At 71.8% G+C, this 57,289-nt stretch carries 49 protein-coding genes, 1 tRNA gene and 1 pseudogene (1 of these 51 cut by a window edge); 31 read left to right on the forward strand and 20 right to left on the reverse strand.

Annotation, left to right across the window (positions count from 1 at the left end):
* Positions 1–209: 209 nt before the first annotated feature.
* From ACIQCH_RS14440 to ACIQCH_RS14455, 4 genes are all read right to left on the reverse strand, one after another.
* Complete coding sequence (locus tag ACIQCH_RS14440; RefSeq protein ID WP_402581003.1) at positions 210–1,124, reverse strand: MBL fold metallo-hydrolase; 915 nt, start codon at positions 1,122–1,124, stop codon at positions 210–212.
* A 136-nt stretch (positions 1,125–1,260) separates the two neighbouring features.
* Entirely contained in the window at positions 1,261–1,608 is a 348-nt protein-coding gene (locus ACIQCH_RS14445; RefSeq protein WP_402581004.1) for a DUF202 domain-containing protein, read from the reverse strand.
* 9 nt (positions 1,609–1,617) lie between these two features.
* Positions 1,618–2,028, reverse strand: coding sequence for a YidH family protein (locus ACIQCH_RS14450; protein ID WP_402581005.1), 411 nt, complete (start codon positions 2,026–2,028; stop codon positions 1,618–1,620).
* A 9-nt stretch (positions 2,029–2,037) separates the two neighbouring features.
* Entirely contained in the window at positions 2,038–2,658 is a 621-nt protein-coding gene (locus tag ACIQCH_RS14455; protein WP_402581006.1) for an NUDIX domain-containing protein, read from the reverse strand.
* Positions 2,659–2,736: 78 nt separating this feature from the next.
* Here ACIQCH_RS14455 and ACIQCH_RS14460 point away from each other — a divergent pair, with 78 nt between their 5' ends.
* Complete coding sequence (locus ACIQCH_RS14460) at positions 2,737–4,392, forward strand: FAD-binding dehydrogenase (RefSeq protein ID WP_402581007.1); 1,656 nt, start codon at positions 2,737–2,739, stop codon at positions 4,390–4,392.
* A gap of 114 nt (positions 4,393–4,506) precedes the next feature.
* On the opposite strand, the gene ACIQCH_RS14465 is transcribed toward ACIQCH_RS14460, so the two are convergent.
* Complete coding sequence (locus ACIQCH_RS14465; protein ID WP_402581008.1) at positions 4,507–4,935, reverse strand: ASCH domain-containing protein; 429 nt, start codon at positions 4,933–4,935, stop codon at positions 4,507–4,509.
* 183 nt (positions 4,936–5,118) lie between these two features.
* On the opposite strand from ACIQCH_RS14465, the gene ACIQCH_RS14470 reads away from it, so the two are divergent.
* The 3 genes from ACIQCH_RS14470 (at position 5,119) to ACIQCH_RS14480 (ending at position 9,608) form a co-directional block, all read left to right on the forward strand.
* Positions 5,119–6,063, forward strand: a complete 945-nt coding sequence (locus tag ACIQCH_RS14470) for a hypothetical protein (RefSeq protein WP_402581009.1) — start codon at positions 5,119–5,121, stop codon at positions 6,061–6,063.
* A 170-nt stretch (positions 6,064–6,233) separates the two neighbouring features.
* Positions 6,234–7,808, forward strand: coding sequence for an APC family permease (locus tag ACIQCH_RS14475; RefSeq protein WP_402581010.1), 1,575 nt, complete (start codon positions 6,234–6,236; stop codon positions 7,806–7,808).
* A gap of 342 nt (positions 7,809–8,150) precedes the next feature.
* The gene (locus ACIQCH_RS14480) at positions 8,151–9,608 is read left to right on the forward strand and encodes an amino acid permease (RefSeq protein WP_402581011.1); all 1,458 of its coding nucleotides are present in this window, start codon (positions 8,151–8,153) and stop codon (positions 9,606–9,608) included.
* Positions 9,609–9,773: 165 nt separating this feature from the next.
* Here the strand turns inward: ACIQCH_RS14480 and ACIQCH_RS14485 are convergent.
* A tRNA-Leu gene (locus tag ACIQCH_RS14485) sits at positions 9,774–9,861 on the reverse strand.
* A 192-nt stretch (positions 9,862–10,053) separates the two neighbouring features.
* On the opposite strand from ACIQCH_RS14485, the gene ACIQCH_RS14490 reads away from it, so the two are divergent.
* From ACIQCH_RS14490 to ACIQCH_RS14500, 3 genes are all read left to right on the forward strand, one after another.
* Positions 10,054–11,379 carry a M20/M25/M40 family metallo-hydrolase gene (locus ACIQCH_RS14490; protein WP_402581012.1) on the forward strand — a complete coding sequence of 442 codons (1,326 nt, stop codon included), beginning with the start codon at positions 10,054–10,056 and terminating at the stop codon, positions 11,377–11,379.
* A 130-nt stretch (positions 11,380–11,509) separates the two neighbouring features.
* Positions 11,510–11,743 (forward strand): chaplin ChpH, encoded by a 234-nt coding sequence (gene chpH, locus ACIQCH_RS14495; RefSeq protein ID WP_402581013.1) that lies wholly within the window; start codon positions 11,510–11,512, stop codon positions 11,741–11,743.
* 173 nt (positions 11,744–11,916) lie between these two features.
* Positions 11,917–12,834: a chaplin family protein gene (locus ACIQCH_RS14500; RefSeq protein ID WP_402581139.1), complete on the forward strand. Its 918-nt coding sequence runs from the start codon at positions 11,917–11,919 to the stop codon at positions 12,832–12,834.
* A gap of 199 nt (positions 12,835–13,033) precedes the next feature.
* On the opposite strand, the gene ACIQCH_RS14505 is transcribed toward ACIQCH_RS14500, so the two are convergent.
* Positions 13,034–13,222, reverse strand: coding sequence for a DUF5703 family protein (locus tag ACIQCH_RS14505; RefSeq protein WP_402581014.1), 189 nt, complete (start codon positions 13,220–13,222; stop codon positions 13,034–13,036).
* A gap of 48 nt (positions 13,223–13,270) precedes the next feature.
* On the opposite strand from ACIQCH_RS14505, the gene ACIQCH_RS14510 reads away from it, so the two are divergent.
* Positions 13,271–13,903, forward strand: coding sequence for a hypothetical protein (locus ACIQCH_RS14510; protein ID WP_402581015.1), 633 nt, complete (start codon positions 13,271–13,273; stop codon positions 13,901–13,903).
* A 153-nt stretch (positions 13,904–14,056) separates the two neighbouring features.
* Here the strand turns inward: ACIQCH_RS14510 and ACIQCH_RS14515 are convergent, their stop codons facing one another.
* Positions 14,057–16,366, reverse strand: coding sequence for an ATP-binding domain-containing protein (locus ACIQCH_RS14515; RefSeq protein ID WP_402581016.1), 2,310 nt, complete (start codon positions 16,364–16,366; stop codon positions 14,057–14,059).
* On the reverse strand, positions 16,363–17,346 hold the full coding sequence (locus tag ACIQCH_RS14520) for an aldo/keto reductase (RefSeq protein WP_402581017.1): 984 nt from the start codon (positions 17,344–17,346) through the stop codon (positions 16,363–16,365). Before ACIQCH_RS14520 ends, ACIQCH_RS14515 begins: the two co-directional genes overlap by 4 nt.
* Before the next feature lie 92 nt (positions 17,347–17,438).
* Between ACIQCH_RS14520 and ACIQCH_RS14525 the strand changes: the two genes are divergently transcribed.
* Together ACIQCH_RS14525 and ACIQCH_RS14530 are read left to right on the forward strand one after the other, a co-directional pair.
* The gene (locus tag ACIQCH_RS14525; RefSeq protein ID WP_402581018.1) at positions 17,439–18,488 is read left to right on the forward strand and encodes an LLM class F420-dependent oxidoreductase; all 1,050 of its coding nucleotides are present in this window, start codon (positions 17,439–17,441) and stop codon (positions 18,486–18,488) included.
* A 278-nt stretch (positions 18,489–18,766) separates the two neighbouring features.
* Positions 18,767–19,558 carry a ferritin-like domain-containing protein gene (locus tag ACIQCH_RS14530; protein ID WP_402581019.1) on the forward strand — a complete coding sequence of 264 codons (792 nt, stop codon included), beginning with the start codon at positions 18,767–18,769 and terminating at the stop codon, positions 19,556–19,558.
* Between the two features lie 12 nt (positions 19,559–19,570).
* On the opposite strand, the gene corA is transcribed toward ACIQCH_RS14530, so the two are convergent.
* Positions 19,571–20,563, reverse strand: coding sequence for a magnesium/cobalt transporter CorA (gene corA / locus ACIQCH_RS14535; RefSeq protein WP_402581020.1), 993 nt, complete (start codon positions 20,561–20,563; stop codon positions 19,571–19,573).
* Positions 20,564–20,612: 49 nt separating this feature from the next.
* Between corA and ACIQCH_RS14540 the strand changes: the two genes are divergently transcribed.
* The 4 genes from ACIQCH_RS14540 (at position 20,613) to mshC (ending at position 24,224) form a co-directional block, all read left to right on the forward strand.
* Positions 20,613–21,359, forward strand: a complete 747-nt coding sequence (locus ACIQCH_RS14540) for an MSMEG_4193 family putative phosphomutase (RefSeq protein ID WP_402581021.1) — start codon at positions 20,613–20,615, stop codon at positions 21,357–21,359.
* A 103-nt stretch (positions 21,360–21,462) separates the two neighbouring features.
* Positions 21,463–22,053 carry a DUF3090 domain-containing protein gene (locus ACIQCH_RS14545; RefSeq protein ID WP_402581022.1) on the forward strand — a complete coding sequence of 197 codons (591 nt, stop codon included), beginning with the start codon at positions 21,463–21,465 and terminating at the stop codon, positions 22,051–22,053.
* Positions 22,017–22,883, forward strand: coding sequence for an SCO1664 family protein (locus ACIQCH_RS14550; protein ID WP_402581023.1), 867 nt, complete (start codon positions 22,017–22,019; stop codon positions 22,881–22,883). The genes ACIQCH_RS14545 and ACIQCH_RS14550 overlap by 37 nt, the downstream gene beginning before the upstream one ends.
* A 111-nt stretch (positions 22,884–22,994) precedes the next feature.
* Positions 22,995–24,224: a cysteine--1-D-myo-inosityl 2-amino-2-deoxy-alpha-D-glucopyranoside ligase gene (gene mshC, locus ACIQCH_RS14555; protein WP_402581024.1), complete on the forward strand. Its 1,230-nt coding sequence runs from the start codon at positions 22,995–22,997 to the stop codon at positions 24,222–24,224.
* 63 nt (positions 24,225–24,287) lie between these two features.
* Here the strand turns inward: mshC and ACIQCH_RS14560 are convergent, their stop codons facing one another.
* The 6 genes from ACIQCH_RS14560 to ACIQCH_RS14585 all read right to left on the reverse strand — a co-directional run bounded on the left by ACIQCH_RS14560 (position 24,288) and on the right by ACIQCH_RS14585 (position 31,125).
* A complete protein-coding gene (locus ACIQCH_RS14560) occupies positions 24,288–25,346 on the reverse strand; it encodes a PAC2 family protein (protein WP_402581025.1) in 1,059 nt (352 codons plus the stop codon).
* A gap of 41 nt (positions 25,347–25,387) precedes the next feature.
* Entirely contained in the window at positions 25,388–25,837 is a 450-nt protein-coding gene (locus ACIQCH_RS14565; protein ID WP_402581026.1) for an SRPBCC family protein, read from the reverse strand.
* A gap of 115 nt (positions 25,838–25,952) precedes the next feature.
* The gene (locus ACIQCH_RS14570; protein ID WP_030193028.1) at positions 25,953–27,560 is read right to left on the reverse strand and encodes a glycerol-3-phosphate dehydrogenase/oxidase; all 1,608 of its coding nucleotides are present in this window, start codon (positions 27,558–27,560) and stop codon (positions 25,953–25,955) included.
* A gap of 53 nt (positions 27,561–27,613) precedes the next feature.
* Positions 27,614–29,143: a glycerol kinase GlpK gene (gene glpK, locus ACIQCH_RS14575; protein WP_402581027.1), complete on the reverse strand. Its 1,530-nt coding sequence runs from the start codon at positions 29,141–29,143 to the stop codon at positions 27,614–27,616.
* Between the two features lie 70 nt (positions 29,144–29,213).
* On the reverse strand, positions 29,214–29,969 hold the full coding sequence (locus ACIQCH_RS14580; RefSeq protein ID WP_402581028.1) for an MIP/aquaporin family protein: 756 nt from the start codon (positions 29,967–29,969) through the stop codon (positions 29,214–29,216).
* A 388-nt stretch (positions 29,970–30,357) separates the two neighbouring features.
* Positions 30,358–31,125 carry an IclR family transcriptional regulator gene (locus tag ACIQCH_RS14585; RefSeq protein ID WP_402581029.1) on the reverse strand — a complete coding sequence of 256 codons (768 nt, stop codon included), beginning with the start codon at positions 31,123–31,125 and terminating at the stop codon, positions 30,358–30,360.
* Between the two features lie 247 nt (positions 31,126–31,372).
* Between ACIQCH_RS14585 and metH the strand changes: the two genes are divergently transcribed.
* The 4 genes from metH (at position 31,373) to ACIQCH_RS14605 (ending at position 39,529) form a co-directional block, all read left to right on the forward strand.
* On the forward strand, positions 31,373–34,882 hold the full coding sequence (gene metH / locus ACIQCH_RS14590; protein ID WP_402581030.1) for a methionine synthase: 3,510 nt from the start codon (positions 31,373–31,375) through the stop codon (positions 34,880–34,882).
* 148 nt (positions 34,883–35,030) lie between these two features.
* The gene (locus tag ACIQCH_RS14595) at positions 35,031–35,732 is read left to right on the forward strand and encodes an HAD family hydrolase (RefSeq protein WP_402581031.1); all 702 of its coding nucleotides are present in this window, start codon (positions 35,031–35,033) and stop codon (positions 35,730–35,732) included.
* A 528-nt stretch (positions 35,733–36,260) separates the two neighbouring features.
* Positions 36,261–37,865: an ABC transporter substrate-binding protein gene (locus ACIQCH_RS14600; RefSeq protein ID WP_402581032.1), complete on the forward strand. Its 1,605-nt coding sequence runs from the start codon at positions 36,261–36,263 to the stop codon at positions 37,863–37,865.
* 74 nt (positions 37,866–37,939) lie between these two features.
* The gene (locus ACIQCH_RS14605) at positions 37,940–39,529 is read left to right on the forward strand and encodes an ABC transporter substrate-binding protein (protein WP_402581033.1); all 1,590 of its coding nucleotides are present in this window, start codon (positions 37,940–37,942) and stop codon (positions 39,527–39,529) included.
* A gap of 194 nt (positions 39,530–39,723) precedes the next feature.
* Here ACIQCH_RS14605 and ACIQCH_RS14610 read toward each other — a convergent pair whose 3' ends face one another.
* Both ACIQCH_RS14610 and ACIQCH_RS14615 read right to left on the reverse strand, forming a co-directional pair.
* The gene (locus ACIQCH_RS14610) at positions 39,724–40,395 is read right to left on the reverse strand and encodes a response regulator (protein WP_402581034.1); all 672 of its coding nucleotides are present in this window, start codon (positions 40,393–40,395) and stop codon (positions 39,724–39,726) included.
* Between the two features lie 73 nt (positions 40,396–40,468).
* Positions 40,469–41,416 (reverse strand): RecB family exonuclease, encoded by a 948-nt coding sequence (locus ACIQCH_RS14615; RefSeq protein WP_402581035.1) that lies wholly within the window; start codon positions 41,414–41,416, stop codon positions 40,469–40,471.
* Between the two features lie 149 nt (positions 41,417–41,565).
* On the opposite strand from ACIQCH_RS14615, the pseudogene ACIQCH_RS14620 reads away from it, so the two are divergent.
* From ACIQCH_RS14620 to ACIQCH_RS14630, 3 genes and pseudogenes are all read left to right on the forward strand, one after another.
* Positions 41,566–42,729, forward strand: a pseudogene (locus ACIQCH_RS14620) (site-2 protease family protein); the annotation flags it as partial.
* 18 nt (positions 42,730–42,747) lie between these two features.
* A complete protein-coding gene (locus ACIQCH_RS14625; RefSeq protein WP_030193007.1) occupies positions 42,748–43,656 on the forward strand; it encodes a tRNA (adenine-N1)-methyltransferase in 909 nt (302 codons plus the stop codon).
* A 268-nt stretch (positions 43,657–43,924) separates the two neighbouring features.
* Positions 43,925–44,500 (forward strand): hypothetical protein, encoded by a 576-nt coding sequence (locus tag ACIQCH_RS14630; protein WP_402581036.1) that lies wholly within the window; start codon positions 43,925–43,927, stop codon positions 44,498–44,500.
* A 4-nt stretch (positions 44,501–44,504) separates the two neighbouring features.
* On the opposite strand, the gene ACIQCH_RS14635 is transcribed toward ACIQCH_RS14630, so the two are convergent.
* Positions 44,505–44,825, reverse strand: a complete 321-nt coding sequence (locus ACIQCH_RS14635; protein ID WP_402581037.1) for a ferredoxin — start codon at positions 44,823–44,825, stop codon at positions 44,505–44,507.
* Between the two features lie 253 nt (positions 44,826–45,078).
* Between ACIQCH_RS14635 and arc the strand changes: the two genes are divergently transcribed.
* From arc to prcA, 5 genes are all read left to right on the forward strand, one after another.
* Positions 45,079–46,845 (forward strand): proteasome ATPase, encoded by a 1,767-nt coding sequence (gene arc / locus ACIQCH_RS14640; protein ID WP_402581038.1) that lies wholly within the window; start codon positions 45,079–45,081, stop codon positions 46,843–46,845.
* A 251-nt stretch (positions 46,846–47,096) separates the two neighbouring features.
* Positions 47,097–48,608: a depupylase/deamidase Dop gene (gene dop / locus ACIQCH_RS14645; RefSeq protein WP_402581039.1), complete on the forward strand. Its 1,512-nt coding sequence runs from the start codon at positions 47,097–47,099 to the stop codon at positions 48,606–48,608.
* Positions 48,609–48,754: 146 nt separating this feature from the next.
* Entirely contained in the window at positions 48,755–48,967 is a 213-nt protein-coding gene (locus ACIQCH_RS14650; protein ID WP_030192998.1) for a ubiquitin-like protein Pup, read from the forward strand.
* Positions 48,968–49,235: 268 nt separating this feature from the next.
* Complete coding sequence (gene prcB / locus ACIQCH_RS14655) at positions 49,236–50,075, forward strand: proteasome subunit beta (RefSeq protein WP_402581040.1); 840 nt, start codon at positions 49,236–49,238, stop codon at positions 50,073–50,075.
* 47 nt (positions 50,076–50,122) lie between these two features.
* Positions 50,123–50,887 (forward strand): proteasome subunit alpha, encoded by a 765-nt coding sequence (prcA, locus tag ACIQCH_RS14660; RefSeq protein ID WP_402581041.1) that lies wholly within the window; start codon positions 50,123–50,125, stop codon positions 50,885–50,887.
* Between the two features lie 81 nt (positions 50,888–50,968).
* On the opposite strand, the gene ACIQCH_RS14665 is transcribed toward prcA, so the two are convergent.
* Positions 50,969–51,991, reverse strand: coding sequence for a LacI family DNA-binding transcriptional regulator (locus ACIQCH_RS14665; RefSeq protein ID WP_402581042.1), 1,023 nt, complete (start codon positions 51,989–51,991; stop codon positions 50,969–50,971).
* Positions 51,992–52,115: 124 nt separating this feature from the next.
* On the opposite strand from ACIQCH_RS14665, the gene ACIQCH_RS14670 reads away from it, so the two are divergent.
* The 5 genes from ACIQCH_RS14670 to ACIQCH_RS14690 form a co-directional block, all read left to right on the forward strand.
* Positions 52,116–53,402, forward strand: coding sequence for an MFS transporter (locus tag ACIQCH_RS14670; protein ID WP_402581043.1), 1,287 nt, complete (start codon positions 52,116–52,118; stop codon positions 53,400–53,402).
* A gap of 178 nt (positions 53,403–53,580) precedes the next feature.
* The gene (gene pafA / locus ACIQCH_RS14675) at positions 53,581–54,942 is read left to right on the forward strand and encodes a Pup--protein ligase (RefSeq protein ID WP_402581044.1); all 1,362 of its coding nucleotides are present in this window, start codon (positions 53,581–53,583) and stop codon (positions 54,940–54,942) included.
* A 150-nt stretch (positions 54,943–55,092) separates the two neighbouring features.
* Positions 55,093–56,037: an FKBP-type peptidyl-prolyl cis-trans isomerase gene (locus tag ACIQCH_RS14680; RefSeq protein ID WP_402581045.1), complete on the forward strand. Its 945-nt coding sequence runs from the start codon at positions 55,093–55,095 to the stop codon at positions 56,035–56,037.
* 46 nt (positions 56,038–56,083) lie between these two features.
* On the forward strand, positions 56,084–56,455 hold the full coding sequence (locus tag ACIQCH_RS14685; protein WP_402581046.1) for an FKBP-type peptidyl-prolyl cis-trans isomerase: 372 nt from the start codon (positions 56,084–56,086) through the stop codon (positions 56,453–56,455).
* A gap of 123 nt (positions 56,456–56,578) precedes the next feature.
* Positions 56,579–57,289: the 5' portion of a helix-turn-helix transcriptional regulator gene (locus tag ACIQCH_RS14690; RefSeq protein WP_402581047.1), read on the forward strand. Its footprint extends 246 nt past the window's final position; 711 of the gene's 957 nt are visible here — the first part of the coding sequence; its start codon is at positions 56,579–56,581; the stop codon falls past the right edge of the window.

The following is a 57,289-nucleotide window of genomic DNA, read 5'->3' on the forward strand; positions in this document are numbered from 1 at the left end:
CGGGCCCGGGCCTGGGGTGGCCGAAGGCCAGGCCGAAGGCCCGAAGCCCCAGGGGTGGGCCTGGGCAGGGCCCGCAGGCCATGCCCCGTCAAGCGTGGGGACCCACACACCACGGGACCCACCCCCGAAGCGAGCCCACCCCCACACCGGCCCCCACGCCGAAGCCCCGGGCTCCGCCCGGCACCCGCACCCGCCCCGCACGGGCCGTCCTACGCGTGACAGGCCACCATCACCCCGCCGTTCATCGCCGTCATGTCACCGACGAGCGTCAGCAGGTTCAGCGGCGACCCGCCCGGCAGCCCCTCCAGGTCGGCGTACGCCCGGTGCAGGTTCGCCACCAGCCGCTCGCTCTCCCGCCACTGCGCGAACTCGCCCAGGTCGGCCTGCCGGGCCGCCTCCAGCGGAGTCAGCCCCTTCGCCCGCCCGTCCTCCGCGAGCCGGCCGACGTACCGCAGGTAGCGCTCCATGTCGTCGTACGCCGACGCGTCCGTGATCGGCCCGTGCCCCGGTACGACCGTCTCCGCGCCCAGCTCGCGCAGCAGCTCCAGCGCCCGCAGCGACCCGCTGACCGACCCGAACGGCACGAACGGGGTGCCCCCCGAGAAGACCAGGTCGCCGGTGAACACCACGCGCTCGCGCGGCAGCCACACCACCGAGTCGCCGGTGGTGTGCGCGACACCCGGGTGGAAGACCTTCACCTCGGTGTCGCCCACGTGCACCGTGAGGCTGTCGCTGTACGTGAGGGTCGGCGCGGTGATCCGTATGTCGCCGAAGTCCGTCTGCGGCCAGATCAGGTGCAGTTGGTGGCCCGCGTCGAGCTGCTCGGCGCGGCTGTTGTCGTGCGCCACCACCGTCGCCTCGGGGAACAGGCAGTTGCCGTAGGTGTGGTCCCCGTGGTGATGGGTGTTGACGATGGTGGCCGGTGCGGGCGCGCCGACGGCCGCGACCGTTTCGCGCAGCCATCGGGCCCGCCGCTCGGTGGCCGCGGTGTCGACCAGCAGCGTGCGTCCGCCGCCGGTCACGATGCCGGCGTTGCTCAGGCACCAGCCGCCGTCGGGCTGCACGTACGCGTACACCCCCGGCCTCAGCTCGACGGTGTACGGCTCGTCTACGGATACGGACATCACGGCTCCCCGGGTCGTGGTGGCGGGCGGCAGCATCCTGCCAGTCCCACCCGAGCCGCTCACCAAGCCCCCCTGCTCAAGCCCGCCCGAGCACCCGCCCAAGTGCCCTCTCAAGCCGCCCCCACCCCCCAACCACTCACCGCTCACCGCTGGCCAGAATCACCACGAGCGTGAACCCGGCCAGCGCCGCGCACCCCAGCGCCGCCGCCAGCGCCGAGCGCGCCGGGAGCAGCGCCGGGCGCGGCGCGGCCAGTGCCCGGATCCGCCGGTGCGCCACGACCAGGAAACCGACCCACAACAGGGCGATGGACGCCGTGCCCACGATCGCCACCGGCGAACCGGCGGCGTGCAGGGCCTGCTTGACGGCCAGCACCGCCACCGCCGTGCACGTCAGGGTGGTGCGCCGCCACGCCAGGCGGGTGCGTTCCGGCTGGAGCCCCGGATCGCGCGCGTCGACCCCGTCCCGGGTCCCGGCGCCGTTCACCACCGCCCCTCACCGCCCCTGCGTCCAGCCGAGCAGCACGGCCACCACCATGGCCAGCGCCACCAGACCGACCCCGAGGCTCAGCACCACGGGGAAGTGCGAGACCGGCAGGTCCTCGCCGCGCCTCATCGCGCGTTCGCACCGGATCCAGTGGTTGACCGCCCGCATCGCGCACGCGGCCCCGACCACCAGCAGCGCCACCGCCATCCCCACCCGCACCCCCCAGCGCAGGTCCGGCAGGAACTGGTACACCGCGAACCCGCCGCCCACCAGGGCCAGTGCGGTCCGCAGCCACGCCAGGAAGGTCCGCTCGTTGGCCAGCGAGAACCGGTAGTCCGGGGTGCCGCCCTCCTCCCGCAGCCGCCGCGGCGCGAACCAGAGACGTACGTCCCCCGCCAGGTTCCTCAGGAAGTCGATCACCCGCGCAATCTACTGCGCGCCCCCGCCCCGCCCGCGGAGCCGCTCCTCCCCGGGCAGCGGGCCGTCCCCGGGCAGCCGCTCCGCCCCGGGCGGCTGCCCCTCCCCCCGGAACGCGGCCAGCCGGCGGTACGCCTCCAGCCCGTCCGGCACCCACTCCCACGTGCCGAGCCGCGCCGCGACCTCGGCCCCGTCGAGGAAGGCGTGCCAGGCCACCTCGGAGGCCTGGGGCTCCACCGGCCCGTCCCACCGCGCCTCGTACACGTACGACCACCACGACCCGGCGGACCCGGCACCCGACCCGTCCCCGGCGTCCTCGTACAGGAACTTGAACAGCGGCACCGGCTGCGCGAGCCCCGCCACGCCCAGCTCCTCCTCGGCCTCCCGCAGGGCGGCCGCCGCGTACTCCTCGCCGGCGCCCACGACCCCGCCGACGAACATGTCGTACAGGGAGGGGAAGACCAGCTTCCCCGACGTCCGGCGGTGCACGAAGATCCGCCCCGCCCCATCTCTGACCTGCACGAACACGCACCGGTGCCGCAGCCCCCGGGCGTACACCTCGCCCCGCGGGGCCTGCCCGACCACCCGGTCCTCGGTGTCGACGACGTCCAGGATCTCCTCGGCTGCGCTCATGCGGTCCATCCAAGCACCGGCGTGGACGACCGAGCACCGGTGTTGACGGGTTACCGCCGCGTACTGAAGATCTGTGCCATGGCGTACGACGCGGATGTGATCGTTATCGGAGCCGGCCTCGCCGGCCTGGCCGCCACGGCCGAGCTGGCGGACGCGGGACGCAAGGTCATCCTGCTCGACCAGGAGCCCGAGCAGTCGCTCGGCGGGCAGGCGCACTGGTCCTTCGGCGGCCTCTTCTTCGTCGACTCGCCCGAACAGCGGCGCATGCGCATCAAGGACAGTCACGCCCTCGCCCTCCAGGACTGGTTCGGCACCGCCGGCTTCGACCGTGAGGAGGACCACTGGCCGCGCCGCTGGGCCGAGGCGTACGTCGACTTCGCCGCCGGCGAGAAGCGGTCGTGGCTGCACGCCCAGGGCGTGCGCTTCTTCCCCGTCGTCGGCTGGGCCGAGCGCGGCGGCTACGACGCCACCGGCCACGGCAACTCCGTACCCCGCTTCCACATCACCTGGGGCACCGGGCCCGGCCTCGTCGAACCCTTCGAGCGGCGGGTGCGCGCCGCGGCCGCCCGCGGCCTGGTCGACCTGCGCTTCCGGCACCGCGTCACCGGGCTCGGCCGCAGCGCCGGCGCGGTGGACACCGTCACCGGCGAGGTCCTCGAACCGTCCGCCGTGGCGCGCGGCGAGGCCAGCGGCCGCGAGGTCGCCGGACACTTCGAGCTGCGCGCCCAGGCGGTGGTCGTCACCTCCGGCGGCATCGGCGGCAACCACGACCTGGTCCGCGCCCAGTGGCCGGCCCGCCTCGGCACGCCGCCCGAGCGGATGCTCTCCGGTGTCCCCGCGCACGTCGACGGCCTGATGCTGGGCATCACCGAGGCCGCCGGGGCCCGCCACATCAACAAGGACCGCATGTGGCACTACACCGAGGGCATCGAGAACTGGAACCCGATCTGGCCGGGGCACGGCATCCGCATCCTGCCCGGCCCGTCCTCCCTGTGGCTGGACGCCCGCGGCCGCCGGCTGCCCGTGCCGCTGTTCCCGGGCTTCGACACCCTCGGCACGCTCGAGCACATCATGAAGACCGGCCACGACCACACCTGGTTCGTGCTCGACCAGCGCATCATCGGCAAGGAGTTCGCCCTCTCGGGCTCCGAACAGAACCCCGACCTGACCGGCAAGTCCGTCCGCGCCGTGATCGAGCGGGCCCGGCAGGCGGTGCCGGGGCCCGTGAAGGCCTTCATGGACCACGGCGTCGACTTCGTCGTGGAGCGCGACCTGGCCGCCCTGGTCCGGGGCATGAACGCGCTCACCCAGGAGCCCCTCATCGACGAGGCCGAGCTGCGCCGCGAGATCACCGCCCGGGACCGGGAGATCGCCAACCCCTTCACGAAGGACCTCCAGGTCACCGCGATCCACGGGGCCCGCAAGTACCTCGGCGACCGGCTCATCCGCACCGCCGCCCCGCACCGCATCCTCGACCCCGCCGCCGGCCCGCTGATCGCCGTACGGCTGAACATCCTGACCCGCAAGTCGCTGGGCGGCCTGGAGACCGACCTGTCCTCGCGCGTGCTCACCGAGGGCGGCGAGCCATTGACCGGCGTGTACGCGGCCGGCGAGGCGGCCGGCTTCGGCGGCGGGGGCGTGCACGGCTACCGCGCGCTGGAGGGCACCTTCCTCGGCGGCTGCCTCTTCTCCGGCCGCACGGCCGGCCGCGCCGCGGGCCGCGCGGTGGGGTGACCCGACCGCGCGAGGGAGTGCGCGCGAGGTTCCGCGTAGGGGGGCGCCGTGGCGCGAGGCTCCCGCACCTCCGGGCGGGCACCCGGGACCGGGCACCCCGGGCGGCCCCGCCCGTCAGCGCGACAGCACTTCCACCACGCGGAACCGCTCGGCCACCACCAGCGTGTCGTCGTCGACGGTGAAGTCCGGGTCCCCGATCTCGGCCCGCACTTCCGGGCTGTGCCAGAACCCCTCGTGCACCCGGCGCCACTCGGCCACCGTGGTGTACCCCTCGCCCTCGTCCCGCGCGTGGGCGTCGTCCACGTCACCCGCGCGCAGCACCCGGACGTCCGTCACCTCGATCACGGCCACCGGCAGCTCGTCCGAGTCGAGCACCACCTGCCGTTCCCCGACCAGCGGCAGCGCCTCGCCGACCGCCTCGTACTCCGCCACCAGACCGGTGGTGCTCGTCTTCGCGCCACTCAGCACCGCGGCCACCAACTGGTCGCGCAGCGGCCCGGGGAAGGCCAGCAGGAAGGGCGGAAGGTCCTCATGGTTCGTCATGACCTCAGCCTAGACAGGCCGATCTTGGCCGCCGAACCGGTTTCTTTGCGCCAACTAGCCTCCATTTCGGACCACTTGAAACGCGCCAGCTAGTGGACCGGACCTTGACTCGGAGCAATCCCTACCGGTTTGCTGTGCGTGATCATTCGCTCGTACACCGTGTTCATGGAGGGAAGTCCGCGGATGTCGCCGCCTCCGCCGCCGCCCCTCGGCCGCTCCCGGAAGAAGGACACCCAGTTCTTCGACTCCGCTTTGTGCGACGACGAACTCATCGACGTACGAGGCCAGTTCGGTCAGGGCCGGTGGGCGAAGGCCCGCGCCCTGCTCACCTCCACCGGTGACGACTGGGACCGCCGCGGCCACCGCGTCGTCGTGCTCGCCGAGACCCCCACCGCCGTGGCGTGGTCCCGCGAGTGGCTCCTGGCCGAACCCGAGAGCGCCGAGGCCGCCACCCTCCTCGCCTGCGCCCAGGTGTTCGCCGCCCTCCGCGGCAAGGGTTCCGCCGACACGGCCGAACAGGCCTGCCGCGCCGCCGCCGCCCGGGTGCCCACCGACCCGACCCCCTGGCTGGGCCTGCTCCTGCTCCACCGCGCCCTCGGCCCCGACGAGGAGTTCGCCCGTACCTTCGACCAGGTGCGCGCCCGGCACCGGGACCACCACCACGCCCACCACCTGATGGTCGCCAAACTCGCCGAACGGGCCCCCGAGACGGGCACCGACCCCCTCCACGAGGTCTACGACTTCGCCGCCTGGGCGGCCGAGGAGTCCCCGGCCGACTCCCCGCTCGCCGTCCTGCCGGTGATCGCCCACGCCGAGCGCTACCGCGTCCTCGCCGCCACCGGGGCCGCCCCCGGCGCCGCCGAGCACTGGACCGGCCGGCGCGCCCGCCAGGTGCTGCGCTCCGCCTTCGACTGGTGGCTGGAGTGGGAGCGCGAGGACCACCCCCGCAACCGCATCGACCTCAACTTCCTGGCCCACGCCAAGCTCTGCGAGGGCCGCCCCGCCGAGGCCGCCGCACTCTTCCACCGGATCGGGCGCCACGCCACCCGCGCCCCCTGGTCCTATCTCGACCTCGACCCGCACAAGGCGTTCATGGCAGCCCGCAGTGCCGCACTCGGCTCAGCCTGACCGGCCGCCGACCCCGCACCACCCGCTCGACGAACCGCTGCACCAGAACAGTTCCGCCCCGAACGGTTCCACCCCGGAGCATCCACCCCCGGACCGCTCCACCCCGCTCAGCTCCACCCGCCGGGACCTCCCCACCCCGGCCCCCTACCCCCTGGAAAGGACGACCCGCCATGGCGACGGGCAGATCCGGCACGCTCTCCGGCACCTCGGACATACGCACGTACAAAGGCCAGGACCGCGCCCTCCGCGCGGACCGCCTCGGCACGGCGGGGCTGCTGCTCTCCGTACTCGCCGCCAGCGCGCCCCTGATGGTGGTCGCCGGCGTCATGCCCCAGACCTTCGGCGTCATGGGCATCGTCGGGCAGCCGCTCCTCTTCGTCATCCTCGGCGCGGTCCTCGCGCTGTTCAGCATCGGCTACGCCGAGATGAGCCGGCACGTCCACAACGCCGGCGCCTTCTACGCCTACATCGCCCGCGGCCTCGGCCCCACCGCGGGCGCCGGGGCCTCCCTCGTCGCCCTGGTCGCCTACAGCGCCATGCAGGTCGGCGTGTACGGCATCCTCGGCTTCGAGGTCTCCGGCCTGTTCGCCACGTACCTCGACACCGAACTCGCCTGGTGGATCCCCGCCCTGCTCGCCGTGGCCCTCACCGGCCTCCTCGGCTGGCTCAAGATCGACCTGAACGCGCGGGTCCTCGGCGTCCTCCTGCTCATCGAGTGCGCCCTCGTCGTCGTCTTCGACGTGGCGGCCTTCTCCGACCCGGGCAAGGAGGGCGTCTCCCTCGCCGCCTTCGACCCCGCCGCCCTCACCGGCCCCGGCCTGGGCACCGCCCTGTGCTTCTGCATCGCCGCCTTCGTCGGCTTCGAGCAGTCCCCGGTGTACGCGGAGGAGACCAGCAAGCCGCACATCGTCGTCTCCCGCGTCATGTTCCTCGCCGTCGGCTTCGTCGCCCTCTTCTTCTGCGTCAGCGCCTGGGCCCTGACCGTGGCGACCGGCCCCGCCTCCGTCGTGGACGCCTCCGCCAAGGCCGGCCCCGGACTCCTCTTCGAGCTCACCCAGGCCCGCCTCGGCGCCACCTTCACCGACGTCCTGCACGTCCTCTTCGTCACCGGCATGTTCGCGGCCATGCTCAGCTTCCACAACGTCGTCGCCCGGTACGCCTTCGCCATGGGCCGCGAGGGCCTGCTGCCCGCCGCCTTCGGCCGCACCAACCCCACCAGCGGCGCCCCCGCCACCGGCTCCCTCCTCCAGACCGTGGTCTCGGTCCTGGTCGTCGCCGCCTTCGCCGTCACGGACGACGAGCCCGCTGGCGACCCCACCGCCCCCGTCATGCACCTGTTCACCTGGATGGGCAGCGTCGGCGCCCTCGGCGTCACCCTGCTCATGGCGGCCGCCTCCGCCGCGGTCATCGCCTTCTTCGTACGGCGCGGCGCGGCCGGCGCCCAGATCTGGCGGCTGCTCGCCGCCGGCGTCTCCGGCCTCCTGCTGCTCGGCATCGCCGGCTACACCGTCAAGGACTTCGGCGTCCTGGTCGGCGCCGCCGAGGGCTCGGCCCTCGCCTGGGTGCTGCCGGGCATCATCGGCGCCGCCGTGGTCGTCGGCCTGGTGCACGGCGCCCTCATGAAGTCCCGTCGCCCCGAGGCCCACGCCCGGATCGGCCTCGGCAACGAGGCCTTCCGCCTCGACCAGGCGGCGGACGAGGCCGACCGGGCGGAGCACGCCGACCGGGACCACACGGCCGTGTGACACGTCACACCCGGCTCCGGTCAACTCCCGCTCCACCCCCCGTACATCCAGACTTCACCTTCCGGCAATGCAGTCGCCACCACCGGGCGGACCGCACGAGCGGTCCGCCCGGTTTTGGCTGATCCACCACACCATGGTCTCCTTGTCGCCGATATACCCCGCCCAGGACCGCGCTCGTGCCCGTGCTCGCAGCCCGCGCCCGGGCGCCGGGTCACGGCCGGGGCGAACCCCGGCCGTGCGGAGGGCCCGCGTTCCGCGGCGCGCTCCGGCACCGAGGGGCCCATCCAGTCCGCCTTCGTGCGCCCGGACATGCCTGTCCCATCCACGAAGGCGAAGTCATACATGAGTGACCGCACCCTGACCGCGGCCCAGTCGGCCGGCGCGTCGGCTCCGTCCCGGCACGTCGACGCAGGCGACGAGGGTTACAGCAAGGACCTCAAGTCCCGGCACATCAACATGATCGCGATCGGCGGCGCCATAGGCACCGGCCTGTTCCTCGGCGCGGGCGGCCGCCTCGCCGGAGCCGGTCCCTCCCTCGCCATCGCGTACGCGGTCTGCGGCGTCTTCGCCTTCTTCGTCGTACGAGCCCTCGGCGAGCTCGTCCTCTACCGCCCCTCCTCCGGCGCGTTCGTCTCGTACGCGCGCGAGTTCATGGGCGAGAAGGGCGCCTACACCGCCGGCTGGCTGTACTTCCTCAACTGGTCCACCACCACGGTGGCCGACATCACCGCGGCCGCGACGTACGCCCACTTCTGGGCCATGTTCAGCGACGTCCCGCAGTGGATCCTCGCCCTCGTCGCGCTCTCCGTCGTCCTGGCGGCGAACCTCATCTCCGTCCGCTACTTCGGCGAGATGGAGTTCTGGTTCTCCATCATCAAGGTCGCCGCGCTCGTCGCGTTCATGCTGGTCGGCATCTACCTCGTCGCCACCAGCCACGACATCGGCGGCCACACCCCCGGCCTGGCCTCCGTCACCGACCACGGCGGCCTCTTCCCGTCCGGCGTCCTGCCGATGCTGCTGGTGGTCCAGGGCGTCGTCTTCGCGTACGCCTCCGTCGAACTGTGCGGCGTCGCCGCCGGCGAGACCGAGAACCCCGAGAAGATCATGCCCAAGGCGATCAACTCGATCATGTGGCGCGTCGGCGTCTTCTACGTCGGCTCGGTCGTCCTCCTCGCGCTGCTGCTGCCGTACACCGCGTACTCCGCCGACCAGAGCCCCTTCGTCACGGTCTTCGACAAGCTCGGCATCCCCGGCACCGCCGGCATCATGAACCTGGTCGTCCTGACCGCCGCGCTCTCCTCGCTCAACTCCGGCCTGTACTCCACCGGCCGCATCCTCCGCTCGATGGCCGTGGCGGGCTCCGCGCCCAAGTTCACGGCCGTCATGAACAAGGGCAAGGTCCCCTACGGCGGCGTCCTCTTCACCGCGGCGTTCGGCGTGGCCGGCGTCGGCCTGAACTACTGGATGCCCTCCGACGCGTTCGAGATCGTGCTCAACCTCGCCTCCGTCGGCATCCTCGGCACCTGGGCGATGGTCATGATCTGCTCGCTGCTGTTCTGGCGCCGCTCCGAGGCCGGCCTGGTCACCCGGCCCGGCTACAAGCTGCCCTGGGCCCCGTACACCCAGATCGTGACCCTGGTCTTCCTCGTGACCGTCCTGGTCCTCATGTGGTGCGACGGCGGCGTCGGCCGCACCACGGTCATGTTCCTGCCCGGCATCGCCGCGGCCCTCGTCGCCGGCTGGTTCGCGGTCCGCCGCAGGGTCGCCGCCCTCGCCGCCGAGGCCGCCCCGACCACCTGACGCAACCGTCCGCCCCGGCCGACCGCCGGTCCGGACACCGAAAGGGCCCCGTGCCCGGGACTCCGGTCCCGGGCACGGGGCCCTCCGCGTACCCGTGCTCCCGGCCCCCGATGGGGGACGGGCCCGGAAAACGAGAAAGACCCCAGATCGACTGGGGTCTTCCGCTGGTGTCCGAGGGGGGACTTGAACCCCCACGCCCGATAAAGGGCACTAGCACCTCAAGCTAGCGCGTCTGCCATTCCGCCACCCGGACTAGGTGTCTGTCTCGCGTCCCTTCCGGGCCGCTCCGACGAAGAGAACATTACCAGGGATTCGGAGTGCTCCGATCGCACCCCCTCCCCGCGCCCCGGCAGCGGCGCAGACCGGGCGGTGCGGCCTTGGGGGAGCGGGGCCCGGGGGGAGAGGATGGGCAGGGTTACGGCACCGACCAGTGAGGGGAAGCAGCGTGAGCCAGTCTGGCAACGGCAGGACCGTCTCCGGCGAGGACGAGGTCGTCGACCTCTGCCGCGAGCTGATCCGGATCGACACCAGCAACTACGGCGACCACTCCGGGCCCGGTGAGCGCAAGGCCGCCGAGTACGTGGCGGAGAAGCTCGCCGAGGTCGGCCTGGAGCCGCAGATCATCGAGTCCCACAAGGGCCGGGCCTCCACGGTCGCCCGCATCGAGGGCGAGGACCCGTCCAAGCCGGCCCTGCTCATCCACGGCCACACCGACGTCGTCCCGGCCAACGCCGACGACTGGACGCACCACCCCTTCTCCGGCGAGGTCGCCGACGGCTGCGTCTGGGGCCGCGGCGCCGTCGACATGAAGGACATGGACGCCATGACCCTCGCCGTGGTCCGCGACCGGCTGCGCAGCGGCCGCAAGCCCCCGCGCGACATCGTGCTCGCCTTCCTCGCCGACGAGGAGGCCGGCGGCACGTACGGCGCCCGCCACCTGGTCGACAAGCACCCCGACCTCTTCGAGGGCGTCACCGAGGCCATCGGCGAGGTCGGCGGCTTCTCCTTCACCGTCAACGAGAACCTGCGGCTGTACCTCGTCGAGACGGCCCAGAAGGGCATGCACTGGATGCGGCTCACGGTCGACGGCACCGCGGGCCACGGCTCCATGACCAACAACGACAACGCCATCACCGAGCTCTGCGAGGCCGTGGGCCGGCTCGGCCGCCACCAGTGGCCGGTCCGCGTCACCAAGACCGTGCGGTCCTTCCTCGACGAGCTCTCGGACGCCCTGGGCACCCCCCTCGACCCCGAGGACATGGACGGCACCCTCGCCAAGCTCGGCGGCATCGCCAAGATGGTCGGCGCCACCCTGCGCAACTCCGCCGCCCCGACCATGCTCGGCGCCGGCTACAAGGTCAACGTCATCCCCGGCCAGGCCACCGCGCACGTCGACGGGCGCTTCCTGCCCGGCTACGAGGAGGAGTTCCTGGCCGACCTCGACCGGATCCTCGGGCCGCGCGTCCGGCGCGAGGACGTCCACGGCGACAAGGCGCTGGAGACCGACTTCGACGGCCGCCTGGTCGACGCCATGCAGACCGCCCTCAGCGCGGAGGACCCCATCGCGCGGGCGGTGCCGTACATGCTCTCGGGCGGTACGGACGCCAAGTCGTTCGACGACCTCGGGATCCGCTGCTTCGGCTTCGCCCCGCTCCAGCTGCCGCCCGAGCTGGACTTCGCCGGGATGTTCCACGGTGTGGACGAGCGCGTCCCGGTCGACGGTCTGAAGTTCGGCGTGCGCGTGCTCGACCGGTTCATCGACAACTGCTGATCGATCGTCAAGGTGTTCGCATTCCACGCGGAAGAGTGAATGCGACCATAAGCTCGTAGCCCTGGTTGTTCCCCCTCGTTACAGGTGATGCGGTCCGCGGCTGGGACCGCATTGCCTACTAGGAGGAATGATGATCAAGAAGGTTGTCGCCGCCGCGGCTGCCACCACTGGCCTGGTTCTCGCGGGTGCGGGCCTGGCCGCCGCCGACTCCGGTGCCGAGGGCGCCGCCGTCGGTTCGCCCGGTGTGCTGTCCGGCAACGTGGTCCAGGTCCCGGTCCACGTCCCGGTCAACGTCTGCGGCAACACCGTCAACGTGATCGGCCTGCTGAACCCGGCCTTCGGCAACACCTGCGTCAACGACTGACCCAGGCGTCACACCTCTCACAGCAGGGGTCTGACCACCCTTCCAAGGGTCTGCGTCCCAGGTTCCCGGAGCGCGCGAGCCGCGCTCCGGGACACCGGGCCGCACCATCCGGCGCGCGGGCAGGGGAGCACGTGCGCCGTGACATTCGCACGCAGCAGGGGAACGAGAACACATTGCGACAGGTCACCAGGAAGACTCTCTTCACCGTGGCGGCCGCGGGTGGTGTACTCGCCCTGGGTGGGGGCTACGCACAGGCGGATTCGGGGGCCCACGGCGGCACCTCGAACTCCCCGGGCGTACTGTCCGGGAACACCATCCAGGCGCCGGTCCACGTGCCCGTGAACGCCTGCGGCAACACCGTCTCCGTGATCGGGCTGCTCAACCCGGCCATGGGGAACCACTGCGCCAACACCGGCGGCGGCCACGACGGCCCCGGCGGGTACGGCGGCCACGACGACGGGTACGGACGCGGCCACGGCGGCTCCGGGGCCCAGGCCCACGGGGGCGCCCACGGATCGCCGGGCGTCGGCTCCGGCAACCTCGTCCAGGCGCCCGTCGGCATCCCGGTCAACGCCTGCGGGAACACGGTCGACGTCGTCGGCCTGCTGAACCCCGCGCTGGGCAATGATTGCGCCAATGTTCCGGGGCGCGACAACCCGGGCATTCCCGAACATCCCGGCCACCCGGGCCACCCCGGAAACCCGGGCACCCCCGGTCACCCCGGCACTCCGGGCCACCCCGGAAACCCGGGTACGCCCGGCCATCCCGGTACGCCCGGCCACCCGGGCCACCCCGGCACTCCGGGCCACCCCGGCGGTCCCGGACCCAAGCCCGAGCACCCCATCGGCACCGTCCCGAGCATGCCCGCAGTGCCCGCGGTCCCCGGTGCTCCCGGGTCCCCGAGCACCCCGGGCCGCCCCGGAACCGGCATCACCCCGGGGATCGGCACCGCCGTCCACGGTGAGCGCGGCCCCGAGCTCGCACACACCGGCGCCGGCAGCCTCGGTCTGGCCCTCCCGCTGGCGGGCGGGATGCTGCTGGGCGGAACCGTGCTCTACCGCCGCGCCCGCGGCGCCGCAGCCGGCTCCTGACACCGAGCGCCGAGCCCCCGACCCCGCACCGGCAGCCGTCGGGACTCCTGACCCCTGACGGCGGTCGCGACCGTCCGACCCGGCGGGCCCCTTCCCGGCCCCCGGGTCGGACGCGCGCCGGGCTTCTCCCGGCAGGCGCCGGCCTTCGAGGGCGGGCCCCTGCCGGCCGGTCAACACATGATCGCGGGGCGGTACTTGATCACCAGGTGGGTCTGATCTGGCGGATGATCCGGCGGCGCAGCCGCACGCGCCGACTGCCGTCGCGTCGCAGCGACAGCCGGTCCAACTCCCAGTTCCCGTACTCGGCATGTTCGGTCAGCAGACGGGTCGCCTCCTTACGGCTCACACCGCGGGGCACGTACACGTCGACAAATTCGTATTCCGGCATCGGTATCTATTGTGCGGGCACCGGCCCGGTACGGATAGCGTCTGCACTATGTCTGATGCCGCTCAGCCCACCGCTGCCGAGGTACGCGCCGCCGCCGAGGCGGTCAAAGCCGCGCTGGACCGTCACCTGGCGGCCGTCGAAGGCCGCACAGGGGACGACGACCCGGCCGTCTACGCCGCCTTCAACGAACTGGCCGCGGCGGCCGAGGAGTACGACGAGCTCCTCTACGACCGGTACGACGAGGTCACCCCCTTCGAGATCCCCGCTTCCGAGGATCCCGTCCCGTACGCCGGCCCCGCCGAGCCCAGCGTCTTCAGCGTGCTGATCCGGCGCGACTACGTGGTCGCCGAGCCCCAGCGGCTGATCGCCCAGGCCGACCGCGTCACCGTCCACGACCACGACGATCCGGGCGCCCCCGGGGGCACCGCGAACGCCCTCGGCGTGCTCTTCGGCGAGTACGAGCCGGACGAGATCGCCACCCGGTACAAGGAGTTCGGCCTGGAGGAGGGCGACTCCACGCTGTGGATCGCCACCAGCGAGGAACTGCCGGAGCCGGGGGAGTGGCTCGGCACCCCGTTCGACCACGCGGACCCGGCGAGCGTGCTGCACCGCTTCGACGTCAGCTCCGTCTTCGACGACGGCTTCGACGAGGACGAGGAACTGGAACCCCTCGACTCGTAGCCTCGTAGCCCGTCCGCTCCACCACACCACGGGGCGCCCCGACGAAGCGAACGGTCCCGAACCGGACCGCCCACCAAGCACCGCACGGCCCCGCCCCGAACCACGACGCCCGGGCACCCCCACCGAGGGGGCGCCCGGGCGCCGCCGTAGGCCCTACTGCCCCGGATCGGCCGCTGACGCCGCCGCGACCAGACCCGTCAGCAGTGCCGCCAGCCGCGTGGTGCGCGGCTTGGGCAGCACCTCGGCGACCGCCCTCGGCAGTGCCTGGTCGACCCCGTGCACCACCGACAGGTGCCGCTCGGCCCGCCCGAAGGCGGTGTAGACCCAGTCCCGCGAGAGCGCGTCCGCCGCGTCCCCGGGCAGCACGACGACCACGGCCGGCCAGCGGTCGCCCACGGCCTGGTGGCCGGTGACCGCCCAGCCGTGCCGCACCGCCGACTCGACCCGCTCCTTCGGTACGACGACCGGCGTGCCCGCGCAGTCCAGGTGCAGTCCGGCCGCGTCGGCCGAGACCACCCGCCCCGGCACCGCCCGCCCCGCCGCGGGTACGTGGACCACGCGGTCGCCGGGGTCGAAGCCGCCGAACCGGCCGGGGCCGGGGTTCAGCCGCTCCTTCAGCGCCGAGTTGAGCGCCCGCGTGCCCGCCGCACCGCCGTGGCCCGGCGTGATCACCTGGACCTGGTCCGCGGTCATCCCGAAGGCCCGCGGCACCGAGTCCGCGACGAGCTGCACCGTACGGTGCACGGCCTCGCCGGCGTCCCGCACCGGGACGATCACGACCTCCTTGCCGGGCGCGTCCACCTGGGTGAGCTCACCGATGCCGATGCCGGACACCAGCTCGCCCAGCGGACCCGGGTCCGGGGTGCGCGAGGCCACCTGCGGGCAGACCCGCGCGGCGAGCAGGTCGCCGAACACCCGGCCGGGCCCGGCCGCGCCGAGCACCCCCGGGTCGCCGCCCAGCACCAGGCGCGCCCCGTCCGGCACGGATTCCACGAGCGCGGCTGCCGTGTCCACGTCCAGCTGGGGAGTGTCGAGCACGGCCAGGAGGTCCAGCTCCCAGAGGCCGTCCGCGTCCCGCGCGGGGCCCTCCGCGCCGGCCAGCAGCCCGGCCACGGTGACCGCGGCCGCCGCGGCGTCCGGCCCCAGATCGGCGGCGAGCCGGTCACGGCCCGCGGGCGTGTGGGCGGCGGCGTACGCGCGCAGACCCAGCGCGCGGGCGGCCGTGACCAGCGCCGCGGGCTCCGCCCGGGCCGCCTCGCCGCCGGTGTGGGCCACCAGGCCGTGGGCGGCGGCCGCGCGGACCAGCTCGGCCGCGGAGGGGCCGGGGGCGGCCTGCGCGGCCGCCTGCCAGTCCTCGGGGACGGTGGTGTCCCCGGCGCCCTTGCCGAACGTGCTGACCAGGCGCGCCAGGCCGTCGGCGAGGCTCTCCTCGGCCAGGGCGGGCCCCTCCAGCCCGAGCAGGATCCGTACGGGCGCCTCCTCGTCCTCCGCCGCCGGCTCGCCGAGCGGCTCCTGGAAGACCAGGACGGCGCCCTCGGCGACGGCCGCCTCCACGGCGGCGTCCGGGTCGGGGACGGAGTACTGCGCGAGGGCCTTGGCCAGGACCGGCTGCTCCAGGGTGGTGTGCCCCTTGAGCCCGGCCTGGGCGAGCAGCCAGCCGACCAGGGCCAGGGCGCGACGCTCGTCACCCGGACCGCACTCGGGGCCGAGCAGGGCCCGCGCGAAGCCGTCCGCCTGCGAGGGGCGCACCCCGGGCACCGCGAGCAGCTGCCACGGGTCCTGCCGGAGGGCGTCGGCCGCGCCCTCGCCGAGCTCCTCGGCGGCGGGGCCGGCCAGCGCCTCGGGGGCGCCGCCGCGGGCGAGCACCTCCCGTACGGCGGCCACGGCCTCGGCCGCGACGGGTGCCGGTCCGGCGGTCGGCGCCGGGGTCTCGGGCCGGCGCGGCGCGGGGGCCGGGGTCGCGGGGCGGCGCGGTGCGGGCGGCGGCCCGAACGCGGAGGCGGACTTCGCCCCGCTCTCGACCGCGCGCACGGCCGCCATCAGGTCCGCCGCCGTGCCGGTCAGCTTGGTGCCGGCGTCGACGGGCGCGGTCCGCTCCGCCTTGCGGCGCTCGATCCGCTCCCGCTCCACCTTCTGCGCCGCGAGCTCCGCCTCGGCCTCGCTGCGCTGCTGCGCCGCGGCTTCGCCGACCGGCGCCGCGTCACCCGCGTCCGAACCCGAGCCCGAACCCGCGTCGGCCTCAGCGCCCGCATCCGCCTCCACCTCAGCACCCGCACCCGCCCCCGCCGCGGGCGGCGCCTCCGGGGAGCCGGTCTCCTCGGCGGGGACAGCCGTCTCCTCGACGGAAACGCCCGTCTCCTCGACGGAAACGCCCGTCTCCTCGGCGGGAACGGCCGCCTCCGCGGGGTCACCCGTCGGCTCGGGCGCGTCGGGCGCCGTCGGCGTGGCCGGGTCCGTACTCACAGCGTGCTCCAGTCCTGGTCGGGATAGCGGTGCACAGGCGCCGAGACGTCGTCCAGGGCCTGGCAGATCTCCACCGGAAGACTAAGGGCCTCCACTGACAGCGCCTCGGACAGCTGCCGTGCCGTGCGCGCGCCGACGATCGGGGCCGTCACCCCAGGCCGGTCCCGCACCCACGCCAGGGCCACCTGGAGCGGGGTCACGGCCAGCCCGTTCGCCGCCGTGGCCACCGCGTCCACGATCCGGCTCGCCGCGTCGTCCAGGTACGGGGCCACGAAGGGCGCCATGTGCTCCGAGGCCCCGCGCGACCCCTCCGGCGCACCCGCCCGGTACTTGCCGGTCAGGACCCCGCGGCCGAGCGGCGAGGAGGGCAGCAGGCCCACCCCCAGGTCCCGGGCGGCCGGCAGCACCTCCCGTTCGACGCCCCGCTGGAGCAGCGAGTACTCCATCTGCGTGCTCGACAGCCGCGTCCGCGCTCCCGGCGCCGCGAGCTGCCAGGTGGCCGCCTTCGCCAGCTGCCAGCCGCACAGGTTCGACACGCCGACGTAGCGGGCCCGTCCGCTGCTCACCGCCAGGTCCAGTGCCTGCAGGGTCTCCTCCAGCGGCGTGTCCGGGTCGTAGGCGTGCAGCTGCCACAGGTCGACGTGGTCGGTGCCCAGCCGCGCCAGCGAGGCGTCCAGGGCGGCCAGCAGGTGCCCGCGGGAGCCGTCGAAGCGGCGCTCCGGGTCCGGCACGCTGCCCGCCTTGGTGGCGATCACCAGCTCGCCGCGCGGCACGAGGGTCCCGACGAGCTGCCCGAGCAGGTACTCCGCCTCGCCGCCCGCGTAGACGTCCGCCGTGTCGATCAGGGTCCCGCCCGCCTCCCAGAAGGCCTTCAGCTGGTCCGCGGCGTCGTGCTCGTCCGTGTCCCGCCCCCAGGTCAGGGTGCCCAGCCCGATCCTGGACACCCGCAGGCCCGTGCGGCCGAGTTGCCTCTGCTCCATGAGGGCTGAGGGTACTGCGGGCACTGACGCGGGGGACCGGTGCGCGCTACAGTCCCCGGACCAGACGTTACTGATCGGTAAGGGGAATGGTTATGCGGCTCGGCATCAATCTCGGCTACTGGGGTGCGGGCATGGACGCCGACAACCTCGCCGTCGCGCAGGAGGCCGACCGCCTCGGCTACGACGTCTGCTGGGCGGCCGAGGCCTACGGCTCCGACGCGCCCACCGTGCTCGCCTGGGTCGCCGCCCAGACCGAGCGCATCGACGTCGGCTCGGCGATCTTCCAGATCCCGGCCCGTCAGCCCGCCATGACGGCCATGACCGCCGCCACGCTCGACTCCCTCTCCGGCGGCCGCTTCCGCCTCGGCCTGGGCGTCTCCGGCCCGCAGGTCTCCGAGGGCTGGTACGGCGTCAAGTTCGACAAGCCGCTGGCCCGCACGCGCGAGTACGTCGAGATCGTCCGCAAGGCCATGACCCGCGAGCGCCTGTCGTACGAGGGCGAGCACTGGACCCTGCCGCTGCCGGGCGGCCCGGGCAAGCCCATCAAGCTCACCGTGCACCCGGAGCGCGAGCACATCCCGCTCTACATCGCCGCGATCGGCCCCAAGAACCTGGAGCAGACCGGCGAGATCGCCGACGGCGCCCTGCTGATCTTCCCGGCGGCCGAGCACCTGGAGGACACCGCGCTGCGGCACATCCGGACCGGCCGCGAGAAGGCCGGCCTGACCATGGACGGCTTCGACGTGTGCCCGACCGTGCCGCTGGCCGTCGGCGAGGACGTCACGGCGCTGGCCGACATGTTCCGTCCGTACACCGCCCTGTACGTGGGCGGCATGGGCAGCCGCAAGCAGAACTTCTACAACCAGCTCGCCCAGCGCATGGGCTACGAGAAGGAGGCCGCCGAGATCCAGGACAAGTACCTGGCCGGCGACAAGCAGGGCGCCGCCGCGGCCGTCCCGCACCAGCTGATCGACTCCACCACCCTGCTCGGCCCCGTCGAGCGGATCGCCGAGGGGATGAAGGCCTACGCCGAGGCCGGGGTCACCACCCTGACCCTGGCCCCGGCGGGCTTCACGCTCGACGAGCGGATCACCGCGCTGCGCACCGGCGTCGAGGCCATGGAGCGCGCGGGACTCGCCTAGCCGACCCGTCCCGCGGACGGAGACGGGGACGTCGAGCGACTGCCCGCGGCCGTGGTGGGGGCTCGGGGGTCTTCCCCGCCACGGCCGTCACCGCTGTCAACGCGCGCACGGCCCGGCCGGTTACGGCCGGGCCGTGCGCGGTTTCCGGCGCGGGCGGGCGGCGCCGGGACGCCGGGCGTCGTCCGTTCGGCCGAGCGCGCGCGACGTCCCTGTTGCCCGCCTCCCGCATCGGCCTTTGACTCGTGGGACGGGGGAGTGCGCGAGAAGAGGTGGCAGTGATGCTCTCGGCCCGAAGCCTGTTCCAGGAGATCATCGACAACGACGACTCCTACCAGCTGTTCTGCTCGATCGCGGCCAGCGGAGAGGCCCAGGGCGGCTGGGAGAACGCCCGCATCGCGGCCCTCGTGCCCCCCGCCATGGCGGACCTGGCGCCCAAGATCACGCGGCACGGCGCGGACGAGGACAAGCACGGCCGGATCTTCCACCAGCTCCTCAGGAAGCGCGGCCTGCCGCCCGTACCCGTCCCGCCCGAGACGGACTACACGATGCTGCTGGAGAAGCACGGCATCGGGCTGGCCCACTCCAAGCTCCGCGCGGACGAGCGGCTGACGGACGAGGACATCGTCGTCTACCTCGCGCACAGCCGCGTCACCGAGCAGCGGGCCGCCGACCAGATGGTCATGCTGGTGCGCGACTTCGGCGACCACCCCGAGGTCGGCAAGGCCATCCGGATGATCAGCAACGACGAGGACAACCACCTCGCCTACTGCCACGAGGAACTGCTCCGGCTGGCCCGCGAGGGCCACGGCCGGACCATCCAGCGGGTGCTGCGCGAGAGCGCCCTCGCCGAGATCGCCGTCTACCGCGACGTCAGCCTCGCCGTCATGGACCACATGGGTCGCATCCTGAAGTGGCCCCGGGCCAAGTCGGCCGCGCTGGCCGCCGGCATCCTGGGCCTGTACGCGTACGAGCGCTTCGCCGGCTGGCACAAGGCGGTCAGCCTGCGCGAACCGGAGCGGCGCAACGCCCTCGGCGGGCCGCCCGTGGCCGCCGCGCCCGAGCTGGTCTGAACCGCGTCGGCCCTACAGCCAGCCGCGCCGCTTGAACATCCGGTGCAGCCCCCACACGATCAGTCCCATCACCACGAGCACGACCTCGTACCCGTACCGGGTGTGCAGCTCCGGCATGTGGTCGAAGTTCATCCCGTAGATGCCCGCGACCATCGTCGGCACGGCCGCCATCGCCGCCCAGGCCGAGATCTTCCGCATGTCGTCGTTCTGGCGCACGCCCATCTGCGCGAGGTGCGCCGCCAGCGCGTCCGACAGCAGCCGGTCCAGGCCCTCGACGTACTCGTTCGCCTTCGTCAGGTGGTCGGCCACGTCCCGGAAGAACGGCCGGGCGTGCTCGTGCACGAACGGCACCCCGGGCACCGAGAGCCGGCTCATCGGCTGCATCAGCGGCGCGGTGGCCCGCCGGAACTCCAGCACCTGCCGCTTGAAGTTGTAGATCCGCGAGGCGGTGTTCTTCGCGTCCCCGCCGTTGGGCTGGAAGACCTCCGCCTCCAGCTCCTCCAGGTCCGCCTGCAGCTCGGCCGCCACGTCGATGTAGTGGTCCACCACCGCGTCGGCCACGGCGTACAGCACGGCCGTCGGGCCGTGCCGGAGCACCTGCGGCTCGTGCTCCAGGCGGTGCCGCACGGCGGCCAGTGCGCCGCCCTCGCCGTGCCGCACCGTCACCACGAACGAGTCGCCGATGAACACCATCAGCTCGCCGGTGGTCACCGTGTCGAGGTCGTCGTCGTACACGACGGGCTTGAGCACCACGAACAGCGAGTCGTCGTACACCTCGAGCTTCGGCCGCTGATGGGCGGTCAGCGCGTCCTCCACGGCCAGCGGGTGCAGCCCGAACTCGCTGCGGACGTGCTCGAACTCCTTCTCCGTCGGCTCGTGCATCCCGACCCAGAGGAACGCGTCGCCCGTCGCCCGAGCCTCGTCGAGTGCGTCGGAGAGGTCCTCGGGGCCCGACACCCGAGCACCGCCCTTGTAAATCGCGCTGTCCACAATCACGCCGGGCATTGTCCCCCGACCCCGGCACGGGCGTACACCACGGCCTACCCTGGGGGCCATGGCGACCTTGATCCTGGTACGGCACGGACGCTCCACCGCGAACACCTCCGGGGTGCTCGCCGGACTCACCCCCGGCATCGCCCTCGACGCGCACGGCGCCGCCCAGGCGGCCGCCCTGCCCGCCCGGCTGGCCGGCCTGCCGCTGGCCGCCGCCGTCACCAGCCCCCTCCAGCGCTGCCGCGAGACCCTCGCCCCGCTGCTGGCCGCACGGCCGGGAACGACCCTGCACACCGAGGACCGCATCGGGGAGTGCGACTACGGCGACTGGTCCGGGCGCAAGCTCGCCGAGCTCGCCGACGAACCCCTCATGAAGGTCGTCCAGCGCCACCCCTCGGCCGCCGCCTTCCCCGGCGGCGAGTCCATGGCCCGCATGCAGTACCGGGCGGTGGCGGCCGTACGGGACTGGAACGAGCGGATCGACGCCGAGCACGGCGAGGACGCCCTGTTCCTGATGTGCTCCCACGGCGACATCATCAAGTCCGTGGTCGCCGACGCGCTCGGCATGCACCTGGACCTCTTCCAGCGGATCTCGGTCGACCCCTGCTCGGTCACCGCGATCCGCTACACCCGACTGAGGCCCTTCCTGCTCCGCCTGGGCGACACCGGGGACCTGGCCGGCCTCGCCCCCCACGGCCCGTCGGCCGAGCCCACTCCCGAGGCGGTGGCGGAGTCCTCCGACGAGGCACCGGACCCGGCCGGGGACGGCGGGGACGCCGTGGTGGGGGGCAGCACGGGCGCGCAGTGATCCACCGGCGCAGTAGGGTGGACGAACCTGGAACAGGTGCGCCCGCGCCCCCGCGCCGACGCACGGACTTCCCGAGACCGACCGAGACTTACGGAGACTGGACGTGCCCCGTCAGGTGTTCCTCTACGACCCGCCGGACCGCTTCGTGGCCGGCACGGTCGGCCTGCCCGGACGCCGTTCGTTCTACCTCCAGGCTTCCGCGGGCAGCCGCGTCACCAGCGTCGCGCTGGAGAAGACGCAGGTCGCGGCCCTGGCGGAGCGCATGGACGAGTTGCTGGACGAGGTCGTGCGGCGCACCGGCGGCAACGCGCCCGTGCCGGCTCTCGCCCTCCCCGACAGCGCCGACACCGCCCCGCTCGACGTCCCCGTGGACGAGGAGTTCCGCGTCGGAACCATGGCCCTGGCCTGGGACGGCGAGCAGCAGCGCATGATCGTCGAGGCCCAGGCCCTCGTCGAGCTCGACGCCGACTCGGAGGAGGACCTCGCCGAGGCGGAGGAGCGGCTCCTCCAGGACGAGGAGAACGGCCCGCCGATGCTGCGGGTGCGCCTCACCGGAGCGCAGGCCCGCGCCTTCGCCAAGCGGGCCCTCGACGTCGTCAACGCGGGCCGCCCGCCGTGCCCGCTGTGCAGCCTGCCGCTGGACCCGGAGGGGCACGTGTGTCCGCGCCAGAACGGCTACCGCCGCGGGGCGTGAGTGCCGTGGAACCGGACACGCCGGTGGAGGGGGACGCGCAGGTGACGGCCGAGCTGCTGGCCCGCGGCGAGCTGACCGTACTGGGCCGGATCAGGGAGGCCTCGAACGCCGTCCTGCTGTGCGACGTCGCGCACGACGGCACGACCGCGCGCTGCGTCTACAAGCCCGTGGCCGGCGAGCGCCCGCTGTGGGACTTCCCCGACGGCAACCTCGCCCGCCGCGAAGTCGCCGCCTACCTGCTCTCCGAGGCCACCGGCTGGGGCCTGGTCCCCACCACCGTGCTCCGTGACGGCCCCTACGGCGAGGGCATGGTCCAGCAGTGGATCGAGTCCGACGACGGGGCCGAGGCGGGCCTGCTCGCCCTCGTCGAGGGCGACGAGCCGGGGGAGGGCTGGAAGGCCGTCGGCCACGCCGAGGTCGGCGGCGGCCGCACCGCCCTGCTCGTACACGCCGACGACCCGCGGCTGCGCCGCCTCGCCGTCCTCGACGCCGTGATCAACAACGGCGACCGCAAGGGGGGCCACCTGCTGCCCGCCCCCGACGGCCGGCTGTACGCCATCGACCACGGCGTCACCTTCAACACCGAGGACAAGCTGCGCACCCTGCTGTGGGGCTGGGCGGGGGAGCCGCTCACCGACGAGGCCGTCGAGGTGCTGCTGAGAATCGCCTCCGAGACGGCCGACGGGGGCCCGCTCGCCACCCGGCTGGCCGAACTCATCACGGCCGCCGAGCTGGCCGCCGTACGGGACCGGGTGGCGCAGCTGCTGGAAACCCGCAGGCACCCGGTCCCCAGCGGCCAGTGGCCCGCGATCCCCTGGCCGCCCGTCTGAGGCCCCGGCCGGGTGCCACGCACGGAACCGGCCATGACGCAAGGGGTGCGTTCCGGCCAACCCTGCCGGTCCGGTTCGATGACGGAACGTGCGTCCGGTTAGGCTCAAGGCATGCATGCCTGGCCCGCTTCTGAGGTTCCCGCCCTGCCCGGCAAGGGCCGCGACCTCCAGATCCACGACACCGCGACCCAGGGGAAGATCACCCTCGACCCCGGTCCCGTCGCCCGTCTCTACGTCTGCGGCATCACCCCGTACGACGCGACCCACATGGGTCACGCGGCGACCTACAACGCGTTCGACCTCGTTCAGCGCGTGTGGCTCGACACCAAGCGGCAGGTCCACTACGTCCAGAACGTCACGGACGTCGACGACCCGCTGCTGGAGCGGGCCCTGCGCGACGGCCACGACTGGACCGAGCTCGCCGAGCGCGAGACCGCCCTGTTCCGCGAGGACATGACCGCCCTGCGGATGCTCCCGCCGCAGCACTACATCGGGGCCGTCGAGGCCATACCGGGCATCGTGCCGCTGGTCGAGCGCCTCCGGGACGCCGGCGCCGCGTACGAGCTCGACGGCGACGTCTACTTCTCCGTCGAGGCCGACCCGAACTTCGGCCAGGTCTCCAACCTGGACGCGGCCGCGATGCGGCTGCTGTCCGCCGAGCGCGGCGGCGACCCGGACCGCCCGGGCAAGAAGAACCCGCTCGACCCGATGCTGTGGATGGCCGCCCGCGAGGGCGAGCCCAGCTGGGACGGCGCCTCGCTGGGGCGCGGCCGCCCCGGCTGGCACATCGAGTGCGTCGCCATCGCCCTGGACCACCTGGGCATGGGCTTCGACATCCAGGGCGGCGGCTCCGACCTGGCCTTCCCGCACCACGAGATGGGCGCCTCGCACGCCCAGGTCCTGACGGGCGAGTTCCCGATGGCCAAGGCGTACGTGCACGCCGGCATGGTGGCGCTGCACGGCGAGAAGATGTCGAAGTCCAAGGGCAACCTGGTCTTCGTCTCGAAGCTGCGGCGCGACGGGGTCGACCCGGCCGCCATCCGCCTCGCGCTGCTGGCTCACCACTACCGGGCGGACTGGGAGTGGACCGACGACGTCCTGACCGAGGCCGTGGCCCGGCTCGGCCGCTGGCGCGCGGCCGTCTCCTGGCCCGACGGCCCCTCGGCCGACGCCCTGGTCGACGAGGTCCGCGCGGCCCTCGCCGACGACCTGGACGCCCCGGCGGCGCTGGCCGCCGTCGACCGCTGGGCCGCCCTCCAGGCCGACGCCGGCGGCGACGACCCCACGGCCCCCGGCCTGGTCTCCCGCACGGTGGACGCGCTGCTCGGCGTGGCGCTGTAACGACACGGGAAACGCCGGCGGGGCTGCACCTGCAGCCCCGCCGGCGTTCGAGGTGCGGGGAGGTCAGCCCTCCGGCGTACCGGACTCCGACTCGCCGGACGACCCCTCGTCCGAGGCACCACCGGCCCCCGCCGGGCCCGCAGATCCGGCGGAGCCGGGGGAGTCCGACTCCCCCGCGAGGTCGGGCCGCCGCTTCGGCGGACGCGTCCGCCCGCTCGACGTGTCGCGCAGGTACGACGCGTCCCCCGACTCGGTCGCGAGCGACGGCCCCCCGGAGGGCCCCGGCTCCCGCCGCCGCAGGTACCGCTCGAACTCCCGCGCGATCGCGTCCCCGGAAGCCTCCGGCAGGTCCGCCGTGTCCCGCGCCTCCTCCAGCGTCTGCACGTACTCCGCCACCTCGCTGTCCTCGGCCGCGAGTTGGTCCACCCCGAGCTGCCACGCCCGGGCGTCCTCCGGCAGTTCGCCGAGCGGGATCCGTACGTCGATCAGATCCTCCAGCCGGTTCAACAGCGCCAGCGTCGCCTTCGGGTTCGGCGGCTGCGACACGTAGTGCGGCACGGCCGCCCACAGCGACACCGCCGGAACTCCCGCGTGCGTGCAGGCCTCTTGGAGGATGCCCACGATGCCGGTCGGTCCCTCGTACCGGGTCTCCTCGAGGTCCAGCGTGCGTGCCAGGTCCGGATCGGAGGTGACGCCGCTGACCGGCACCGGGCGGGTGTGCGGGGTGTCGCCGAGCAGCGCGCCCAGGATCACCACCATCTCGACGCCCAGCTCGTGGGCGAAGCCGAGCAGCTCGTTGCAGAACGACCGCCAGCGCATGGACGGTTCGATGCCGCGCACCAGCACCAGGTCCCGCGGCTTCGCCCCGCCCACCCGGACCACGGACAGCCGCGTGGTCGGCCACGTGATCTTCCGTACCCCGCCGTCCAGCCAGACCGTGGGGCGGTTGACCTGGAAGTCGTAGTAGTCCTCGGCGTCGAGAGCCGCGAAGACCTCGCCCTTCCACTCCCGGTCCAGGTGCGCCACGGCACCGGAGGCTGCGTCGCCTGCGTCGTTCCAGCCCTCGAACGCGGCCACCATGACCGGGTCGATCAGCTCGGGCACGCCCTCAAGCTCGATCACCCAGGTCTCCTTCCGAAGTTCTCTTGTGTACCCGGCTCAGCCTACGGCTTGGACCCCCGCTCGAGCAGACCCTTCAACACCCGCTCGCTCTCGGGGACCTCCTTGCGCGCGGAGGGCATCACGACGAGCGGCAGGAGGACCTTGCCGAGCCCGTGGCCGTGGAAGTCGATGTCGAGGGTGACGCGGGAGCGGGTGCCGTCGCCGACCGGCTCGACGGTGCCCTGCACGTCGGCCCGCACCGGCCCCCCGACCCCGTGCAGGTGCCAACTGCGCGGCGGGTCCAGCTCCGTGACCTCCATGGTCGTGTCGATCTCGCGCTTGCCGATCCGGCGCCTGATCTCGATCCGCTCGCCCACGGACAGCGGGCCGGACGGAGGCCGTACGGCGACCGCGCTGGTCTGCCACTCGGGCAGGTGGGAGAGCTCGGTGAGGTAGGAGAAGACCTCTTCGGGAGTGCGGGAGATCTCCACGCTTTCCTTGATGGCGGGCATGACGGCCGCCCCCTTCGATGCCCCCCTGGCTCATCCTTCCGTACGAATGATCCCATCCCCGGAATCAACGCGAAAGGGGCGGTTCCCGTCCGGAAACCGCCCCTCCCTCACGCGATCACGCCTTGTGGCGGAGCATCTCCTCGACGCGACCGCGCACGGCGTCGTCGTCCAGGCCGCGGATCGTCACCGTCGTGCGGCGGCGCAGCACGTCGTCCGCCGTCTCGGCCCACTCGAAGTCGCGGGCGTAGGCGACCTGCGCCCAGATCTCCGGGCCGTCCTCGTGGATCCGCTCGCCCAGGTCGGGGTTCTCGTTGACCATGCGGGCGATGTCGAAGGCCAGCGAGCCGTAGTGGGTGGCCAGGTGCTTGGCGGTCAGCGGGTCCATCCGCATGCCCGGCTCGCGGTCCACCAGCAGGCGGTGCGCGACCGCGTTCGGGTTCGCCACACCGGGCAGCGGCACCCGGCGCACCAGGGACTTCACCGGCTCCATGTCGTCGGTGAGCGGCCCGCCGGGCAGCTTCGCGAGCTTGTCCATGACCACCCGGCCGATGTGCCGGTACGTGGTCCACTTGCCGCCGGCCACGGACAGCATGCCGCCCGCACCCTCGGTGACGACGGTCTCGCGCTTGGCCTTCTCGACCCCGCCGGGGCCGCCGGGCAGCACCCGCAGGCCGGCGAAGGCGTAGGTCATCAGGGAGCGGTCGAGGTCGGCGTCCTTCACCGAGAACGCGGCCTCGTCCAGGATCTGCTGGATGTCCTTCTCGGTGGCGCGCACGTCCGCCGGGTCGCCCTCGTACACCTCGTCGGTGGTACCGAGCAGCAGCTGGTCCTCCCACGGGAGGGCGAAGGTGATGCGGTACTTGTCGATCGGGGTGGCCATCGCGGCCTTCCACGGCGACTTGCGCTTCATGACGATGTGCGCGCCCTTGGACAGCCGGATCGACGGCAGGGAGTGCTTGTCCTCCATGCGCCGCAGGTGGTCCACCCACGGGCCGGTGGCGTTGAGCACCACGCGGGCGTCGACGCCGAACTCGGTGCCGTCCAGGCGGTCCCTGAGCTCGGCGCCCGAGACCCGGCCGCCGGTCTTGCGCAGGCCGGTGACCTCGGCGTGGTTGAGGACGACCGCACCGGACTCGACGGCCGCGCGGACCGTCATGACGGCGACGCGGGAGTCGTTCATCTGGTGGTCGTAGTAGACCGCGACGGCCTTGAGGTTGTCCGTCTTCAGGCCGGGGTTGTCGGCGACGGCACGGGCCGGCGATATGACCTTGCCCATGCCGTCGCCGAAGGCCGAGAGGGCGGAGTAGGCGAAGACGCCCGCGCCCAGCTTGGCCGCACCCACCGGACCGCCCTTGTAGACCGGCAGGTAGAAGGTGAGCGGGTTGACCAGGTGCGGGGCCACGTCCTTGGCCAGCACCCGCCGCTCGTGGTGGTTCTCCGCGACCAGCTTGACCGCACCGGTCTGCAGGTAGCGCAGGCCGCCGTGGACGAGCTTGGAGGAGGCGGAGGAGGTGGCGCCGGCGAAGTCGCCGGCGTCCACCATGGCGACCCGCAGACCCGACTGCGCGGCGTGCCAGGCCACCGAGGTGCCCAGGATGCCGCCGCCGATGACCAGAAGGTCGTACGTGGCCTTCGCCAGCTGCTCACGGGTCTCGGCGCGGCTCGGGTTCGAACCGGCGGTCGGGTGCGCCCCGAGGGCGGGAACGCTCTGCAGGCTGCTCATGTGTGACTCCTCGTCAGCTCTCAGCGGTCGACGTCAACGTCCGAGCACGGGGCTCAGGCGTCGTCGCCGTCCTCGTCGATCCAGCCCATGGTCCGCTCGACGGCCTTGAGCCAGTTCTTGTACTCGCGGTCCCGCTGGTCGGCGGGCATCCGCGGGGTCCACTCGGCGGCCCGGCGCCAGTTCGCGCGGAGCGCGTCGGTGTCGGGCCAGAAGCCGACGGCCAGGCCGGCGGCGTAGGCGGCGCCGAGGCAGGTGGTCTCGGCGACCATCGGGCGCACCACGGGGGCGTCCAGGAAGTCCGAGAGCGTCTGCATCAGCAGGTTGTTGGAGGTCATACCGCCGTCGACCTTGAGGGCCGACAGCTCGACGCCGGAGTCCTTGGTCATGGCGTCGGTGATCTCGCGGGTCTGCCAGGCGGTGGCCTCGAGCACGGCACGGGCGATGTGCGCCTTGGTGACGTACCGGGTGAGGCCGGCGATCACGCCGCGGGCGTCGGAGCGCCAGTACGGGGCGAACAGGCCTGAGAAGGCCGGCACGAAGTACGCGCCGCCGTTGTCCTCGACCGAGGAGGCCAGGGTCTCGATCTCGGCGGCCGACTTGATCAGGCCCATCTGGTCGCGCATCCACTGCACCAGGGAGCCGGTGACGGCGATCGAGCCCTCCAGGGCGTAGACCGGCTTCTCGTCGCCGATCTGGTAGCCGACCGTGGTCAGCAGGCCGCTGTAGGAGTTGATGATCTTGTCGCCGGTGTTCATCAGCATGAACGTGCCGGTGCCGTACGTGGACTTCGCCTCGCCCTCGGCGAAGCAGGTCTGGCCGAACAGGGCGGCCTGCTGGTCGCCGAGCGCCGAGGCCACCGGCACGCCCGCCAGCACGCCCTCCTTGACCTCGCCGTACACCTCGGCGGAGGAGCGGATCTCCGGCAGCACGGTGGCCGGGATCTCGATGGAGGAGAGGATGCGCTCGTCCCAGGCCAGCTCGTGCAGGTTCATCAGGAGCGTGCGGGAGGCGTTGGTGACGTCGGTGACGTGCCGGCCGCCGTTCACGCCGCCGGTCAGGTTCCAGATGACCCAGGTGTCCATGGTGCCGAAGAGGATGTCGCCGGCCTCGGCGCGCTCGCGCAGGCCCTCGACGTTGTCGAGCAGCCAGCGGACCTTCGGGCCCGAGAAGTACGAGGCCAGCGGCAGGCCGGTCTCGCGGCGGAAGCGGTCCTGGCCGACGTTGCGGCCGAGCTCCTTGCACAGGGCGTCGGTGCGGGTGTCCTGCCACACGATCGCGTTGTGCACCGGCTCGCCGGTGTTCCTGTCCCACATGACCGTGGTCTCGCGCTGGTTCGTGATGCCGACGGCCTTGACGTCGGCGGCCGTGATCTCGGCCTTGGCGATGGCCCCGGCGACGACCTCCTGGACGTTCGCCCAGATCTCCGTGGCGTCGTGCTCGACCCAGCCCGGCTTCGGGAAGATCTGCTCGTGCTCCTTCTGGTCGACGGCGACGATGCGGCCGTCGCGGTCGAAGACGATGCAGCGGGAGGAGGTGGTGCCCTGGTCGATCGCGGCGATGAACGGGCCGGTGCTCGTGGTCATGGTCTTCTGCTCCTGGGGGTCGTGAGAGGGAAGCGAAAGTGGTTCGTTGAGCGGGTGCTGTTCAGACGAATCAGGCGAACGCGACGTTGTAAAGACCACCGGCGACGGCGGCACCGACGAGCGGGCCGACCACCGGGATCCAGGAGTATCCCCAGTCCGAGCCGCCCTTGTTGGGCAGCGGAAGGAGGGCGTGGACGATGCGCGGGCCGAGGTCACGGACCGGGTTGATGGCGTAACCGGTCGGGCCGCCCAGCGAGAGGCCGATGCCGACGACCACGAAGGAGGTGATCAGGACGCCGATGACGCCGAGGCCCTTGCCGCCGTCCTGCAGGCCCTGGGTGAGGATCGCGAGGACGAGGACGGCGGTGCCGACGATCTCGGTGACCAGGTTCTGCCAGACGTTGCGGATCTCGGGACCCGTGGAGAAGATGCCGAGCACCGGGCCGGCCGGCGCGTCCGCGTCGACCGTCAGCTCCGGGTCGGTCAGGTGGGCCCGGAACTGGCCGTAGTACGTGATCCACATGAGGGCCGCGCCGATCATGGCGCCGAGCAGCTGGCCGGCCAGGTAGACGCCGGTGTTGCTCCAGTCGCCGGTCTTGATGGCGATGCCGACGGTGACCGCCGGGTTCAGGTGCGCGCCGGAGAGCGGGGCCGAGACGTACGCGGCGATCAGCACCGCGAAGCCCCAGCCGAAGGTGATGGCGAGCCAGCCCGCGCCGCGCGCCTTGGAGCTCTTGAGCGTCAGGGCGGCGCAGACGCCACCACCGAGCAGGGTGAGCAGGGCGGTACCGATGGTCTCGCCGATGAAGATGTCGGAGGTGGTCACCCGCGACTCCTTTGTCCTACGTCCAGGGGGTGAGTGGAAGCCGGAGTCCCTTTCCGGTCATCCGCGCACTCGGTGAGTGCATTTTCGGCCCTGGCACTGTCACACCCTAGCGCGTATTGCCGTCAGGTGTTCGACAATGCCGACCGATGCACGGCAGTTTTCCGCCGTGTGAAGAGCGCGTCAAGAGTCGTCCCGTGCAAAAAGCCGGATCGTTACCGCGGGGTACGCGCCGTCGAATCCGGCATGTCCGGGCATGTCGAAGGGCCGGCGCCCACCGGCACCGGCCCTCCGTGATCCTTCGCCCGGGGAGCCCCGAGGCGTCCCCGGGGGTGTCCCCAGGGCTCTCCGTCGCCTCCCGCGCCCTCCTGCGGGCCGCCGGGGCGTCCCGCTAGAAGCGCCCCGCGCCCAGGTCGCGCGAGACCGCACGGGCGCAGTCGCGCACCGCCGCGACCAGCTCGGGCCGCAGCTCGCCGGGGGCCGCGCAGACCCGCTCCACGGCCCCCGCGACGGCCACCGCGCCCACCGGCATCCGCCGCCGGTCGTGGATCGGCGCCGCCACCGAGGCGATGCCCTCCCAGGTCTCCTCGACGTCCGAGGCCCAGCCCCGCGCCCGGGTCAGGTCCAGCACCTCCTCGAAGCCCGTGAGCTCCGTGATCGTCCGCGGGGTGAAGGCCTCCCGGGTGCCCTCGACCACCTCGCTGTGCGCCACCGGGTCGTACGCCGACAGCACCTTGCCCAGGGCCGTGGAGTGCAGCGGCTGCATGGCCCCCACCTCCAGCACCTGGCGGCTGTCGTCGGGCCGGAAGACGTGGTGCATGATCAGCACGCCCTGCTGGTGCAGCACCCCCACGTACACGCTCTCCCCGCTGGACCGGGCCAGGTCGTCCGTCCAGACCAGCGCCCGCGCCCGCAGCTCGTGCACGTCCAGGTAGCTGTTGCCCAGCCGCAGCAGCTCCGCGCCCAGCTGGTAGCGCCCCGAGGCCGGATCCTGCTCCACGAAGCCCTCCGCCTGGAGGGTCCGCAGGATCCCGTGCGCCGTCCCCTTGGCCAGACCCAGCGCGGACGCGACGTCGGACAGTCCGAGCCGCCGCTCGCCACCCGCCAGCAGTCGCAGCATCGCAGCGGCTCTTTCGAGCGACTGGATGTTCCGTGCCATCGGCGGCCTCCTGAAGCCTTCTACAACGTTGGTTCGACAATGACGAACACTATCGGTCGATGCCGACCTCCTGCACTGCCTGGAAAGTCTGTCAACACCGCGCCGAACAAGCCACCCCCGCGCACAGCATGCCGTCCGACCAGTGGGACGCCCCCACCGGGGCGGGGTTCGCCCCGCTACGCTGACCGCGTACGCCCTTGTCAGAAGGGTGTAAAGCCGACAGCCGTCGCACACAGGGAGCACAACCATGGCTTCGTTGCCGAACCCGCCCGTCACCACCCAGAGCAGGGCGGATGCCCTCCGAGCCGCACTGGCCACCCGCGTGGTGGTCGCCGACGGCGCCATGGGAACGATGCTCCAGGCGCAGGACCCGACCCTCGAGGACTTCCAGAACCTCGAAGGCTGCAACGAGATCCTCAACCTGACCCGGCCGGACATCGTCCGCTCGGTCCACGAGGCCTACTTCTCCGTCGGCGTCGACGCCGTCGAGACCAACACCTTCGGCGCCAACCACTCCGCCCTCGGCGAGTACGACATCCCCGAGCGGGTGCACGAGCTGTCGGAGGCCGGTGCCCGGATCGCCCGCGAGACCGCGGACGCGTTCACCGCCTCCACGGGCCAGCAGCGCTGGGTGCTGGGTTCGATCGGTCCCGGTACGAAGCTGCCGACGCTGGGCCACATCGAGTACGGGACGATCCGCGACGCCTACCAGGCCAACGCGGAGGGCCTGCTCGCCGGCGGTGCGGACGCGCTGCTGATCGAGACCACCCAGGACCTCCTCCAGACCAAGGCCTCCGTCATCGCGGCCCGCCGCGCCCTCGACGCCCTCGGTGTGAACGTGCCGGTCATCTGCTCCGTCACGGTCGAGACCACCGGCACCATGCTGCTGGGGTCCGAGATCGGTGCGGCGCTGACGTCGCTGGAGCCGCTGGGCATCGACATGATCGGGCTCAACTGCGCGACGGGCCCCGCGGAGATGAGCGAGCACCTGCGCTACCTCGCGCGCAACTCGCGCATCCCGCTGTCCTGCATGCCCAACGCCGGCCTGCCCGTCCTGACCTCCGACGGCGCCCACTACCCGCTCACCCCGGCCGAGATGGCCGACGCCCAGGAGACGTTCGTCCGCGAGTACGGCCTGTCGCTGGTCGGCGGCTGCTGCGGCTCCACCCCCGAGCACCTGCGCCAGGTCGTGGAGCGGGTGCGGGGCCTGGCCCCCACCGTGCGCGAGCCGCGCCCCGAGCCGGGCGCCTCCTCCCTCTACCAGACCGTGCCGTTCCGCCAGGACACCTCCTACATGGCGATCGGCGAGCGGACGAACGCGAACGGGTCGAAGAAGTTCCGCGAGGCCATGCTGGAGGCCCGCTGGGACGACTGCGTGGAGATGGCCCGCGACCAGATCCGCGAGGGCGCCCACATGCTCGACCTGTGCGTCGACTACGTCGGCCGCGACGGCGTCACCGACATGGCCGAACTCGCCGGCCGCTTCGCCACCGCCTCCACCCTCCCCATCGTGCTGGACTCCACCGAGGTCGCGGTCATCCGCGCCGGCCTGGAGAAGCTCGGCGGCCGCGCGGTCATCAACTCCGTCAACTACGAGGACGGCGACGGCCCCGAGTCCCGCTTCGCGCAGGTCACCCGTCTCGCGCAGGAGCACGGCGCCGCCCTGATCGCCCTGACCATCGACGAGCAGGGCCAGGCCCGCACCGCCGAGCACAAGGTGGCCATCGCCCAGCGGCTGATCGAGGACCTCACCGGCAACTGGGGCATCCACGAGTCGGACATCCTCATCGACACCCTGACCTTCACGATCTGCACCGGCCAGGAGGAGTCCCGCCGGGACGGCATCGCCACGATCGAGGCGATCCGCGAGCTCAAGCGCCGCCACCCCGACGTCCAGACCACCCTGGGCCTGTCCAACATCTCCTTCGGTCTGAACCCGGCGGCCCGGATCCTGCTGAACTCGGTCTTCCTGGACGAGTGCGTCAAGGCGGGGCTGGACTCGGCCATCGTGCACGCCTCGAAGATCCTGCCCATCGCGCGGTTCGACGAGGAGCAGGTCACCACCGCCCTGGACCTGATCTACGACCGCCGTGCGGAGGGCTACGACCCGCTGCAGAAGCTGATGGCGCTGTTCGAGGGCGCCACGGCGAAGTCCCTGAAGGCCGGCAAGGCCGAGGAACTGGCCGCGCTGCCCCTGGAGGAGCGCCTGCAGCGCCGGATCGTCGACGGCGAGAAGAACGGGCTGGAGGCCGACCTCGAAGAGGCCCTGGCCACCCGCCCGGCCCTGGACATCGTCAACGACACCCTCCTGGAGGGCATGAAGGTCGTCGGCGAACTCTTCGGATCCGGTCAGATGCAGCTGCCCTTCGTGCTGCAGTCCGCCGAGGTCATGAAGACCGCCGTCGCCTACCTCGAGCCGCACATGGAGAAGTCCGACGCCGAGGGCAAGGGCACCATCGTCCTGGCCACGGTCCGCGGCGACGTCCACGACATCGGCAAGAACCTGGTCGACATCATCCTGTCGAACAACGGCTACAACGTGGTCAACCTGGGCATCAAGCAGCCCGTCTCCGCGATCGTCGAGGCCGCCGAGGAGCACCGGGCCGACGTGATCGGCATGTCCGGGCTGCTGGTGAAGTCGACGGTGATCATGAAGGAGAACCTCGAGGAGCTCAACCAGCGCAAGCTGGCCGCCGACTACCCCGTCATCCTCGGTGGCGCCGCGCTGACCCGTGCGTACGTCGAGCAGGACCTGCACGAGATCTACGAGGGCGAGGTCCGCTACGCCCGCGACGCCTTCGAGGGCCTCCGCCTCATGGACGCCCTGGTCGCGGTCAAGCGCGGTGTCCCGGGCGCCACCCTGCCCGAGCTCAAGCAGCGCCGGGTCGCCAAGCGCGACACCCCGGTGCTGGAGGTGGTGGAGCCCGAGGGCTCGGTGCGCTCGGACGTGGCGACGGACAACCCCGTGCCCGCCCCGCCCTTCTGGGACACCCGCGTGATCAAGGGCATCCCGCTGAAGGACTACGCCTCCTGGCTCGACGAGGGAGCCCTCTTCAAGGGCCAGTGGGGGCTCAAGGAGGCCCGTACCGGCGGACCCACCTACGAGGAGCTGGCCGAGACGGAGGGCCGGCCCCGCCTGCGCGGCCTGCTCGACCGCCTGCACACCGACAACCTCCTCGAAGCGGCGGTCGTCTACGGCTACTTCCCCTGCGTCTCCAAGGGCGACGACCTGATCATCCTCCACGAGGACGGATCGGAGCGGACCCGGTTCACCTTCCCGCGCCAGCGCCGCGGCCGCCGCCTGTGCCTGGCCGACTTCTTCCGCCCGGAGGACTCGGGGGAGACCGACGTGGTCGGCCTCCAGGTCGTCACGGTCGGCTCGAAGATCGGCGAGGCCACCGCCGAGCTGTTCGCCTCCGACTCCTACCGCGAGTACCTCGAGCTGCACGGCCTGTCCGTCCAGCTCGCCGAGGCCCTCGCCGAGTACTGGCACGCCCGCGTCCGCGCCGAGCTCGGCTTCGGCGGCGAGGACCCGAGCGCCATCGAGGACATGTTCGACCTGAAGTACCGGGGCGCCCGGTTCTCCCTGGGCTACGGGGCCTGCCCCAACCTCGAGGACCGCGCCAAGATCGCCGACCTGCTCCGGCCGGAGCGCATCGGGGTCCACCTGTCCGAGGAGTTCCAGCTCCACCCGGAGCAGTCCACGGACGCGATCGTGATCCACCACCCCGAGGCGAAGTACTTCAACGCCCGCTAGGACCAGCCCCCGGGGTTATTCCAGCGCAATTCGAGACGGATCGACGTACACTTGTCGGTCCCACACAGGCCGGTCGCCTGTTCCCCAGGACACATGCGTGTCCGCGGGAAGAGGTGACCGGCCTTCTCGTCCCTCCAGGAGCGTGCGCATGACCAGTACGGTTCCCCAGTCGGCCGCCCGTACGGCCGGCGGCTCGGCCCTGCAGGCGGTGCTGCTGGACATGGACGGCACGCTCGTCGACACCGAGGGCTTCTGGTGGGACGCCGAGGTCGAGGTCTTCGGAGAGCTCGGCCACCGCCTCGACGAGTCCTGGCGCGACGTCGTCGTCGGCGGGCCCATGAGCCGCAGCGCCGGCTACCTGATCGAGGCGACCGGCGCGGACATCACCGTGGCCGAGCTCAGCGTGCTGCTCAACGAGCGCTTCGAGGCCCGGATCGCCGACCGCGTCCCGCTCATGCCCGGTGCCCAGCGACTGCTGGCCGAGCTGGCCCGCAACAACGTCCCGGCCGCCCTGGTCTCCGCCTCGCACCGGCGCGTCATCGACCGGATCATGGCCTCCCTCGGCCCCGAGAACTTCGTCCTGAGCGTCGCCGGCGACGAGGTGGCCCGCACCAAGCCCCACCCCGACCCGTACCTGCACGCGGCCGGGGCCCTGGGCGCCCACCCGTCGCTGTGCGCCGTCATCGAGGACACCGCCACCGGTGTGGCCGCCGCCGAGGCCGCCGGCTGCCGGGTCGTCGCGGTGCCCTCCGTCGCCGCCATCGCGCCCGCGCCCGGCCGTACCGTCGTCTCCTCGCTGGAGGACGTCGACCTCGCCTTCCTGCGCCGCCTGATCACCGGCATGAACTGACCGGACACCTTCCGTCACCGGTCACCGTTCCGAGGCCGTCCCGCACCTGCGCGGGACGGCCTCAGCCATGTGCGGCCACCGGGCCCCGCAGGGCGCACGGACGCCCGTCAAGCGATGCGGAGGCCGAAATTCCATCAGTTGCCCCCGAGTTGGCGAGGTGACCTTTGTCACCTGATATGCACCCGTCAGCCCGTCCCGGAGCGCCCGGACACCTGCCGGTGTGTCCGTATTGATCAGGTCCGGACCGAAACATCTCCAGCCGGGCCCTACTCATGCGATACGCACTCATCACCGTGCGATTACACCCCCAATCAGGCCAGTTCCAGCCATCCCGCCCGGGCCCACTATCGTCAACGCGGGCACTTCGCAGCACCCTTTCGTGGCCCCTCCCGCACACACCCCTGTGCCGGGTCACGAGGACCGATCGTCACGACACCGGCCCGATCGTTCCCGCCCTACCGGGCGGCCGCGCGAAGTGCCCGCACCACCGCTTTGAAGCAAGTGCCGGGTTGAGGGAGAAATTCGAGGATGAACCGCAAGAATCTGGTGCTGGCGGCCGCAGCCGGCCTGCTCACCCCCGCGCTCGCCGCCTGCGGCAGCGCCGGCAGTGGGGGAGCGGGCAAGGGAGCGATCGTCGTCGGTACCACCGACCGGTTCGAGGCCGCCGACTACGCCCCTGCTCCGCTCGACCCCGCGTACGCCTACGACGCGGGCGCCTGGAACATCCTGCGCCAGACGCTCCAGACCCTGATGCACGTCCCGCGCGGCGGCGGTCAGCCCGTCCCCGAGGCGGCCTCCGACTGCCGGTTCACCGACACGGGCAACGAGAGCTACCGCTGCACCCTGCGCCCGGGCATGAAGTTCGCCAACGGCGACCCGCTCACCGCCAAGGACGTCAAGTTCTCCATCGAGCGCGTCCTGCGCATCAAGGACGAGAACGGCCCCGTCGGCCTCCTCTCCACCCTGGACACGGTCGAGACCACGGGCGAGGACACGGTCGTCTTCCACCTCAAGTCCCCCGACGCGACCTTCCCGTACAAGCTGTCCACGCCGGCCGCCGCCATCGTCAGCAGCAAGACGTACGCCGGCGACGAGCTGCGCGACGGCTTCGAGGTCGACGGCTCCGGCCCGTACACGATGAAGGCCGAGGTCGAGGACAACCAGCTGGTCCGCGCCGTCTTCACCAAGAACGAGAACTACCAGGGCGACCTGAAGGTCCAGAACGACAAGGTCGAGCTGCGCACCTTCACCGACTCCGCCGCCATGGGCGAGGCGCTCGACGAGGGCGGCATCGACATGATGTCCCGCACCCTGTCGCCCGCGCAGATCCAGCAGATGTCCAGCAGCCCCAAGAAGGGCGTCAAGCTCGTCCCGATGCCGGGCCTGGAGATCCGCTACCTCGCCTTCAACACCGAGGCCGCCCCGGTCAAGGAGAAGGCCGTCCGCCAGGCCGTCGCGGCCGTCGTCAACCGCGGCGAGCTCATCACCAAGGCCTACGGCACGGCCGCACTCCCGCTGTACTCGCTGGTCCCCTCCAGCGTCCCGGGCCACGTCAACTCGTTCTACAACAAGTACGGCGAGGCCGACACCGGCGCCGCGGCCGAGCTGCTGCGCGGGGCCGGCGTCCGCACCCCGGTCAAGCTGACCCTCAACTACACCACCGACCACTACGGTGACGGCACCGCCGTCGAGTTCGAGACCCTCAAGTCCCAGCTCGACGCCACCAAGCTGTTCGACGTCACCGTCAAGGGCACCCCGTGGGCCACGTACCGCCCCGCCCAGAAGAAGGGCGAGTACGCCGCCTACGGCCTCGGCTGGTTCCCCGACTTCCAGGACGCCGACAACTTCGTCGGACCGTTCCTGGAGAAGGACAACTTCCTCGGCACTTCGTACGCCAACCCCACCGTACGGAACAAGCTCATCCCCGAGTCCCGCCGGGCCACCGACCGCACCGACGCGGCCGACGCCTTCGGCAAGATCCAGGACATCGTGGCGGAAGACGTCCCGGTCCTGCCCCTGTGGCAGGCCAAGCAGTACGTCGCGGCTCGCGACGGCATCACCGGCGTCGAGTGGTCGGTCAACAACATCTCGGACCTCCAGCTCTGGGAGCTCGGCCGCGGCGTGAGCGGCTGACCCCCAGCGACAACCGGCAGCGCACCCCCGCGGGCCGGAGGACACCCCCAGTACAGACAGTGAGGCACGTTCGCGTGAGACGACGTAACCAGTGGTTGGCGGCCCCGCTCGGAGCGGCGACCGCAGCCGCCCTGCTCAGCGGTTGCGGTTCGGACGAGAGCGCATCCGCGGGCAGCGGGCAGACGGTGGTCATGGGAATGTCGGACGACGTACAGGCCGTGGACCCGGCCTCGGGTTACGACCCGGGCTCCTGGCTGCTGTTCAACAACGTCTTCCAGTCCCTGCTGCACTTCCCCAAGGGCAGCACCACCCCCGAGCCCGACGCCGCGCAGGAATGCGGCTTCGACGGCGGTGGCAGCCGCGTCTACCGCTGCACCCTGCGCTCCGGCCTGAAGTTCAGCAACGGCAACGACCTCACGTCCGAGGACGTCAAGTTCTCCTTCGAGCGCACGCTGAAGATCAACGACGACAGCGGCCCGGCCGTCATGCTCACCAACATCGCGAGCATGGACACCCCCGACGCCCAGACCGTCGTCTTCAAGCTCAAGACGCCCGACGCGACCTTCCCCAGCAAGATCGCGTCGGGCGCGGGCTCGATCGTCGACCACCGCGAGTACCCCGCCGACAAGGTCCGCACGGACGGCAAGGCGGTCGGCTCGGGCGTCTACATGCTGGAGTCCTTCGGCAAGGACAGCGCCAAGTTCTCGGTCAGCAAGACCTACAAGGGCGAGGCCAAGCCCAAGAACACCGGCGTCACCATGAAGTTCTTCCACAACGACCAGGCGGCCCTCAAGAAGGCCATCGAGGACGGCACGGTCGACTTCGCCTTCCGCGGCCTGGCCGCCAAGGACACCGCCGACCTCGGCGCCGGCGCCACCGCCGGCGACGGCTCGCAGATCGACGTCGTCCAGGGCGCCGGAGCCGAGGTCGAGCACCTCGTCTTCAACATGAACGACAAGACCGCCGGCCAGCTCGCCATCCGCCGGGCCGTCGCCTACCTCGTCGACCGCGAGGCCCTGGTCCGCGAGGTGTTCGCCGGCACCGCCATCCCGCTGTACTCGATCATCCCCTCGGGCATCAGCGCGCACACCACCCCGTTCTTCGACAAGTACGGCGGCTCCCCCCAGCCCGACAAGGCCAAGCAGGTCCTGCGCAAGGCCGGGATCACGGACAAGGTCAAGCTCACGCTCTGGTCCACGCCGTCCCGTTACGGCCCCAGCACCGACGCCGAGCTCGGCCTCATCGCCAAGCAGCTCAACGCGAGCGGCCTGTTCGACGCCGACATGAAGTCCGTCGAGTTCGAGCAGTACGAGAAGGACATCGCCGCCGGCAAGTACGGCGTCTACGTCAAGGGCTGGGTGCCCGACTACCCGGACCCCGACAACTTCACCCAGCCGTTCTTCGGCAAGGACAACGTCCTCGGCAACAACTACGAGAACGACGCCATCAACGGCGGGATCATCCCCAAGACCTCCGCCGCGGCCGACCGCACCCAGACCGACAAGGACTACACCAAGCTCCAGGACATCGTCGCCGACGACGTGCCGATCCTGCCCCTGTGGCAGAGCAAGCAGTACGCCGTCGCCCGCGACAACGTCACCGGCCTGCAGTGGTCCCTCGACGCCTCGACGGTCTTCCGCTTCTGGGAGATCAGCAAGGGCTGACCCCCGCCGCCGGCCCGGCCCCCCGTACGGGCGGGCCGGGCCGGCCCCCGAACGCACCGCCGTGCAGCAGGGCCGGGCCGCCGCTTCCCGCGGCGACCCGGCCCTTCGGCGTGCCACGGCCACCGGCGACCGGCCGTGCCGACCTGCGGCCGCACGGACCGGCGGCCCGCCCCGCCGCCTACCCGGGCATCCGGCTACTGCGCCCCCGGGCGCACCAGCCCGCTCTCGTACGCGTACACGGCCGCCTGCACCCGGTCCCGCAGCCCCAGCTTCGTCAGCACGTGCCCCACGTGCGTCTTGACCGTCGTCTCGCTCACGAACAGGTCCGCCGCGATCTCGGCGTTCGACAGGCCCCGAGCCACCAGCTTCAGCACCTCGACCTCCCGCTCCGTCAGCGTGCCCAGCGTGTCCGGCACCGGCTCCTCGCCCGACGGCAGGTGGCCCGCGTACTTGTCGAGCAGCCGCCGCGTGATGCTCGGCGCCAACATCGCCTCGCCCGCCGCCACCACCCGGATCGCCTGCACCAGCTCCGCCGCCGGCGCGTCCTTCAGCAGGAACCCGCTCGCCCCCGCCCGCAGCGCCTCCACCACGTACTCGTCCAGGTCGAACGTGGTCAGCACCAGCACCTTCACCGGCCCCGACCGGTCCGGGCCGGTGATCTGCCGGGTCGCCTCCACCCCGTCCATCCGCGGCATCCGGATGTCCATCAGCACCACGTCCGGCTGCAGCGCCCGCACCTGCTCCAGCGCCTGCAGACCGTCACCGGCCTCACCCACCACCGCGAGGTCCGCCTCCGCCTCCAGGATCATCCGGAAACCGGTGCGCAGCAGCGGCTGGTCGTCCACCAACAGGACACGGATCGCCACGGGAAACCTCTTCGCGCTCGTCTTCGTCGTCGGCGGCACCGCGGACCGTCACCGCGGTGCCCCTCCCGGCATATCAGGACTCGGCCGGAAGCACCGCATCCTGTCGCGGGATGATCGTCAGCGGATACGGCGGCGGCGTCCCCCCGAACTCCGGACACACCGCCCGGTGGTCGCACCAACCGCACAGCTTCGTCGGCCGCGGCCGCCAGTCACCCGACTCCGTCGCCTCCCGGATGGCCTCCCACAGCGCCAGCAGCTTGCGCTCCACGCGCTCGAGGTCCCCCGGCACCGGGTCGTACGTCAGCACGTCCCCCGACCCCAGGTACACCAGCTGCAACCGCCGGGGCACCACGTTCCGCAGCCGCCACACCACCAGCGCGTAGAACTTCATCTGGAACAGCGCGCCGTCCGCGTACTCCGCCCGCGGCGCCTTGCCCGTCTTGTAGTCGACGATCCGCACCTCGCCCGTCGGCGCCACGTCCACCCGGTCGATGATCCCCCGCAGCCGGAGCCCCGAATCCAGCTCGGCCTCGACGAAGAACTCCCGCTCCACCGGCTCCAGCCGCGTCGGGTCCTCCAGCGTGAACCAGCGCTCCACCAGCGCCTCGGCCTCCGCCAGCCAGCCCGTCAGCCGCTCCCCGTCCGCGTCGCCCTCGAACAGCTCCGCCAGCTCCGGCCTGGACTCCAACAGCCGGTCCCACTGACCCGGCAGCAGCTCCTTCGCCCGCGGCACCGTGCGCTCCGCGGCAGGATGGTCGAAGAGACGCTCCAGCACGGCGTGCACCAGCGTCCCGCGGGTAGCCGCGGCACTGGGCTTCTCCGGCAGCCGGTCGATCACCCGGAACCGGTACAGCAGCGGACACTGCATGAAGTCGCTCGCCCGCGACGGCGACAACGACGTGGGCCGGGCCGCCTCGGCGGTCCGCTCGGGTACGGACGCCACCGCGTCCGGCGCCGGGGTGTCGGGGCGGGACCCGGGCGTACCGGGGCTGGGCGCGGGCGCCGCGGGGCTCGTCTCCATGACCCACCACCCTACGGCCCGCCACCGACAGCGCGGCATACCATCGACGACGACCCCCCTCACACTGCATGATCGAGGCATCACATTCCGACAGGAAGGCAACCGTGGCCGACAGCGACGCAACCGGGGACGAGAACAAGCGCCCCCCGCGCGACCCCGGACCCGGCGGCGGCCTCCCCATGGGCCGCCCCTTCGGCGTGCCCGTCTACGTGGCCCCCAGCTGGTTCCTCGTCGCGGCCCTGATCACCTGGGTCTTCGGCGGCCAGCTCGACCGGATCCTCCCCGACCTCGGCCTGCTGCGCTACCTCGTCGCCCTGTTCTTCGCGATCGCCTTCTACGCCTCCGTCCTCGTCCACGAACTCGCCCACACCGTCGCCGCCCTGCGCTTCCGGCTCCCCGTGCGCCGCATCCAGCTCCAGTTCTTCGGCGGCGTCTCCGAGATCGAGAAGGAGTCCGAGACCCCCGGCCGCGAGTTCGTCCTCGCCTTCGTCGGCCCCTTGCTCTCCCTCGTCCTCGCAGGCCTCTTCTACGCCGGCATGCAGGCCGTCGAACCCGGCACCGTCCCCGGCGTCCTCCTCGCCGGCCTGATGATCTCCAACCTGATCGTCGCCGCCTTCAACCTGCTGCCCGGCCTCCCGCTCGACGGCGGCCGCATGCTGCGCGCCGTCGTCTGGGGCATCACCGGCAACCCCATGACCGGCACCGTCGCCGCCGCCTGGGTCGGCCGCGCCCTCGCCGTCGCCGTCCTCGTCGGCCTCCCGCTGCTCACCCAGACCGGGTTCCTGGGCACCGAGGCCGCCGACACCGTCGGCATGGACACCGTCACCGACGCCCTGCTCGCCGCGATCCTCGCCGCCATCATCTGGACCGGCGCCGGCAACAGCCTCCGCATGGCCCGGCTCCGCCAGCACCTGCCCGAACTGCGCGCCCGCGCCCTCACCCGCCGCGCCGCCCCCGTCGAGGCCGCCACCCCCCTCTCCGAGGCGCTCCGCCGCGCCAACGAGGCCGGCGCCCGCGCGCTCGTCGTCACCGACGGGCAGGGCAACCCCATCGCCCTCGTCCGCGAGAGCGCCATCGCCGCCGTCCCCGAGCACCGCCGCCCCTGGGTCCCGGTCAGCTCCGTGGCGCAGGACCTCACCGACGGCATGAAGGTTTCCGCAGACCTCGTCGGCGAAGAGCTCATCGACACCCTCCGCACCGCCCCCGCCACCGAGTACCTCGTCCTCGAACCCACCGGCGAGATCTACGGCGTGCTCTCCGCCGCCGATGTCGAGAAGGCCTTCGTCAAGGCCATGGCACGGCCGTCCGCATAACCCCGGTACTCTGGTCACATGTCCGAACCGACCGGTGCCGCCCGCCGTCGCGGGCCCTTCAAGGTCGGGGACCAGGTCCAGCTCACCGACCCCAAGGGACGCCACTACACCTTCACGCTCGAAGCCGGGAAGAACTTCCACACCCACAAGGGTTCCTTCCCCCACGACGAGCTGATCGGTGCTCCCGAGGGCAGTGTTGTCCGTACCACCGGGAACGTCGCGTACCTCGCGCTGCGCCCGCTGCTCCCCGACTACGTCCTGTCCATGCCCCGCGGCGCCGCCGTGGTCTACCCCAAGGACGCGGGCCAGATCCTGGCCTTCGCCGACATCTTCCCCGGCGCCCGCGTCGTGGAAGCGGGAGTGGGCTCCGGCTCCCTGAGCAGCTTCCTGCTGCGCGCCATCGGCGACCAGGGCATGCTGCACAGCTACGAGCGACGCGCGGACTTCGCCGAGATCGCCACGCAGAACGTGGAGCGCTACTTCGGTGGCCCCCACCCCGCGTGGCAGCTCACCGTCGGCGACCTCCAGGACAACCTCTCCGACACGGACGTCGACCGGGTCATACTCGACATGCTCGCCCCCTGGGAGTGCCTGGAGGCCGTCTCCAAGGCCCTGGTCCCCGGCGGCATCCTCTGCTGCTACGTGGCCACCACCACCCAGCTGTCCAAGACCGTCGAGTCCATCCGTGAGGCCGGCTGCTTCGCCGAGCCCCAGCCGTGGGAATCGATGATCCGCAACTGGCACGTCGAGGGCCTCGCCGTCCGCCCGGACCACCGGATGATCGGCCACACCGGCTTCCTTGTCACCGCCCGCCGCCTCGCCGACGGCGTCGAGCCCCCGCTGCGCCGCCGCCGCCCCGCCAAGGGCGCGTACGGCGAGGACTACGAGGGCCCCGGCAGCCAGTCCGGCGGCTCCGGCCGCGGCTGACGCCCGCTCCGGCAGGGACCGACCCCACCAACACCACGGCGCCGTGCCCCCGTTACCGCCACCGGCGGCAGAACTGGGGCACGGCGCCCTTTCGTTGCCGCCCGCGACGGACGCGGCGCGCAGCGGCCGGGTCCACCGTCCGACAGGGCCCGGAGCGCACCGGGCCGGGCCGTCCCGGCCACCGTCGGACCCGGCCGTTCCGCACCGGTGTGAGGTGTGGCACGATGCTGGCTCAGCCCCGGCAGCACTCGCACTGGAGACACCCCGCGTGCAGACCCCCGCCCTCCCGGAACTGGCCCACACCCGCACCCGGCCCGTCCACTGGGTCGCCACGGCGGCGGCCATGGCCGCGGTGGTCGCGGGCGCCGGACTGCTCCAGCCCCAGCGCGCCGCCGGCACCGCGCACGCGGCCCCGGGACCCGCACCCGCCGCACCCGACCCCACCGGGGTCGACTTCCCCCTGGACTGCCACGGCTTCCCCGAGAAGATCACCGCCCGTGCCGCGGGCGACCTCGACGGCGACGGCCGCCCCGAGACCGTGGCGGCCGTCCGCTGCGACGCCGGATCGGGCACCCCGCCGCACGGGATCTACGTACTCACCCGCGAAACGGCCGAAAACGCTCGACCCCGCGTCGTCGCCACCCTGCTCTCGCCCGCGAAACGGCGCATCGTGACCGCCCTCGCCGTCCGCGAGGGCGCCGTCACCGCCGAGCTCAGCGGCTACTCGTCACTCGACGTGCCCCGCTGCTGCCCCGACCTCACCCGTGACGCCGCCTGGCGTTGGACCGGCAGGGCGTTCGTCGAGAGCGATCGATCGGAACCGGCCACGTCGGGGAGTGTGTGATCCGTCACTCCGCGTCAGGGCCGTAGACCTCGACCCTGTCCGAAACACGCCTTACGTGGATGCAGTCGCCCGGGCACTCCTTCGCCGAGTCGACCACGTCCTGCAGCAGCGGCAGCGGCACCGGCGTCGTCGCCCCCGCCTCCTGCAGCAGCTCGTCGTCGGCGCTCTTCACGTACGCCAGGCCGTCGATGTCCAGCTCGAAGACCTCCGGCGCGTACTGCACGCAGATCCCGTCCCCGGTGCACAGGTCCTGATCGATCCAGACCTCCAGGGCCTCCTGGCCCTCACCGGCGGACTCCGCGGCCACCTCGTGCTGCACGGTCATCTCTCCTGCACTTCCCTGCGCGCTGTGATCCAACAAGACGCAAGTCGCGCCAGCCCCGACGGGTGTTGAACGGTTCGACCTTACAACCGGCCGCTTTCAGATGTTGATGGGTGGGTATTCCCCTGGCGTGAGGGAGTACGCAAGGGTGAAGATCAGACACACCCCTACCGTCTTTGTGATCTAGGGGTTTCAATCACCACCAGCCCAGGTAGGGTCAGGAAGCGTCCAGCTCCCCTTGGAGGAGGTGAGGACCGTGGCAGCCCACGACGACGACATCAACCGCGGCATCCGGCCGGGGCGGGGGTCCGATGACCCCGCCGGTCAGGTTGCCTATCTCGAGCAGGAAATCGCCGTCCTGCGCCGGAAGCTCGCCGACTCTCCGCGACACACGAGGATTCTCGAAGAGCGGATCGTCGAGCTGCAGACCAACCTGGCCGGCGTCTCCGCTCAGAACGAACGACTGGCGAACACACTCCGTGAGGCCCGCGACCAGATCGTCGCCCTCAAGGAAGAAGTCGACCGCCTCGCACAGCCGCCGGCCGGATTCGGCGTCTTTCTCCAGGCGAACGAGGACGGCACCGTCGACATCTTCACCGGAGGTCGAAAGCTCCGCGTGAACGTGAGCCCCAGCGTCGAGCCGGAAGACCTCCGGCGCGGCCAGGAGGTCATGCTCAACGAAGCGCTCAACGTGGTCGAGGCCATGGAATACGAGCGCTCCGGCGACATCGTCACCCTCAAGGAAGTCCTCGAGGACGGCGAGCGCGCCCTCGTCATCGGCCACACCGACGAGGAGCGGGTGGTCCGGCTCGCCGAGCCCCTGCTCGACATCACCCTCCGCTCCGGCGACGCCCTCCTGCTCGACGCCCGGTCCGGGTACGTGTACGAGGTCATCCCCAAGAGCGAGGTCGAGGAGCTCGTCCTCGAAGAGGTCCCGGACATCGACTACGACAAGATCGGCGGCCTGGGCAACCAGATCGAGCTGATCCGCGACGCCGTCGAGCTCCCCTACCTCTACCCCGACCTCTTCAAGGAGCACGAACTGCGGCCGCCCAAGGGCGTCCTGCTGTACGGGCCCCCCGGCTGCGGCAAGACGCTCATCGCCAAGGCCGTCGCCAACTCCCTTGCGAAGAAGGTCGCCGAGGTCTCCGGCCAGCCCGCCGGGAAGTCCTACTTCCTGAACATCAAGGGCCCCGAGCTCCTCAACAAGTACGTCGGCGAGACCGAGCGGCACATCCGCCTCGTCTTCCAGCGGGCCCGCGAGAAGGCCAGCGAGGGCACCCCCGTCATCGTCTTCTTCGACGAGATGGAGTCGCTCTTCCGCACCCGCGGCTCCGGCGTCAGCTCCGACGTCGAGAACACCATCGTCCCCCAGCTCCTCGCCGAGATCGACGGCGTCGAGGGCCTGGAGAACGTGATCGTGATCGGCGCCTCCAACCGCGAGGACATGATCGACCCGGCCATCCTGCGCCCCGGCCGACTCGACGTGAAGATCAAGATCGAGCGTCCCGACGCCGAGGCGGCCAAGGACATCTTCACGAAGTACCTCAAGGCCTCCCTGCCCCTGCACACGGACGACCTGTCCGAACACCAGGGCTCCCCGGAGACCACGGTCGCCAGCATGATCCAGACCGTCGTCGAGCAGATGTACGCGGAATCCGAGGAGAACCGCTTCCTCGAAGTCACGTACGCGAACGGCGACAAGGAAGTCCTTTACTTCAAGGACTTCAACTCCGGCGCCATGATCCAGAACATCGTGGACCGGGCCAAGAAGATGGCGATCAAGAACTTCCTCGACCACAACCAAAAGGGCCTCCGCGTCTCGCACCTCCTCCAGGCCTGCGTGGACGAGTTCAAGGAGAACGAGGACCTCCCGAACACCACCAACCCCGACGACTGGGCCCGGATCTCCGGAAAGAAGGGCGAGCGGATCGTATTCATCCGTACCCTCGTCACCGGAAAGCAGGGCGCGGACACCGGACGCTCCATCGACACGGTGGCGAACACCGGTCAGTACCTCTGAAAAACAGGGCGGCTGCGGGTGCCCTACCACGGGCACCCGCAGCCGACTGCATTTCCGGCCGGAACCGCACTCACGGCAATGACCGAAATGATCTCCCCAGCAGCGCGGAGCCGTTCTAGGCTCTTCCGTACCGCCGGCCGCGCGAACGCGGAGACGGGCACCGCACACGCACCCACCGCACACGCACCGGAGCACCAGCGGTACTTGAGCGCCGCTCCCGAAGCGGAGCGCCGCCGGGCAAGGAGGGCCGCATGACCGTACGGCGAGTAATGGGCATCGAGACGGAGTACGGGATCTCCGTCCCCGGCCACCCCAACGCCAATGCCATGCTCACCTCGTCCCAGATCGTCAACGCCTACGCGGCGGCGATGCACCGGGCGCGCCGCGCCCGCTGGGACTTCGAGGAGGAGAACCCGCTGCGGGACGCCCGCGGCTTCGACCTCGCCCGTGAGGCCGCCGACAGCAGCCAGCTCACCGACGAGGACATCGGCCTCGCCAACGTCATCCTCACCAACGGCGCCCGCCTCTACGTCGACCACGCCCACCCCGAGTACAGCTCGCCCGAGGTCACCAACCCCCGCGACGCCGTCCTCTGGGACAAGGCCGGCGAACGGATCATGGCCGAGGCCGCCGAGCGCGCCGCCCAGCTCCCCGGCGCCCAGCCCATCCACCTCTACAAGAACAACACCGACAACAAGGGCGCCTCCTACGGCACGCACGAGAACTACCTGATGAAGCGGGAGACCCCCTTCTCGGACATCGTGCGCCACCTGACGCCCTTCTTCGTCAGCCGCCAGGTCGTCACCGGCGCCGGCCGCGTCGGCATCGGCCAGGACGGTCGCGAGCACGGCTTCCAGATCAGCCAGCGCGCCGACTACTTCGAGGTCGAGGTCGGTCTGGAGACCACCCTCAAGCGGCCCATCATCAACACCCGCGACGAGCCGCACTCGGACGCGGAGAAGTACCGCCGGCTGCACGTGATCATCGGCGACGCCAACCTCTCCGAGATCTCCACCTACCTCAAGCTCGGCACCACGGCCCTGGTGCTGTCCATGATCGAGGACAACTTCATCACCGTGGACCTGGCCGTGGAGCAGCCGGTGCGGACCCTGCACCAGGTCTCCCACGACCCCGGTCTGACCCAGCTGATCACGCTGCGCAGCGGCCGCACGCTGACCGCCGTGCAGCTTCAGATGGAGTACTTCGAGCTCGCCCGAAAGTACGTAGAGGAGCGTTTCGGGGTCGACGCGGACGAGCAGACCAAGGACGTCCTCACTCGGTGGGAGGACGTGCTGAACCGGCTCGAGGGCGACCCGATGAGCCTGTCCGGCGAGCTCGACTGGATCGCCAAGCGGGAGATCCTCGAGGGCTACCGGCGCCGGGACGGACTGGACTGGGACGCGGCCCGGCTGCACCTGGTCGACCTGCAGTACTCCGACGTACGGCCCGACAAGGGCCTGTACAACCGTCTGGTGGCCCGCGGCAAGATGAAGCGGCTCCTGTCCGAGGACGCCGTCGAGCGGGCCGAGAGCAAGCCGCCCGAGGACACCCGGGCGTACTTCCGCGGGCGCTGCCTGGAGCAGTACGCGGACGACGTCGCGGCCGCCTCCTGGGACTCGGTGATCTTCGACCTCCCGGGCCGCGACTCCCTCCAGCGGGTCCCCACCCTGGAACCCCTCCGGGGTACCCGCAAGCACGTCAAGGAACTGCTCGACCGCTGCCGGACCGCGGAGGACCTGGTCCGGGTCCTGTCGGGCAGCTGAACGCGGCTGAAAGCCGGTCCGTCCGGGAATCATGGAAGTAATCCCGGACGTACGAAAAGTACGGGACCGAAAGTCAGACCCTCCTTGTAGGGTCTGAGCAGGGTCTGATCTTGAGATCTCGAACCGAGTAGCGGGGTGAGGTAGACATGGCGACCAAGGACACCGGCGGCGGGCAGCAGAAGGCCACGCGCTCCACCGAAGAGGTGGAGGAGCAGACCGCGGAGGCGGCCACCGACCTCAAGGAGCGGCAGGAGAAGCTCTCGGACGACGTCGACTCCGTCCTCGACGAAATCGATGACGTACTCGAGGAGAACGCCGAGGATTTCGTGAGGTCATTCGTACAAAAGGGCGGCCAGTAAGGTCACCTGACCTTCGAATCGAAGATCTCGCGGGGGGCGGGTCGCTGAGTGGGAGCTGTGGCGGTGCTCCGGCGCCGCCACGGTCCCGACCGGCGTCTCCGGGCGTGCCGCGCACCTCCTCGACCGCTCCGGCGGCGCATGTGGATCATCACCGCCGGGCGGGTAAGGTCCCACCCGTACCGCGTACCAACAGCAGTTCAGGCATCGGCACGTTGGGAATCCGTCCCGACGAGCAGCGTCGGGCCGTCACATACCTGGAGGGACAGGCGTGGAAGCCAATTTTGATCGCACCGGGCGTCTACCAGCTGCCTTCCTGACGCCGGGGTCCTCGTCCTTCATGGACTTCCTGGGGAGCCACGCGCCGGAGATGCTCCCGGGCGGCCGGAAGCTGCCGGAGGGCATCGTCGAGGCGCCGCACGGCACCACGATCGTGGCGGCGACGTTCCCCGGCGGGGTCGTGCTCGCAGGTGACCGGCGGGCCACGATGGGCAACATGATCGCGCAGCGCGACATCGAGAAGGTCTTCCCGGCCGACGAGTACTCCGCGGTGGGCATCGCGGGTACGGCCGGCCTGGCCGTCGAGATGGTCAAGCTGTTCCAGCTGGAGCTGGAGCACTTCGAGAAGGTCGAGGGCGCCACGCTCTCTCTGGAGGGCAAGGCCAACCGCCTCTCCACCATGATCCGCAGCAACCTCGGCATGGCCATGCAGGGCCTGGCCGTGGTGCCCCTCTTCGCCGGCTGGGACGAGGGCAGGGAGAAGGGCCGGATCTTCTCCTACGACGTCACCGGCGGCCGCTCCGAGGAGCACGGGTACGCCGCCACCGGCTCCGGCTCGATCTTCGCCCGCGGGTCGATGAAGAAGCTCTACCGCGACGACCTGACGGAGGAGCAGGCCACGACCCTCGTCGTGCAGGCCCTCTACGACGCGGCCGACGACGACTCGGCGACCGGTGGTCCGGACCTGGCCCGCCGGATCTTCCCGATCGTCACCGTCATCACCGACGAGGGCTTCCGGAGGCTCACGGAAGACGAGTCCGCGGCACTGGCCCGCTCGATCACCGAGCGCCGCCTGGAACAGCCCGACGGGCCGCGCGCCGCGCTGCTCTGACCATTCGTCATCGAGTTCGTCACTGAGAAGGAAGGGACGGATAGCCGGTGTCGACGCCGTTCTATGTGTCACCCCAGCAGGCCATGGCCGACCGGGCGGAATACGCCCGCAAGGGCATCGCCCGCGGCCGCAGCCTCGTCGTGCTGCAGTACGCCGACGGAATCGTGTTCGTCGGCGAGAACCCGTCCCGCGCGCTGCACAAGTTCAGCGAGATCTACGACCGGATCGGCTTCGCGGCCGCCGGCAAGTACAACGAGTACGAGAACCTGCGCATCGGCGGTGTCCGGTACGCGGACCTGCGCGGCTACACGTACGACCGTGACGACGTCACGGCCCGCGGTCTGGCGAACGTGTACGCCCAGACGCTCGGCACGATCTTCTCGTCGGCGGGCGAGAAGCCGTACGAGGTGGAGCTGGTGGTCGCGGAGGTCGGTGCGACGGCCGCGGGCGACCAGATCTACCGGCTCCCGCACGACGGGTCGATCGTGGACGAGCACGGCTCGGTCGCGGTCGGCGGCAACGCCGAGTCGATCAGCAGCTACCTCGACCAGCGGCACCGGGACGGCATGTCCCTGCCGGAGGCGCTGAAGCTGGCGGTGCAGGCGCTGTCCAGCCAGGCCAACGGGTCGGACCGGGACATTCCGGCGGACCGGCTGGAGGTGGCGGTGCTGGACCGTACGCGGAGCCAGCAGCGCAAGTTCAAGCGGATCCGGGGGCGGCAGCTGGAGCGGCTGCTGCAGCCGGAGGTGTCGAAGGAGACGCAGGCGGAGGTCGTCTCGAGCGACGCCGCCTCGGAGGACGACGGAGAGTAGTCCGTCCTCTCCTCCGGTCACGCGCCCCGGTCCCGTGGATCCCACGGGGCCGGGGCGCCGTCGTGTCCGGGGGAGTGGGCGTCAGGCGGTGCGCGGGGGTGCGGCCGTGGAGCCGCGGACGACCAGGTCGACGGGGAGCTCGGGGGCGTCCCAGCTGCGGCCGTCGAGGACGGCGAGGAGGGCGTTCATGCCGTGTTCGCCGACCTGCTCGGCGGGGAGGGCGACGGTCGTGAGCTCGGGCTCGACGGCGGTGGCCAGGGCGAGGTCGTCGAAGCCGGTGACGGAGAGGTCGTCGGGGACGCGCAGACCGAGGCGGCGGGCGGCCTTGCAGGCGCCGGCGGCGAGGATGTCGTCGTCGCAGACGATGGCGGTGGGGCGGTCGGAGGCCGCGCTGTGGCGGGTGAGGGCGGCCTCGGTGGCGGCGCGGGCGGCGTCGACGGTGAGGGCGGCGCGGGTGCGCGCGAGCCGGGTGCCGGGGGTTTCGGCGAGGGCTTCCGCGACGGCCAGGGCGCGGACGTGGAAGGTCCAGGTGTCGACGTCCGCGGCGAGGTGGAGGACGTGGCGGTGGCCGAGTCCGACCAGGTGGCGGGTGGTCCGGCGGATGCCGTCGGCGATGGCGAGGTTGACGTACGCGGCCGCTCCGCCGGCGGCGGGGTCGCTGTCGAGCATCACGAGCGGGAGGTCGGCGCCCTTGATGGTCTCGAGGGCGTCGACGGCCATCGACGAGGCGATGACGCCGTCGAGGGCGGTGCGGGCGGAGGCGAAGGGGTCGCGGGCGGGGCCGATGCCGCCGGGGCTGGGGTTGGGGTAGAGGACGACGCCGAAGTCGTGGGCGGCGGCGACGCGGGCGGCGCCGGTGTAGACGCGGGCGAAGAACTCGTTGGTGAGGGCGGGGACCACGAGCAGGGCGGTGCGGGTGGTGCCGAGCCGTAGGCCGCGGGCGGCGAGGTTGGGGCGGTAGCCGAGCTCGGCGGCGGCACTGCGGACGAGGTCGGCGGTGCGGGGGGAGACCCGGCCGGTCCACTTGTCGCCGAGGACGAGCGAGACGGTGGCCTGGGAGACGCCGGCGGCGCGGGCCACGTCACGGCTGGTGGGCCTCGTCACGTTCTGCCTCCAAAGGGCCTGGTCAGGGGATCCGGGGTGGACCGGTCGGCTGGGGTCATGGTACGTATGACTTCTGAAGTTATACGTAAAACCCCGGCGGGTGCCGGGCGGGAAGGTGGCGGGGATGGCCGCGGGATACGCGGAGCTGCTCAGGACTCGGTACGCGGCGCGGCTGCTGGTGGGCACGCTGGTGGGCCGGCTGCCCACGGCGACGGCGAACATCGCCATCGTGCTGTTCATCCGGGCGGAGGGCGGCAGCTACTCCCTCGCGGGCGCGCTGGCGGCCGCTTACGGCCTGGCCACGGCGGTGGGCCAGCCGCTGCTCGGCCGGGCGGTCGACCTGTACGGGCAGCCGCGCGTCCAGCTCCCGGCGGCGGTGGTCTCGGCGCTGGCGATGGGCGTCCTGGCGATGGCCGGCACCGGCTCGCTGGTGCTGGCGTACGCGGCGGCGGTGGTCGCCGGCCTGTTCACGCCCCCGCTGGAGGGCGGCCTGCGGGCGTTGTGGCCGAGCGTGCTGGGCGGCCGCGAGGAGCGGGTGCACCAGGCGTACGCGATGGACGCCGTGGCCCAGGAGATCATGTACACGGTCGGTCCGCTGCTCGTGACGCTGCTGGTGGCGCTGTGGTCCCCGGCGGCCGCGCTGATGGTGATCAACCTGCTGGGCGTGCTGGGCGCGCTGGCGGTGGTGACCGCGGAGCCGGCCCGGGTCTGGCGCTCGGCGCCGCGCGAGGCGCACTGGCTGGGCGCGCTGCGGTCCAAGGGGCTGCTGGCGCTGCTGACGGCGTTCTTCTTCGTGGGCTCGGCGCTGGGTTCGATCAGCGTGGCGGGCGTGGCGTACGCGGACGACCACGGCGGCCAGGCGGTGTACGGCTGGCTGATGGCGGCCGTGGGCCTGGGCGCCCTGATCGGCGGCGTGGCGTACGGGGCCCGGCAGTGGGCCGGCGCGCCGGAGCGGCGGCTGCGGGTGCTGGTCGGGCTGCTGGCGGCGGGGTACGTGCCGCTGCTGCTGGTGCCGGGTCCGTGGGCGATGTCGGCGCTGGCGGCGCTGGCGGGCGTGTGTCTGGCGCCCTCGCTGGCGTGTGCGTTCCTGGTGGTGGACCGGCACGCACCGACCGGCACGGTGACCGAGGCGTTCTCGTGGCTGGTGACGTTCTTCGGCGTGGGTGCGGCGATCGGTACGGCGGCGGCCGGTCCGGTGGCGGAACTGGCGGGCACGGCGGCGAGCTTCGCGGTGGCCGCGGGCGGCGGCGCCGCCGCGTTCGTGGTCCTGATGGTGACTCAGCGGGTGATGGCGACGGGCGGCCGGAGCGTGGCCGTGGCGGTCTCGGAGCCGACCGTCGAGGCCGGGGACCGGGCCGCCGACGCGGCGACGGACCGGGCCGCGGACACGGCGGCGGGCGTGTCCGCCTAGCGACGCGGGCCCTTGGGGCGTACCGGGCGGAAGGCCCGTCGGCGGTGGCGCCGGCGGGCCTTCCGCGCGTCCGCGCCCGCCGTGTCGCGAGGGCGTCGCGCGGCCCGGTCGGGAAAATGATCGAAACGGCGCCGCCGAACCCGGTTTGCGAGCAGTGCGGAAGGCGTAATGTTCAGACATGGACCGCCGCATTTTCGGGCTGGAGAACGAGTACGGCGTCACGTGCACGTTCAGGGGACAGCGCCGACTGTCTCCTGACGAAGTGGCGCGCTACCTCTTCCGCCGTGTCGTGTCATGGGGCCGCAGCAGCAACGTGTTCCTGCGGAACGGTGCCCGCCTGTATCTGGACGTGGGTTCGCATCCGGAATACGCAACTCCCGAATGCGACAACGTGACCGAACTGGTCACCCACGACAAGGCCGGCGAGCGCATTCTCGAAGGTCTGCTGGTGGACGCGGAGCGTCGCCTGCACGAGGAGGGAATCGCGGGCGACGTCTATCTCTTCAAGAACAACACCGACTCGGCGGGCAACTCGTACGGTTGCCACGAAAACTATCTGGTGGCGCGGCACGGGGAATTCTCCCGGCTCGCGGACATCCTGATCCCGTTCCTGGTGACGAGGCAGCTGATCTGCGGCGCGGGGAAGGTGTTGCAGACCCCGCGCGGTGCGGTCTACTGCGTGAGCCAGCGTGCGGAGCACATCTGGGAGGGCGTCAGCTCGGCGACCACCCGCTCGCGCCCCATCATCAACACCCGTGACGAGCCGCACGCGGACGCCGAGCGCTACCGCCGCCTGCACGTCATCGTCGGCGACTCGAACATGTCGGAGACGACGATGCTGCTGAAGGTCGGGGCGACCGACCTGGTGCTGCGGATGATCGAGGCGGGGACCGTGATGCGGGACCTGACCCTGGAGAACCCGATCCGGGCGATCCGCGAGGTCAGCCACGACATCACGGGGCAGCGCAAGGTGCGGCTGGCCAGCGGCCGGGAGGCCTCGGCGCTGGAGATCCAGCGGGAGTACTTCGACAAGGCCGTGGACTTCGCCGAGCGCCGCGGGATCCGTACGGGCACGGTGGAGCAGGTCCTGGAGCTGTGGGGCCGCACGCTGGACGCGGTCGAGGCGCAGGACCTGGACCGGATCGACACCGAGATCGACTGGGTCATGAAGTACAAGCTCATCGAGCGGTACCGGGCCAAGCACAACATGACCATGTCGAACCCGCGGGTGGCGCAGATAGACCTGGCGTACCACGACATCCACCGCCGGCGGGGCCTGTACTACCTGCTGGAGCGCAAGGGCCAGGCGACGCGGGTGTGCAACGACGTCAAGATCTTCGAGGGCAAGTCGGTGCCGCCGCAGACGACTCGGGCGCGGCTGCGCGGGGACTTCATCCGCCGGGCGCAGGAGCAGCGTCGGGACTTCACGGTGGACTGGGTGCACCTGAAGCTCAATGACCAGGCGCAGCGGACGGTGCTGTGCAAGGACCCGTTCCGGTCGGTGGACGACCGGGTGGAGAAGCTGATCGCGGGCATGTGACCCGTGGTGCGGCGGGCCGGGCGGTGTGTCGTCCGGCCCGCCGCGGTGCGCGTCCTCCGTGGTGCGGGCCCCGTGCGTTCTCGTGCGGGGCCCTCGGCACGCCTTAGAGTGGCGGCGACCGATGTGCCGTGAGAGAGATCTGAGGAACACGTGCGCCGACTTGCCGGCCTGCTGGTCGTCCCCCTTCTGCTGCTGTCGACTGCGGCGTGCGGGGACGACAAGGAGGGCTCCGACTCCGCCAAGACGTCCGACGGCGCGCCCGCGATCACCGCGGGTGCGAAGTTCGGGGAGAAGCCGACCCTCGCGAAGGGGGAGGGGAAGCCGCCGAAGCAGCTGAAGGTCGTCGTCCTCTCCGAGGGCAAGGGCCCCGCCCTGAAGAAGGGCGATGCGACCGATGTGAACTACTACGGTCAGCAATGGGACAAGGACAAGCCGTTCGACAACAGCTTCGACCGCGGCGAGCCGTTCAACCTGACGATCGGCGCCGGCGGCGTCATCAAGGGCTGGGACCAGGGCCTGGAGGGCCAGAAGGTCGGCAGCCGCGTCGAGCTGGTGATCCCGCCGGAGCTGGGTTACGGGGCGCAGGGCCAGGGTGACATCAGCCCGAACGCGACGCTGGTGTTCGTGGTGGACATCCTGAAGGCGAAGCAGATCCCGGCGTCCGCGCAGGGCAAGGTCGTCCCGCAGGAGGACAAGAACCTGCCGGTGGTGGGGACGAACACCGACGGCAAGGCTCCCGAGCTGACGATTCCGAAGGTCGCCGCGCCGACGAAGCTCGTGTCGAACTACGTGCTCGAGAGCGCGGGCGCGGTCGTGAAGCCGACCGACAAGGTCGCCGTGAAGTACGTGGGCAAGCTGTGGAAGGACGGCAAGGTCTTCGACAGCACCTACGCCACGGGCACCGGCAACCCGGTGACGTTCCCGCTCGACCAGCTGACGCTGAAGGGCCTGAAGAACGGCATCGTGGGCAAGAAGGTGGGCAGCCGCATCCTGCTGGTCATCCCGCCGGACCAGGGTCTGGGCAACAAGGAGTCCAACGGCATTCCGGCCAACTCGACCCTGGTGTTCTCGCTGGACATCCTGGCCGTGATGTAAGACTGTCCGGGTTGCCCAGCTTCAAAAGTTTCAAGGAGCAGTGTCTGTGAACATCGAGAAGCCCGAGATCGACTTCCCCGAGGGTCCGGCCCCGACCGATCTCGAGATCGTCGACATCTGGGAGGGCGACGGCGCCGTCGCCAAGAAGGGCGACTTCGTCAAGGTCCACTACGTGGGTGTCGCCTTCTCCACGGGCGAGGAGTTCGACGCGTCCTGGAACCGCGGCACCCCGCTGCAGTTCCAGCTCGGTGTCGGCCAGGTCATCGCGGGCTGGGACCAGGGCGTGCAGGGCATGAAGGTCGGCGGCCGCCGCAAGCTGACGATCCCGGCGCACCTCGCGTACGGCGACCGCGGCGCGGGCAGCGCCATCGCCCCCGGCGAGACGCTGATCTTCGTCTGCGACCTGATGGGCGTCTGATCCGTCCGATCGCGATCGCTTGAGGGACCCCCGCCGCCCGGCGGGGGTCCCTCGCTTTTGTCCGGGCGCGCCGGGGCGGTACGGTCAACGGTCACAAGGACTTTGAGAGGGGCGAGGGGCGTCGTGGCGATTGCCAAGGCCGAGCGGCTGATGAATCTGGCACTGTGCCTGCTCGGCACCCGCCGACCGCTCAGCAAGCGGGAGCTGCGCGGCTCCATCGAGGCCTACATGGAGGCCGGTACCGACGACTCCTTCAACCGCATGTTCGAGCGGGACAAGGACGACCTGCGCGAGCTGGGCCTGGTGATCGAGACCGTCGAGGCGCTCGACGGGGAGATCGGCTACCTGGCGCGCCGGGACAGCAACCGGCTGCCGCCGGTGTCGTTGGACGCCGAGGAGGCCGCGGCCCTGGGGCTGGCGGCCAAGGTGTGGCAGCAGGCCCGGCTGGCGGGCGCCGCGAGCGGCGCGCTGCAGAAGCTGCGGGCCGCGGGCATGCCGGAGGCGGGGGACCCGTACGAGGGCCAGCACAGCGCCATCGAGCCGCGCATCCCGGTGCACGAGGCGGCGTTCGAGCCGCTGATGCTGGCCTGCCGCGACCGCCGGCCGGTGACCTTCGACTACCGCAAGTCCAACGCGGTGCGCCCCGAGCAGCGCCAGGTGGAGCCGTGGGCGCTGGAGTGCTGGCGCGGCCAGTGGTACCTGGCCGGCTTCGACCGGGAGCGGGGCGCGGAGCGGGTGTTCCGGCTGTCCCGGATCACCGGGAAGGTGAAGTCGCGGGCCGGGAAGTACACGGCCGACGTGCCGGACGTCGTGACCGTGCGCGAGACGGTGGCG

The sequence above is a fragment of the Streptomyces sp. NPDC093225 genome (assembly GCF_044753805.1).
In the GTDB taxonomy this organism is placed as follows: Bacteria; Actinomycetota; Actinomycetes; order Streptomycetales; family Streptomycetaceae; genus Streptomyces.

Bases quoted from the DNA above. Each gene is read 5' to 3' on its own strand.
- ACIQCH_RS14650 (WP_030192998.1), top strand. From the start codon at position 48,755: ATGGCGACCAAGGACACCGGCGGCGGGCAGCAGAAGGCCACGCGCTCC.
- dop (WP_402581039.1), top strand. From the start codon at position 47,097: ATGACCGTACGGCGAGTAATGGGCATCGAGACGGAGTACGGGATCTCC.
- metH (WP_402581030.1), top strand. From the start codon at position 31,373: ATGGCTTCGTTGCCGAACCCGCCCGTCACCACCCAGAGCAGGGCGGAT.
- ACIQCH_RS14670 (WP_402581043.1), top strand. From the start codon at position 52,116: ATGGCCGCGGGATACGCGGAGCTGCTCAGGACTCGGTACGCGGCGCGG.
- ACIQCH_RS14510 (WP_402581015.1), top strand. From the start codon at position 13,271: ATGTCTGATGCCGCTCAGCCCACCGCTGCCGAGGTACGCGCCGCCGCC.
- ACIQCH_RS14615 (WP_402581035.1), bottom strand. From the start codon at position 41,416: ATGGAGACGAGCCCCGCGGCGCCCGCGCCCAGCCCCGGTACGCCCGGG.
- ACIQCH_RS14585 (WP_402581029.1), bottom strand. From the start codon at position 31,125: ATGGCACGGAACATCCAGTCGCTCGAAAGAGCCGCTGCGATGCTGCGA.
- ACIQCH_RS14540 (WP_402581021.1), top strand. From the start codon at position 20,613: ATGGCGACCTTGATCCTGGTACGGCACGGACGCTCCACCGCGAACACC.
- glpK (WP_402581027.1), bottom strand. From the start codon at position 29,143: ATGACCACGAGCACCGGCCCGTTCATCGCCGCGATCGACCAGGGCACC.
- ACIQCH_RS14530 (WP_402581019.1), top strand. From the start codon at position 18,767: ATGCTCTCGGCCCGAAGCCTGTTCCAGGAGATCATCGACAACGACGAC.
- corA (WP_402581020.1), bottom strand. From the start codon at position 20,563: ATGCCCGGCGTGATTGTGGACAGCGCGATTTACAAGGGCGGTGCTCGG.
- ACIQCH_RS14600 (WP_402581032.1), top strand. From the start codon at position 36,261: ATGAACCGCAAGAATCTGGTGCTGGCGGCCGCAGCCGGCCTGCTCACC.
- ACIQCH_RS14470 (WP_402581009.1), top strand. From the start codon at position 5,119: ATGTCGCCGCCTCCGCCGCCGCCCCTCGGCCGCTCCCGGAAGAAGGAC.
- ACIQCH_RS14635 (WP_402581037.1), bottom strand. From the start codon at position 44,825: ATGACCGTGCAGCACGAGGTGGCCGCGGAGTCCGCCGGTGAGGGCCAG.
- ACIQCH_RS14625 (WP_030193007.1), top strand. From the start codon at position 42,748: ATGTCCGAACCGACCGGTGCCGCCCGCCGTCGCGGGCCCTTCAAGGTC.
- ACIQCH_RS14565 (WP_402581026.1), bottom strand. From the start codon at position 25,837: ATGCCCGCCATCAAGGAAAGCGTGGAGATCTCCCGCACTCCCGAAGAG.
- ACIQCH_RS14440 (WP_402581003.1), bottom strand. From the start codon at position 1,124: ATGTCCGTATCCGTAGACGAGCCGTACACCGTCGAGCTGAGGCCGGGG.
- ACIQCH_RS14475 (WP_402581010.1), top strand. From the start codon at position 6,234: ATGGCGACGGGCAGATCCGGCACGCTCTCCGGCACCTCGGACATACGC.
- ACIQCH_RS14520 (WP_402581017.1), bottom strand. From the start codon at position 17,346: ATGGAGCAGAGGCAACTCGGCCGCACGGGCCTGCGGGTGTCCAGGATC.
- chpH (WP_402581013.1), top strand. From the start codon at position 11,510: ATGATCAAGAAGGTTGTCGCCGCCGCGGCTGCCACCACTGGCCTGGTT.
- ACIQCH_RS14480 (WP_402581011.1), top strand. From the start codon at position 8,151: ATGAGTGACCGCACCCTGACCGCGGCCCAGTCGGCCGGCGCGTCGGCT.
- ACIQCH_RS14465 (WP_402581008.1), bottom strand. From the start codon at position 4,935: ATGACGAACCATGAGGACCTTCCGCCCTTCCTGCTGGCCTTCCCCGGG.
- ACIQCH_RS14455 (WP_402581006.1), bottom strand. From the start codon at position 2,658: ATGAGCGCAGCCGAGGAGATCCTGGACGTCGTCGACACCGAGGACCGG.
- ACIQCH_RS14460 (WP_402581007.1), top strand. From the start codon at position 2,737: ATGGCGTACGACGCGGATGTGATCGTTATCGGAGCCGGCCTCGCCGGC.
- mshC (WP_402581024.1), top strand. From the start codon at position 22,995: ATGCATGCCTGGCCCGCTTCTGAGGTTCCCGCCCTGCCCGGCAAGGGC.
- pafA (WP_402581044.1), top strand. From the start codon at position 53,581: ATGGACCGCCGCATTTTCGGGCTGGAGAACGAGTACGGCGTCACGTGC.
- ACIQCH_RS14570 (WP_030193028.1), bottom strand. From the start codon at position 27,560: ATGAGCAGCCTGCAGAGCGTTCCCGCCCTCGGGGCGCACCCGACCGCC.
- ACIQCH_RS14595 (WP_402581031.1), top strand. From the start codon at position 35,031: ATGACCAGTACGGTTCCCCAGTCGGCCGCCCGTACGGCCGGCGGCTCG.
- ACIQCH_RS14525 (WP_402581018.1), top strand. From the start codon at position 17,439: ATGCGGCTCGGCATCAATCTCGGCTACTGGGGTGCGGGCATGGACGCC.
- ACIQCH_RS14505 (WP_402581014.1), bottom strand. From the start codon at position 13,222: ATGCCGGAATACGAATTTGTCGACGTGTACGTGCCCCGCGGTGTGAGC.